We start from the raw sequence: 55535 nt of genomic DNA, 5'->3' as shown, positions 1-55535 counted from the left end.
TCGAACGGCGCCAGACTGACGCCGCCCGCACGGGTAGTAACACAGGCTTTAACCCGAGCCGGCGCGGGCCAGTCAGGAATCAGCCAGTCACTCATCCGATAAACGCCTCGCGATCCTGCTTGAGCAGCGACAGCAACCAGACCAGGTCGTCTGGCAAAGGCGATTCCCAGCTCATGCGCTTACCGCTCGTCGGATGATCCAGTTCCAGGAAACGTGCATGCAGTGCCTGGCGCGGGAACGACTTCAGCGATTCGACCATGGTCTGACTCGCCGCCGGCGGAATACGGAAGCGGCCGCCGTAGGCCGGATCTCCGACCAACGGGAAGTTGATGTGGGCCATGTGCACGCGAATCTGGTGGGTACGACCGGTTTCCAGCTTGACCCGCACGTGGGTGTGGGAGCGGAAACGCTCCAGCACACGGTAGTGGCTGACGGCCTGCTTGCCGCCTTCCATCACCGCCATACGCTGGCGCTGCTGGCCGTGACGACCGATCGGCGCGTTGATCTTGCCACCGGCCACCACGACACCGATCACGATGCACTCGTAGATACGGCTGACGCTGCGGCTCTGCAATTGTGTGACCAACTGCGTCTGCGCCTGAATGGTCTTGGCCACCACCATCAAGCCGGTGGTGTCCTTGTCCAGACGGTGCACGATGCCGCAGCGCGGGACATTGACGATGTCCGGCACGTGGTGCAGCAGGGCATTGAGCAAGGTGCCATCAGCGTGCCCGGCTGCCGGGTGAACCACCAGGCCTGCGGGTTTGTTGATGACCAGGATGTCGTCGTCTTCATAGACGATGTCCAGCTCAATGTCCTGGGCGATCCATTCTCCCTGGGCTTCCTGCTCGGCAGTCAGCTCAAGAATCGCACCACCATGAACTATGTCTCGCGGGCGGATAACCGCTCCATCCACAGTCAGGCGGCCGTCTTTGATCCAGGCGGAAAGGCGCGAGCGCGAGTGCTCAGCGAATAATTGTGCGGCGACTTGATCGAGGCGTTGGCCGCCCAATTCGGACGGCACCTCTGCGCGAAGTTCAATTTTATCGGACATGCTCAGACTAGGCGTGGCACAGCCTTTGGTTTCGGCTGCGCGCTTGTGGTTAAATACGGCGTCTTTTGCCCCGAGGCTTTCAACGGGGCGCTCATCATAACAGGACGGCCCCGCCCAAGACAGCGGCCGTCATAGGGACGCAAGCCGCCATGCAAGTGAAACACCTGCTGCTGATCGCCATCCTCGCCATGACTGCTGCTTGCTCGTCAACAAAGGACGTCGTCGACGAAAACCTGAGCGAAGTCGAGTTGTACCAGCTGGCTCAGAAAGACTTGGACAATAATAGCTACACCAGCGCCACAGCCAAGCTGAAGGCACTGGAGTCGCGTTATCCGTTCGGCCGCTACGCCGACCAGGCGCAGCTTGAGCTGATCTACGCCAACTACAAGAACGCCGAGCCGGAAGCTGCCAAGTCTGCTGCCGAGCGTTTTATCCGCCTGCACCCGCAACACCCGAACGTGGACTACGCCTACTACCTCAAGGGCCTGACCTCGTTTGACCAGGACGTTGGCCTGCTGGCGCGCTTCCTGCCGCTGGACATGACCAAGCGTGACCCGGGCGCTGCCCGCGACTCCTACAACGAGTTCGCCCAGCTGACCAGCCGCTACCCGAACAGCCGCTACGCGCCGGACGCCAAGCAGCGCATGATCTACCTGCGCAACCTGCTGGCCTCCTACGAGATCCACGTCGCCCACTACTACCTGACCCGTCAGGCCTATGTCGCTGCCGCCAACCGTGGCCGCTACGTAGTGGAAAACTTCCAGGAAACCCCCATCCGTGGGTGACGGCCTGGCCGTGATGACCGAGGCCTACCAGCGCCTGCACCTGGACGACCTGGCCAACACCAGCCTGGAAACCCTGAAGCTCAACTACCCTGATCACCCAAGCCTGAAAGACGGCCAGTTCGTGCCTCAGGTCGCCGAAGCGGACAACCGCTCGTGGCTGAGCAAGTACACCTTGGGCCTGATCGAGTCCCGTCCACCGCTGCCGCCGGGCGAAACCCGCGCCAACCAGGACGTGATGAAGCAGTTCCAGGACGCCAAGGAAGCCATTCCTTCGGAGCTCAAGCCTCATGACGAGAACGGCGACGTGATCGAAGAAGAAGCCCCGCAAGCCCTGGGCAACAACCAGGACCGCTCGTGGTTCAGCTACATGACCTTCGGTGTGTTCGACTGATCCGTTGACGCAACGCAAAAAGGGAGCCCCTCGGGGCTCCCTTTTTTATGGGCAAGCATTATTGCGCTGTGCGCCTGCCATGTCCTTGGCTAAACTGGCGCATTCCTCGTCGAGAAGCTGCCCACCATGGTTCGTCTACTGTTCTGGATTGCCATTATTGCCGCCGCAGTATGGTTCTGGCGTAAATTCAAAAGCCCGGCTGCCAAACAGCAGCGCTCCGCCGAACCCGACGCCGCCTTGATGGTGCGCTGCGCCCACTGCGGTGTGCATTTGCCGCAGAATCACGCCCTGAGCTCAGGCCAGGCGTGGTATTGCAGCCAACCCCACCTGGAACAAGGGCCGAAGTCTATCCAGCGTTGATTCGACCTTGCGGGGCATACGGCGCCGGATCGATGATCGGCGCACGCCCCAGCAACAAGTCGACAAACAACTGGCAGGACGCCGGCGCAAGCACCAGGCCATTGCGGTAATGCCCGCAGTTGAGCCACAAGCCACTGAACCCCGGCACCTGGCCGATATACGGAATGCCTTCCGGCGACCCCGGACGCAAGCCCGCCCAATGCCCGACCACCTCGGCCTCGGCCAAGGCCGGAATCAGCTCGATCGCCGACGCCTTCAAGCTTTCCAGCGCAATGTCGGTCGGCGTCTTGTCGAAGCCCTCATGTTCCAGGGTGCTGCCAATCAAGATATGTCCATCACGTCGCGGGATCGCATAACGCCCCTTGGCCAGGACCATGCTCGACAGGAAATCCGCGGCACACTTGTACAAGATCATCTGGCCTTTGACCGGTTCCACCGGCAGTGACAAGCCCAGGGTCCCGAGCAACTCACCGCTCCACGCCCCCGCCGCCAACACCACCTGATCGCCAAGGATCGGGCCACCCGTGGTGTTCACCCCCACGACATTGCCGGCGTCCTGTACAAACCCGGTCACCTCGCATTGTTCATGCAAGGTCACACCCGGCAACGCCAACAGCGCCGCCTTGAGAGACTTGACCAGCCGGGGGTTGCGCACATTGGCGACATTGGCCATGAAGATCGCCTGGGAATAACCGCCGCCCAGCACTGGCACCGCATCATGGGCGGCCGAAACATCCACCTTGCTCAACGGGCGGCCTTCCCGTGCCGCCCAGGCCAGCGCTTCGGCCTCGTCTTCCAGGTCGAGCCAGTACAAGCCAGTGGTGTGAACCTCAGGGTCAACGCCCGTGGCGGCAAACAGACGCTCGGCCAGCTGTGGATAGAAATCCTGCGACCAATGGGCCAGCGCCGTAACCGCCGGGCTGTAGCGCCACGGGTACAACGGCGAAACAATCCCGCCGCCAGCCCAGGAAGACTCCTGACCCACGCCGGCACGCTCCAGCAGCACCACCGCCTGCCCCTGGGTTGCCAGGTTGAACGCCGTCAACAAGCCGATTACGCCACCGCCGACCACCACCACTCGCTGTTGCTTAGCCATTATTCGATCCAGCCGATAAATAGGGACAAGCGCACCCGGCGCCCAATCATCCAGCACTGTCATCATTGCCCCCAGCACAGCGTGCGTGACATGTCCGGTGCTGCGCCAGGGTTGGCCCGCGCGCCGGTGCTGGTCAGGCTGAAGCCGCCGCAAGGGTCACCGGCCATCACCGAGTCAGCAATGGGCGTGGCCAGCAGGCGGAAATCCTGAGGGTTCAATACAGCGGTGATTCTATAGCGATCATTGCCCGTACTGACGCCGCTGGCGTCAATAAAACTGCCATTGCGCGCATAAAAGCGCTCCAGGTACTGCGCCTGCTCGGTCAACAACGCGACAATTTGCCCGCGATAGACCTTTTTTACCTGGCCGGTATAGCTGGGGTAGGCGACCCCGGCCAGCACTCCAATGATTACCACGGCCACCAGTAACTCGATCAGGGTAAAACCCCGGCTGTCCTTGTCCATCCCACCGCTCCTTATTGAAGTTGCCGCCAGGCCACCCGCCGAAACCGCGAGCCGCCCTCCCCGTCTACCCGCGCATACACGCTCTCCAAGACCGTGCGGGATTGGCCGCCTAACCCGACCGCCGTCACCCGGTACACGGCAGCCGTTACTTGCGGCGGCAATTGAGCCAGCCCCACGGCAGGCCCGAGGGACTGTATGCCGTAGAAACCGCCCTTGAGCGCGATCCAGGTGACGCCGGAAACCGGGTTCACTCCGGCGCCGCTCAGTGAAAATGCCTCGCCCGGCGGCGCGCAGGTGACGACAGACCGACACACTGGCAAGGTCGCAGGCACCCGCTGTACGACCGACTCCCCCATCCTCAGGCCACTTTCGGCACTCTGCAGCGATTGGTTGCGATGCCACAGACTGGCGGCGGCCTTCTGCTGGGACACCGCGCCCTGCATCGACGCCAAGCCAATCAGCGACAACACCAGCAGAAACACCAGGCTGATCAGCAGCGCCATGCCCGCCTGCCGCACCTTTGCGCGTTGAGAAATGCCCATGCCCGCCCTACCCCAGCCGGTTTCGCAGCGCCGCCACGACGCTGTAGGTTTGCTCCTTGACCCGCCCCGTGGGGTCCTGAAGGGTCATCAGGATACGTACGCTGCGGATCAGGGACTCATCAGCGGGACGGGCGTCATAACGCACCACGTCCACCGAATCAGGCTTGGCGGCCACGCCGAAGCTGATATCAAACGCCTGCACGTTATCCACCAGCACCGCCTTGGCCGGTGCCGCAGGCGTACTGACCTTCAACTGGCCCGCCTCGAAGGTGTAGGTGATCTGTCGCAGTCCAAAGCGAATCTGCCCAGGCAAAGGCACGGGCGCGCTGCCGGTATACGCCTCGGCGGACCCCGTGCAATCGGACAGCACCGTCCAGTCGGGCTTGCCGCCGCCCTCGCCGCTATCCACCGTCACCAGCGTCAGTGACGCTGATCCGTTCCCGGCACTCCAGCGCACAGGCTGATCAAAGGCCACCGGTGCATTCTCGATAAACGCCGTGCCCAGGCAGCCAAACATGCCCGCCTGGCGGATGTCCTGAATCATCTTGCCCAGGACAAACCGCGCATCATCCTGCAACCACATCGCCGCCTGCTGGCTGGCCTGTGTCGCGCGGGAACTGATCACCACCTGGCTGCCCCCAGCCACCAGCACCAGCCCGATGGCCAGCGCCAGCAGCAACTCAACCAGGCTGAAACCGCGAAGGCGCGAGTTCATGGCACCACCCCGGGCTCATGCCTGATGCGGCTGGTCAGGGTAAAGGTCTCGCGTGCGTTGCTGGTGTCTGTGGCCCGTCGGTCATCCCAACTGATGGTGACGGTCACTTCATTGGCGCTCACCGCCACCGAGCCTTTGGCACTCGGCCCGGCAAACCCGAGGATATTGGCTTCGAAATCATGCAGGTCCAGGTCACGTACGCTGGCACTGGCACTGCTGGCCGGCGCACGTTCTGCGCGGCCCCACGCATAGTCGGCAGCGGCGTTGGCACGGATGCGGTCGAGCATGTCGTAGGCAATGAAACTGGCTTGGCTGATCATCCTGGCGCTGTCGGTGTACTTGAGCGCATTGAGCTGGATGGCGGCCGCGCCCAACAGGCCAACGGCGAGAATCAATAGGGCGACCAGCACTTCGATCAGGGTCATGCCGGTTTGGCGCCGGGGCAAGGCGCAGGTGCAAAAGGTGTTCGGGGAGGCAAGCATTACCATCGTCGTCCGTGTCGAAGGCCAAAAAAGAAGCAGGAAATCCTGCTGTGCAGCCCAAGACTAGCGCCGGTTTTTCAACCGTGGCGCTGCCGGAACAAAGGGAAATACTTTGGACAAAAAGGCCATCATCCGAGGTCGAGGCGCAGGCGCTATACCTAGGTCTGCACCCACATCCACGGAGGGATGACCTATGCAACAGCGCGGTTTCACCCTGATTGAACTGCTGCTCGGGCTGATCATGAGCGGCATCCTGGCCAACCTGGCCGTGCCCGGTTTCAAGAACCTGCTCGAATCACAACAACGACATAGCGCCGCACAATCCCTGGCCGGAGGGCTGCGCTTCGCGCGCACCGAAGCCATCGCGCGCAACCGGGCCGTCATCATCCACGCACAGGACGAAGACTGGAGCCGAGGTTGGCGGGTGATCGTGGACGTGAGCGGACGCGGCCACCTGGACGAGGACAATCCGGTGTTGCTGGAGCATCAGGACAGCGGGCGCGTGGCGATTGTCGGCAATGGCCCGGTCAAGAGCCAGGTACGCTTCAGCGGGCTGGGCGAACCGGTATTTTCAGGCGGAGGGTTTCGAGCGGGCACTGTGCATGTGTGCGCCACGGGCCAGGCGCAAAGCCAGTACCAGGTGGTACTGGCGCCCAGCGGACGCATCAGCCTGCGCAGCGACAGGACCGAGCAGGCGTTGTGCCGGAGCTACTCCGGCACCCTGGCACTCAGAGCAACGAGCGAACCCGCAGCTCCTTGGGCATGGAGAAAGTGATGTTTTCTTCACGACCGGCCAACTCATCGGCGCCGGTGGCACCCCAGGCGTGCAACTGCTGGATCACGCCGCGCACCAGGACTTCCGGGGCCGAGGCACCGGCGGTGATGCCGATACGCTCGACGCCATCGAACCAGCTGCGTTGCATGTCTTCCGCGCCGTCGATCAGGTACGCCGGTGTTGCCATGCGTTCGGCCAGCTCGCGCAGGCGGTTGGAGTTGGAGCTGTTAGGGCTGCCGACCACCAGGACCACATCGCACTCGTTGGCCAGTTGCTTGACCGCGTCCTGGCGGTTTTGCGTGGCGTAGCAGATGTCGTCCTTGCGCGGGCCACCGATGGCCGGGAAGCGAGTGCGCAGGGCGTCGATCACGCGGCTGGTGTCGTCCATGGACAAGGTGGTCTGGGTCACGAATGCCAGGCGCTCGGGGTTGCGCACCTGCAGGTTGGCGACGTCTTTTTCGTCTTCCACCAAGTAGATGGCGCCACCATTGCTGGCGTCGTACTGGCCCATGGTGCCTTCGACTTCCGGGTGCCCGGCGTGGCCGATCAGGATGCACTCACGGCCGTCACGGCTGTAGCGTGCGACTTCGATGTGCACCTTGGTCACCAGTGGACAGGTGGCGTCGAAGACTTTCAGGCCACGGCCTGCCGCCTCGGTGCGCACCGCCTGGGAAACACCGTGGGCGCTGAAGATCACGATCACGTCGTCCGGCACCTGGTCCAACTCTTCGACGAAGATGGCGCCGCGGGCGCGCAGGTCTTCGACCACGAATTTGTTGTGGACGACTTCATGGCGCACGTAGATCGGCGGCCCGAAGACTTCCAGGGCGCGGTTGACGATTTCGATCGCACGGTCCACGCCGGCGCAGAAGCCACGGGGGTTGGCGAGTTTGATGTGCATGCTGTGCCTCGTGTCTTGCAGGGCAAGAAATTGGATCAACTCAGCTCTATAAGCTTGAGCCTCTGTGGGAGCCGGACTTGCCCGCGATGCAGACGACTCGGTGTATCAAGTACACCGAGGTGATGCAATCGCAGGCAAGCCAGCTCCTACACAAGCCGCCACCCGCAGGAACCGGTTTCGTCAGTCAGAGCGCTTTAACGTCGATGATTTCAACGTCAAAGGTCAAGGTTTTACCGGCCAACGGGTGGTTGAAGTCGATGGTTACTTGCGTGTCATCGAAGGTCTTCACCACGCCAGGCAATTCGGTATTCGCCGCATCATTGAAGATCACCAGCAAGCCTTCCGACAGGTCCATGCCTTCAAACTGCGAACGCGGGATGATCTGCACGTTTTGCGGATTGGGCTGGCCAAAGGCGTTTTCCGGCAGGATCTGCAGGTTGCGCTTGTCGCCAGCCTTGAAGCCGAACAGGGCCGCTTCGAAACCCGGCAGCAGGTTGCCGTCGCCGACCTTGAAGGTCGCCGGGGCTTTGTCGAACGTGCTGTCGACCGTGTCGCCATTCTCCAGGCGCAGTGCGAAATGCAAGGTGACTTCCGTGTTCTGGCCGATGCGTTGCTCAGCCAATACCTGATCAGTCATTGACGGTCTCTCCGGTTTTCTTGCTTTTGAACATGTCCAACGCCAGCATGATTGCACCGACGGTGATGGCGCTGTCGGCAAAGTTGAACGCCGGGAAGTACCAGCGGTTCTGCCAATGCACCAGGATAAAGTCGATCACATGGCCCAGGGCGATGCGGTCGTACAGGTTGCCCAGCGCGCCGCCCAGCACCAGGGCCAGGGCGATGGCCAGCCAGGTGTCGTCGCGGCCCAGGCGCTTGAGCCAGACCACCAGCACCGCACTGACCACCAGGGCGATCAGGGCGAACAGCCAGCGCTGCCAGCCGCCACCGTCGGCGAGGAAGCTGAACGCCGCGCCGGTGTTGTAGGCCAGGGTCCAGCTGAAGTAGTCAGGAATGACCACGATCTGCTGGTACATCTGCAAGGCGCCTTCGAAGTGAGCCTTGCTGACCTGGTCAATGACCAGGACCAGCACGCTCAGCACGAGCCAGCCCAGGCGTCCAAAACGACTGGCTGCATTAGGCATAGTGACGAACCTCGCCCGCACCGCTGATGTTGTCGACGCAACGGCCACAGATTTCCGGGTGCTCAGGGTTCACGCCGACATCTTCACGGCAGTGCCAGCAACGGGCGCACTTGGCGAAGGCCGACTTGACCACCTTGAGCTTGAGGCCCGGTACTTCGGTGGCGACCGCGTCCGCCGGGGCCTGGGCGAATGGCGCCAGGCTCGCGGTGGAGGTGATCAGCACGAAACGCAGTTCGTTGCTCAGCTTGGCCAGGTCGGCGGTAAGGCCTTCCTCGGCAAACAGGGTGACTTCGGCTTGCAGGTTGCCGCCGACGGCCTTGGCCGCACGCTGCACTTCCAGCTCCTTGTTCACCGCAACCTTGACGGCCATCACGCCTTCCCAGTACTCGCGGCCCAGTTCGAAGTCGGCCGGCAGTTCGGTCAGGCCTTCGTACCAGGTGTTGAGCATCACGGATTCGTTGCGCTCGCCCGGCAGGTATTCCCACAGCTCGTCGGCGGTAAAGGCCAGGATCGGTGCGATCCAGCGCACCAGCGCTTCAGAGATGTGATACAGCGCGGTCTGCGCCGAACGGCGGGCCTTGCTGTTGGCGCCGGTGGTGTACTGGCGGTCCTTGATGATGTCGAGGTAGAAACCACCCAACTCCTGCACGCAGAAGTTGTGGATCTTCGAGTAGACGTTCCAGAAGCGGTATTCGCCGTAGTTTTCCTGCAGCTCGCGCTGCAGCAACAGGGTACGGTCCACGGCCCAACGGTCCAGGGCGAGCATGTCCTCGGCCGGCAGGATGTCGGTGGCCGGGTTGAAACCGGTCAGGTTCGACAACAGGAAGCGTGCGGTATTACGGATGCGACGGTAGGCATCGGCGCTGCGGGCCAGGATCTGGTCCGACACGGCGATCTCGCCGGAGTAGTCGGTCGACGCCACCCACAGACGCATGATGTCGGCGCCCAGGGTGTCGTTGATCTTCTTCGGCTCGATCACGTTTTTCAGCGACTTGGACATCTTGCGGCCCGTCTCGTCGACGGTGAAGCCGTGGGTCAGCAGTTCGCGGTACGGCGCGTGGTTGTCGATGGCGCAACCAGTCAGCAGGGACGAATGGAACCAGCCACGGTGTTGGTCCGAACCTTCCAGGTACAGGTCGGCACGCGGGCCGCTCTCGTGACCCATCGGGTGCGAGCCACGCAGGACGTGCCAGTGGGTGGTGCCCGAGTCGAACCACACGTCGAGGGTGTCGCTGATCTTGTCGTACTGCGGCGCTTCGTCACCCAGCAGTTCGGCGGCGTCCATCTTGAACCAGGCTTCGATGCCTTCCTGTTCAACGCGCTGGGCAACGGTTTCCATCAGCTCGACGGTGCGCGGGTGCAGCTCGCCGCTTTCCTTGTTCAGGAAGAACGGGATCGGCACGCCCCAGTTACGCTGGCGCGAGATGCACCAGTCCGGGCGGTTGGCGATCATCGAGTGCAGGCGCGCCTGGCCCCAGGCCGGGACGAACTTGGTCTCTTCGATCGCCTTGATCGCGCGGTTGCGCAGGGTGTCGCCGCTGGTGGGCTCTTTGTCCATGCCGATGAACCACTGCGCGGTGGCGCGGTAGATCAGCGGGGTCTTGTGGCGCCAGCAGTGCATGTAGCTGTGCTGGATGGTGGCGGTTTGCATCAGCGCACCGACTTCACGCAGCTTTTCGATGATCGGCTGGTCGGCCTTGAAGATGAACTGGCCACCGAAGAACTCCAGCGACGGCACATACACGCCGTTGCTTTGCACCGGGTTGATGATGTCATCGTTGACCAGGCCGTACTTCTTGCAGATCACAAAGTCGTCTACGCCGTAGGCCGGCGAGCAGTGAACGATGCCCGTACCCGAACCCAGCTCGACGTAGTCAGCCAGGTACACCGGCGACAGACGGTCGTAGAACGGGTGACGGAAGTTGATCAGTTCCAGCGCGGTACCGGTGGTGGTGGCGATGACCGAACCTTGCAGTTCGTAGCGCGTCAGGCAGGCTTCGACCATTTCTTCGGCCAGCACCAGCAGGCGATCACCGACGTCCACCAGGGCGTAGGTGAATTCCGGGTGCACGTTCAGCGCCTGGTTGGCCGGGATGGTCCACGGGGTGGTGGTCCAGATCACGATGGCGGCAGGCTTGGCCAGCGATGCCAGGCCAAAGGCCTCGGCCAGCTTGGCCTCGTCGGCAATCGGGAAGGCCACGTCGATGGTCGAGGACTTCTTGTCTTCGTACTCGACTTCCGCTTCAGCCAGCGCCGAACCGCAGTCAAAGCACCAGTTCACGGGCTTGAGGCCCTTGAACACGAAACCGCCCTTGACGATTTCGGCCAAGGCGCGGATTTCACCGGCCTCGTTCTTGAAGTTCATGGTCTTGTACGGGTTGTCCCACTCGCCGAGCACGCCCAGGCGGATGAATTCGGACTTCTGCCCTTCGATCTGCTCGGTGGCGTAGGCACGGCACAGTTCGCGGGTTTTATCCGCGCCCAGGTTCTTGCCGTGGGTCACTTCGACTTTATGTTCGATCGGCAGGCCATGGCAGTCCCAGCCCGGGACGTACGGCGCGTCGAAGCCCGACAGGGTTTTCGAGCGCAGGATCATGTCCTTGAGAATCTTGTTCAGCGCATGACCGATGTGAATCGTGCCGTTGGCATAAGGAGGGCCGTCGTGCAGGACGAATTTCGGACGATCCTTGCCAATCTCGCGCAACTTTCCGTACAGGCCAATACTGTCCCAGCGCTGCAGGATCTGCGGTTCGCGCTGTGGCAGGCCGGCCTTCATTGGGAAGGCGGTGTCCGGAAGGTTTAGCGTGGCTTTATAGTCGGTCATTTAAGGCTCTTCGGTTAGCGATGGGCGCTAGGTGCGGCTAGTGCACGGGCGGCGGCGACATCCGCATTGATCGCCGTTTTCAACGCCTCAAGGGAGGCGAAACGCTGCTCTTCACGCAGCTTTTGGTGGAAAACCACCGTCAAACGCCGGTCATACAGATCACCGGCAAAATCCAAAAGGTGAACTTCCAGGTGGGCCTTGCCATCACCTGCAACCGTGGGCCTGACGCCTATGTTGGCGACTCCCGGCCACGGTTGGCCGTCGATATCCACACTCACCAGGTAAACCCCGGTGAGTGGCACACGACGGCGCTTGAGCTGCACGTTGGCGGTTGGCGTGCCCAGTTGGCGCGCCAGCTTCTGGCCGTGCAGGACCCGTCCGGCAATGCGGAACGGGCGACCGAGCAAACGCTCGGCCAGCGCGAAGTCGGCAGCGGCCAGGGCGTTACGCACCTGGGTACTGCTCACGCGCAGGCCGTCCAGTTCGACGGTTTGCGCGGCTTCGACGGTAAAACCTTGATGAGCGCCAGCCTTCTGCAGGAAATCGAAATCGCCGACGCGGTCGCAGCCAAAACGGAAGTCGTCGCCGACCTCCAGGTGCTGCACGCCCAGGCCGTCCACCAGGATCCGGTCAACGAACTCGGCGGCGCTGAGGCTTTGCAAACGCTGATTGAAGGCCAGGCAGAGGACACGGTCCACGCCTTCTTCGGCCAGCAGTTGCAGCTTGTCCCGCAGGCGGGCCAGGCGGGCCGGCGCCGTCTCGGGGCTGAAATATTCCCGCGGCTGTGGCTCAAATATCACCACGCAGCTGGGCACGCCCAACTCGACCGCACGCTCGCGCAGCCTGGCCAGGATAGCCTGGTGGCCACGGTGAACACCGTCAAAGTTGCCAATAGTGGCGACGCAACCCCGATGCTGGGGGCGCAGGTTGTGGAGACCTCGAACCAGCTGCATAACGCGCTTCTTGCTCATAAAGTGGTCGATTATAACCACACCCAGCCCCGGACGACAGGCAACAGAACAGGCCAAATGGGTCGAATCGATAAAACAGCCGTTTTATCGCGGCAAACGCTCTAGCCAATCGACTTGCGATTGAAATCCCGGAGGCGGAAGCCCTGCAGCAGCAACATCCCGAAGTACACCACCACACCGGCCACGACCAGCACGCCTAGACGCAGGAAACGCTCCAGCATATGGCCTTCGTCCCAGGCGGGCATGAAGTGCATCAGGCCGAGCAATACCGCCGACATCGCCGTCACTGCAACCACCAGCTTAAGAGCGAACAGACCCCAGCCTGGCTGCGGCTGGAACATCTGCTGCTTGCGCAGTTGGTAGAACAGCAGGCCGGCGTTGATACACGCACCGGCGCTGATGGCCAGGGCCAGGCCGGCATGGGCCAACGGGCCGATAAACACCAGGTTGAGCAGTTGCGTGACGATCAGCGTGAATATCGCGATTTTTACCGGCGTACGGATGTTTTGCTGGGCATAGAAGCCCGGCGCCAGCACCTTGATCACGATGATGCCGAGCAGGCCCACCGAGTAGGCGACCAGCGCGTGCTGCGTCATCAGGGCGTCATGGGCGTCGAACTGACCGTACTGGAACAACGACATGGTCAGCGGCTCGGCCAGGATCCCCAGCGCCAGGGCGCACGGCAGCACCAGCACAAAGCACAGGCGCAGGCCCCAATCGAGGATGCGCGAGTATTCCTGGCGGTCCTTGCTGGCGTAGGTGCGCGCCAGGGTTGGCAGCAAAATCGTGCCCAAGGCCACGCCGAGCACGCCGGACGGCAGTTCCATCAAGCGATCCGCGTAGTACATCCACGATACCGAACCCGAGACCAACAGCGACGCGAACGCGGTGTTGATGATCAGGGAAATCTGACTGACGGACACACCAAGAATCGCCGGCAGCATGTTGCGCATTACGCGCCAGACGCCGGTGTCCTTCAGATTGAGGCGCGGCAGCACGAGCATGCCGATCTTTTTCAGGTGCGGCAGTTGGTAAAGCAGCTGCGCCAGGCCACCGGCCAGTACGGCCCAGCCCAGGGCCATGACCGGCGGATCGAAATACGGCGTGAGGAACAGCGCGAAGATAATCATGCTGACGTTCAGCAGGGTCGGCACAAAGGCCGGCACCGAGAAGCGGTTCCAGGTGTTGAGGATCGCGCCGGCCAGGGATGACAGGGAAATCAGCAATATATAAGGAAAGGTCACCCGCAGCAGGTCAGTGGTCAGCGCGAATTTTTCCGGGGTGTTGGCAAAACCGGGGGCCGTGGCCCAGATCACCCAGGGTGCGGCGAGCATGCCGAGCACGGTCACCAGCATCAGCACCAGGGTCAGCAGGCCCGACACGTAGGCAATAAAGGTGCGCGTCGCTTCCTCGCCCTGCTGGGTCTTGTATTCGGCCAGGATCGGCACGAACGCCTGGGAAAATGCGCCCTCGGCGAAGATCCGCCGCAGCAGGTTGGGCAGTTTGAAGGCAATAAAGAAGGCGTCCGTGGCCATGCTCGCGCCAAAAATGCGCGCCAGCAGGGTGTCGCGCACGAAGCCCAAAACCCGCGAGATCATCGTGATAGAGCTGACGGCGGCCAACGATTTGAGGAGGTTCATTGAAAGAGTTTGCGCCTATTAGATAAACAGCAGGCGAACAACGCGCCTACTTATGCGATACTGCGCGCCTGCAACAGCACAGAGCCAAAGCTCGCGAGTTTACAGGTCAAGCGCCGGAAATAAATCACCCGCCTCTTCAGATCGACCACTCAGCAGTTCGCATCAGCCGCCCTTGACAACACTTCAAGTCATCGGCATGATTCGCGGCCTATTTTGTTTGCTATTTCCTAAAAAGTCTTTCGAGGAGCTCGACGGTGGCCAACACACCTTCCGCCAAAAAACGTGCAAAACAGGCTGAGAAGCGTCGCAGCCACAACGCCAGCCTGCGTTCCATGGTTCGTACCTACATCAAGAATGTAGTTAAAGCCATCGACACCAAAGACGCTGAAAAAGCTCAAGCAGCTTACGTTCTGGCTGTGCCTGTTATCGACCGTATGGCCGATAAAGGCATCATCCACAAGAACAAGGCCGCTCGTCATAAGAGCCGTCTGAATGGCCACATCAAGGCTCTGAACGTCGCTGCAGCAGCCTAAGTGGTAACAACTGGCGCGTAACCCAGGTTACGCAACAGTTAAGAAATGCCCCGTACCGAAAGGTCCGGGGCATTTTTGTTTGTGCCCGAATAAAGATTGCACCGCTCCCACATTTGGATTGCATACATTTTTTGAGCACAAAAAAAACGCCCCGAACAGGTCGGGGCGTTTTTGCTAGCCGCTGATCAATGCATCAATCAGTGCTGGTGACCGCCTTCACCGTGAACGTGGCCGTGGGCCACTTCTTCCTGGGAAGCGTCGCGGATGGCAACGATCTTCACTTGGAAGTTCAGGCGCTGGCCAGCCAGCGGGTGGTTGCCGTCAACGGTGACGTCGTCGCCGTCCAGGTCACGGATGGTGACGATCTGCATTTGGCCGTCCGGCGCGGAAGCGTGGAACTGCATGCCCACTTCCAGCTCGTCAACGCCTTCGAACATGCTGCGGCTCAGGGTGCTGACCAGTTCGGCCGAGTACTCGCCGTAGGCATCTTCAGGTTCTACGGCAACGGTCAGTTCATCACCGACGCTCTTGCCTTCCAGAGCCTTTTCCAGGCCTGGGATGATGTTACCTGCGCCTTGCAGGTAGACCAGCGGCGCGCCGCCGGCGGAGCTGTCGATGACCTCACCAGCGTCGTTGGTCAGGGTATAGTCGATGGAGACAGCCTTGTTAGCGGCGATCGTCATGGGGCGAGACCTTTTGCATAAGAATGAAGAACGGACAAGTCTAAACAAGGATTTGCCCGAAAGCGAACACAACCCGGACAGACGGGGTCGCACACGCGACTCGACGGTCATCGGTTTTCACCAGGACGACGACCAGCACTGGGTTGCCGAGCTGTCTTGCGGCCACACCCAGCACCTGCGCCACCAGCCGCCCTGGCAGTCCCGCGCCTGGGTGCTCGACCCCGCACAGCGCCAGGAAAAAATAGGCCAGCCCTTTGCCTGCGGCTGGTGTGCGCAAGCGCACGAATAACGATAACCTTGGCACCTGATTCGCGGTAGACGCCCAGCCATAGAGCGTCACCCAAGCCATGCACCTCCAGAGAATTCGCATGCAGACTTTTTTTATCGCGCCCACCGATTTTGGTGTGGGTCTGACCTCCATCAGCCTTGGGCTGGTGCGCACCCTTGAGCGGGCCGGGCTGAAAGTCGGGTTCTTCAAGCCCATTGCCCAGCCGCACCCCGGCGACACCGGCCCCGAACGCTCCACCGAGCTGGTGGCGCGCACCCACGGTTTGAAGCCGCCACAACCCCTGGGCCTGGCCCATGTGGAGCGCATGCTCGGCGACGGCCAGCTCGATGAGCTGCTCGAAGAAATCATCACCCTGTATCAACAGGCCGCCGTGGGCAAGGACGTGCTGATCGTCGAAGGCATGGTGCCAACCCGCAGCGCCAGTTACGCTGCCCGGGTCAACCTGCACCTGGCCAAGAGCCTCGACGCGGAAGTGATCCTGGTCTCCGCCCCGGAAAACGAAGTGCTCACCGAACTCTCCGGCCGCGTGGAATTGCAGGCCCAACTGTTTGGCGGCCCGAAAGACCCGAAAGTCCTCGGCGTGATCCTCAACAAGGTGCGCACCGACGAAAGCATGGAAGCCTTCTCCGCGCGCCTCAAAGAGCATTCGCCCCTGCTGCGCAGCGGTGATTTCCGCCTGCTCGGCTGCATTCCCTATCAGCCGGAACTCAACGCCCCACGCACCCGTGACGTGGCCGACCTGATGGGCGCACAGATCCTCAACGCCGGCGACTACGAAACCCGGCGCATGACCAAGATCATCATTTGCGCACGCACCATGCGCAACACCGTGGAGCTGCTCAAGCCCGGCGTTCTGGTAGTAACGCCCGGTGACCGCGACGACATCATCCTCGCCGTCAGCCTGGCCGCGATCAACGGCGTGCCCCTGGCCGGCCTGCTGCTGACCAGCGACACCCTGCCCGACCCGCGCATCATGGACCTGTGCCGTGGCGCGTTCCAGGCCGGGCTGCCCGTGCTGTCGGTGAGCACCGGTTCCTACGACACCGCCAACCAGCTCAACAGCCTCAACAAGGAAATCCCCATCGATGACCGCGAGCGCGCGGAGATCATCACCGACTTCGTTGCCAGCCACCTCGATGCGCGCTGGCTGCACCAACGCTGCGGCACGCCCCGGGAGATGCGCCTGTCGCCGGCGGTGTTCCGCTACCAGTTGATCCAGCGCGCCCAGGCGGCCAACAAGCGCATCGTCCTGCCCGAAGGCAGCGAGCCGCTGACCGTGCAAGCCGCCGCGATCTGCCAGGCGCGGGGGATTGCCCGCTGCGTGCTGCTGGCCAAACCGGCGGACGTGGAAGCCGTCGCCCGCGCCCAGGGCATCGAATTGCCCGAAGGCCTGGAGATTCTCGACCCGGACCTGATCCGCCAGCGCTACGTCGAACCGATGGTGGCCCTGCGCAAGAGCAAGAGCCTCAACGCGCCGATGGCCGAGCAGCAACTGGAGGACACCGTGGTGATCGCCACCATGATGCTGGCGCTGGACGAAGTGGACGGCCTGGTCTCCGGCGTCATCCACTCCACCGCCAACACCATCCGCCCGGCCCTGCAGTTGATCAAGACCGCGCCGGGCTGCACCTTGGTGTCGTCGGTGTTCTTCATGCTGTTCCCGGAGCAGGTGCTGGTGTACGGCGACTGCGTGATGAACCCGCACCCAAGCGCCGCCGAGTTGGCGGAGATTGCCCTGCAAAGCGCCGACTCGGCCGCCGCGTTCGGCATCACGCCGCGTGTGGCGATGATCAGCTATTCCAGCGGCGACTCGGCCAGCGGCGAAGAAGTGGAGAAAGTCCGCGAAGCCACCCTGCTCGCCCACGAACAGCAAAGCTCGCTGCTGATCGACGGCCCGCTGCAATACGACGCCGCCGCCAACGAAAACGTGGCCCGCCAATTAGCACCGAACAGCCTGGTTGCCGGTAAAGCCACCGTGTTCGTGTTTCCCGACCTGAACACCGGCAACACCACCCACAAGGCCGTGCAACGCAGCGCCGATTGCGTGAGCCTGGGGCCGATGCTCCAGGGCCTGCGCAAACCGGTCAACGACCTGCCACGCGGCGCCCAGGTGGATGACATCGTGTACACCATCGCACTGACTGCGATCCAAGCCGCCAACCGACCTATGGATATCTAAATGCTGGATTTTCTACCTGCCGCCGTGCGCGGGGTGATCGCGTCGTTGTTGCTGGCGCTGAACACGATCCTGTTGTGTTCGTTCCTGTTTATCGTCGCGCTGTTCAAGGCATTGCCGTTCGCCAAGCGCTTCAGTGAATGGCTGATGAACCACACCCACGAAGCCTGGGTGACCAACAACAAAGGCTGGATGAACCTGGTGCGCCGCACGCGTTGGCACATCAAGGGCCTGGAAGGCCTGGATTACCAGCACTCGTACCTGGTGACCAGCAACCACCAGAGCTGGGTCGACATCATGGTGTTGCAGTACGTGCTCAACCGGCGCATTCGCCCGCTGAAGTTCTTCCTCAAGCAGGAGCTGATCTGGGTGCCGGTGATTGGCTTGGCGTGGTGGGCTTTGGGCTTCCCCTTCATGAAGCGCTACACCAAGGCGTACCTGGAGAAGCACCCGGAGAAGAAGGGCAAGGACCTGGAAACCACGCGCAAGACCTGTGCGAAGTTTCGCGACAACCCGGTGGGCATTTTCAACTTTGCCGAAGGCACACGGTTTACCCCGGGCAAGCATGCGCAGCAGAAATCGCCGTTCCGCTACCTGCTCAAGCCTAAAGCCGGTGGCATTGCGTTTGTGCTGGATGCGATGGGTGAGCAGTTGAAGTCATTGGTCAATGTGACCATTCACTATCCGGCTGGGCGCCCTGGGTATTGGGATTTGTTGTGCGGGAATGTGCAGGACGTTGTGGTGCAGTTTGAAGAGGTGCAGATCCCGGCCGAGTTCATTGGAAAGAATTATGAGCAGGATGGGGAGTATCGGACGGCGTTCCAGGGTTGGATCAACCAGCTGTGGGAAGAAAAAGACCAACTGCTCGATAGGCTGCACACCGAATTCCCAGACAAAAAGTGATCAAAAATGTGGGAGCTGGCTTGCCTGCGATGCAGGCACCTCGGTACATCAGTGGAACCGAGGTGATGCTATCGCAGGCAAGCCAGCTCCCACAAAAGCCAGCTCCCACATTGACCGAGTCCGGTCTTGAGGACATAAAAAAGCCCGCCACCGATCACTCGGTGGCGGGCTTTTTTGTAGCGGCAATCCTTAGATCGCGCCGCGCTGACGCAACAGCTCCAGCACTTGCTTGACGCTCTCTTCCAGCGACAACGCCTGGGTGTCGATCACCAGGTCGGCATTCAACGGCACGTCGTACGGGAAGGACTCACCCGGGATGTTATCCCCACCCGCCGCGTACAACCCTTGCGGATCACGCTCGGCGCACACCAGCGGCGACGCTTGCACGTAGACCGTCAGCAAACGATCACCGCCGATCAATGCCTTGGCCTGTTCACGGCCTTCGGCATCCGGCGCGACAAACGCCGCCAGGGTCAGCAGGCCCGCTTCGTTGAACTGACGCGCCACGTGCGCGGCACGACGCCAGTTCTCGGTGCGGCCGGCACGGTCTTGCGGCAAGCCCTTGTTCAAGTCGTGGCGCAGGTTCTGGCCATCCAGCACGAATACCGCACGACCCATGTCGAACAGCTTGCGCTCAACCGCATAGGCCAGGGTGCTCTTGCCAGCGCCCGACAGGCCGCTGAACAGCACGGTGGCCGGTTGCTGGCCGAAGCGCTGGGCACGCTCTTCGGTGGCCACGTGGGCCAACTTGCCGTGCTGCGCCGAGCTGCCGTGGGTCACTGGCGGCGCGATGATCATGCCCGCGGCCACAGTGCCGTTGGTCAAACGGTCGATAACGATAAACGCACCGGTGGTGCGGTTGCTGTCGTAACCGTCCAGGGCAATGGCGGCGTCGAGGCTGACCTTGACCCGGCCGATCTCGTTCAATTGCAGCGAACTCGCCGGGCCTTCGGCCAGGGTGTTCACGTCCACACGGTGCACGATGCTGGTGATGGAACCCGGCACGTAGCTGGTGGCGCGCTTGATGTCGTATTTCTTGCCCGGCAGCATCGGCTCTTCGGCCATCCACACCAGCATGGCGTCGAAGGCGTCGGTCACTTGCGGCACGTTGTCGGCATGCACCAACAGGTCGCCACGGGAGATGTCGATCTCGTCTTCCATGGTCAGGGTCACGGCCTGGCCTGGGCCGGCGTGCTCCAGCTCACCTTCAAAGGTAACGATGGATTTGACGCGGCTGCTCTTGCCCGATGGCAGCACCACGACTTCGTCGCCCTTGTGCACGATGCCGCTGGCCAGGGTGCCGGCGAAACCACGGAAGTTCAGGTTCGGACGGTTGACGTACTGCACCGGGAAACGCAGGTCGGTGTAGTTGCGGTCGTTGGCGATCTCGACGGTTTCGAGGATCTCCATCAGCGACTGGCCGGTGTACCAAGGCGAACGCTCGCTCTTGTTCACCACGTTGTCGCCCTTGAGCGCCGACATCGGCACAAAGGCCATGGTGCTCGGCTTGAACGCGATACCTTCGGCGAACTTCAGGTAATCGGCCTTGATCGACTCGAATACGCTTTGGTCAAAGCCGTTGATGTCCATCTTGTTGACGGCAATCACGATGTGCTTGATGCCCAGCAACGAGGCGATATAGCTGTGGCGACGGGTCTGGGTCTGCACGCCGTAGCGGGCGTCGATCAGGATGATCGCCAGGTCACAGGTGGACGCACCGGTGGCCATGTTGCGGGTGTACTGCTCATGGCCGGGGGTGTCGGCGATGATGAATTTGCGCTTGGCGGTGGAGAAATAGCGGTAGGCGACATCGATGGTGATGCCTTGCTCACGCTCGGCCTGCAGGCCGTCGACCAGCAACGCCAGGTCGATGTCGTCACCGGTGGTGCCGACTTTCTTCGAATCGCGGGTGATGGCTTCCAGGTGATCTTCGTAGATCATCTTGGAGTCGTGCAGCAGGCGCCCGATCAGGGTGCTCTTGCCGTCGTCGACGTTGCCACAGGTCAGGAAGCGCAACATTTCCTTGCGCTCATGCTGGCCCAGGTAGGCGAGGATGTCCTCGCTGATCAAATCAGATTGATGCGACATGACAGCCCCTTAGAAATAGCCTTGACGTTTTTTATCTTCCATCGAGCCTGCACCATCGTGATCGATGACACGGCCCTGGCGCTCGGAAGTTCGCGTCAGGAGCATTTCCTGAATGATGTCCGTCAGCGTCTCGGCTTCGGACTCCACCGCGCCCGTCAACGGGTAGCAGCCAAGGGTACGGAAACGTACTTTCTTTTTGACGATGCGGGCTTTGTCTTCGTCGGACAAGTGCTCGAGGATGCGGTCGTCGTCGATCATGATCAACGTGCCGTTCTTCTCGATCACTTCACGTTCGGCGGCGAAGTACAGCGGCACGATCGGGATGCCTTCGAGGTAGATGTACTGCCAGATGTCCAGCTCGGTCCAGTTGGACAACGGGAACACACGGATCGACTCGCCCTTGTTGACGTTGCCGTTGTAGACGTTCCACAGCTCCGGGCGCTGGTTCTTCGGGTCCCAGCGGTGTTTGCTGTCGCGGAACGAGTACACGCGCTCTTTGGCGCGGGATTTCTCTTCATCGCGACGGGCACCGCCGAAGGCGGCGTCGAAACCATGCTGGTCCAGGGCTTGCTTGAGGCCCTCGGTCTTCATGATGTCGGTGTGCTTGGCGCTGCCGTGGGTGAACGGGTTGATGCCCTGCGCCACGCCATCCGGGTTGACGTGGGTGATCAGGTCCAGGCCCAGTTCTTCGACCATCTTGTCGCGGAACTTGTACATCTCCTGGAATTTCCACTGGGTGTCCACGTGCATCACCGGGAACGGCAGCTTGCCCGGAAAGAATGCCTTGCGTGCCAGGTGCAGCATCACGGCGGAGTCTTTACCGATCGAGTAGAGCATCACCGGGTTATCGAACTCGGCGGCGACCTCGCGGATGATGTGGATGCTTTCCGCCTCCAGCTGTTTCAGATGCGTCAGTTTGTCGACCATGGTTACTCACGGAAAAACGATCTTATGGACGGCCAGCGGGCCGTGTTCGAGCGGGGCATGCTAGCACAGCACCTTCTTCTAATCAGGGAGCTGGCTAGATCGAAACGGTATATGAATATGCCCCTGAGTTTGGGGGTGACGCGCGGTCAAGTGTGGGAGCTGGCTTGTGTGGGAGCTGGCTTGTGTGGGAGCTGGCTTGTGTGGGAGCTGGCTTGTGTGGGAGCTGGCTTGCCTGCGATAGCATCGCCTCGGTTTATCAGACAGACCGAGGTGTCTGCATCGCAGCGATGCGGCGACCCGACAAGCCAGCTCCCACATTTTGTACAGCGGTGCCCGTTAAATAGGGTTCGGACAGTCGATGAACAGATGCTCCAGCGCAAACCGCCGCGCCAGGTAATCCCCCAGCGCCTGCACGCCATAACGCTCGGTGGCGTGATGGCCGGCGGCAATAAAGCTGATGTCATTTTCCCGCGCACTGTGAAAGGTCTGCTCGGACGCTTCGCCGCTGAGGAACAGATCCACACCCGCCGCAATCCCATGGTCGATGTAACCCTGACCACCACCGGTACACCATCCCACGCGCCGGATCATCTCACTGCCTTCGATCAGCAACGGCTCACGCCCCATGACTTCCTGCACACGGCGGGCAAAATCCCGTGGCGACAGCGGCTCGGCAAGGGAGCCGACCAGGCCGACGATCTTCGCATCATTGGGGTCCAGCGGACCTTCGACGGTGATGTCCAACTGGCGCGCCAGCTGCACGTTGTTGCCGACATCAGGGTGCAGGTCCAGCGGCAGGTGGTAGGCCAGCAGGCTGATGTCGTGCTTGAGCAGGGTTTTCAGGCGGCGCTGCTTCATGCCGGTGATGCAGGGGTTTTCGCCTTTCCAGAAATAACCGTGGTGCACCAGCACCAAATCAGCCCCGGCTTCGACGGCCGCGTCCAGCAGGGCCTGGCTGGCGGTCACGCCGCTGACGATGCGCATTACCTGCGGGCGCCCCTCCACTTGCAGGCCATTGGGGCAGTAATCGGCGATTTTCGAGCTGTTCAGGTAGCGGTCAGCTTCATCGACTAATGTGCTCAGGGCAACGGCCATAAAAGACTCCTAAATATCCCGTTCGAAGGCACTCACAGCCTCGTATAATGCGCGACATTATGGGCGCTCTCCCGCCCCCTGCAACCTGTCAGGACTTACTTGATGCTCAAGGCACTGCGTTTTTTTGGATGGCCATTGTTGGCTGGCGTGCTGATCGCGATGCTGATCATTCAGCGTTATCCCCAGTGGGTTGGCTTGCCCAGCCTGGACGTAAACATGCAGCAGGCACCGCAGACCAACGCGGTGGTGCAAGGCCCGGTGACCTATGCTGACGCGGTGGTCATCGCCGCGCCGGCCGTGGTCAACCTGTACACCACCAAGGTCATCAACAAACCGGCGCACCCGTTGTTTGAAGACCCGCAGTTTCGTCGCTACTTCGGCGACAACGGGCCCAAGCAGCGGCGCATGGAGTCGAGCCTGGGTTCGGGCGTGATCATGAGCCCGGAAGGCTACATCCTCACCAACAACCACGTGACCACCGGCGCCGACCAGATCGTGGTGGCCTTGCGTGACGGCCGCGAAACCCTGGCCCGCGTGGTCGGCAGCGACCCGGAAACCGACCTTGCGGTGCTCAAGATCGACCTGAAAAGCCTGCCCTCCATCACCCTCGGCCGCTCCGACGGCCTGCGCGTGGGCGATGTGGCGCTGGCCATCGGCAACCCGTTCGGCGTCGGCCAGACGGTGACCATGGGCATCATCAGCGCCACCGGGCGTAACCAGCTCGGCCTGAACAGCTACGAAGACTTCATCCAGACCGACGCCGCGATCAACCCCGGCAACTCCGGTGGCGCGCTGGTGGATGCGAATGGCAACCTGACCGGTATCAACACGGCGATTTTCTCCAAGTCCGGCGGCTCCCAGGGCATCGGTTTTGCGATCCCCGTAAAGCTGGCGACGGAAGTGATGAAGTCGATCATCGAGCACGGCCAGGTGATTCGCGGATGGCTGGGCATTGAAGTGCAGCCGCTGACCAAGGACTTGGCCGAGTCGTTTGGCCTGACTGGGCGCCCGGGCATCGTGGTCGCCGGGATCTTCCGTGACGGCCCGGCGCAGAAAGCCGGCCTGCAACTGGGCGACGTGATCCTCAGCATCGACGGCGAACCGGCTGGCGATGGCCGCAAGTCGATGAACCAGGTGGCACGGATCAAACCGACCGACAAAGTGACGATCCTGGTGATGCGCAATGGCAAAGAGATCAAGTTGTCAGCGGAAATCGGCCTGCGCCCACCGCCGGCGCCGGTGAAAGAAGAGGAATAAGCGCCCTCGCCCAGGTGCCTGTTCGCAGGCACCTGTAAGCGCATAATTCATAGCGAGTCATTCTCATTAGGCATGTTATATTGTTTCAATACCGACATTGGAACGCTCTATCATGCCGTCTCGAAGAATCGCTCCCCTGGCTGGCCTGGCCTTGGGTTTGCTGCTTGATCCCGCTTTCGCCGAAGACAACACCCTGGAACTCGACACCATCAGCGTCACCAGCGACGCCTACGAGTCTGCCACCAGCCCGGTCAAAGGCTACCGCGCCACCCGTTCGGCCAGCGCGACCAAAACCGACACGGCGCTACGCGACATCCCACAATCCATCAGCGTGATTCCCGCCACGGTGCTCAAGGACCTGGGCAGCACCAGCGTCGAGCGCGCCCTGGAGTTTGCCGGCGGCGTGTCCAAGCAAAACAACTTCGGCGGCCTGACGCTCTACGAATACAGCGTGCGCGGCTTCACCACGTCCGAGTTCTACCAGGACGGCTTCAGCGCCAACCGTGGCTACCCGAGCACCCCGGACGCGGCCAATATCGAGCGCATCGAAGTGCTCAAGGGCCCCGCCGCCAGCCTGTACGGGCGTGGCGATCCTGGCGGCACGGTGAATATCGTCACCAAGAAGCCCCAGCCCGAGGCCTTCACCACCCTGCAAACCAGCGCCGGCAGTTGGGACCGCTATCGCACCGCCCTCGACGTCAACACCCCGCTGGACAGCGAAGGCCACGTGCTGTCGCGGGTCAACCTGGCGGTGGAAGACAACCACAGCTTCCGCGATCACGTGCAGAGCAAACGGGTGTTCGTCGCGCCGTCGTTCAGTTGGCAACTGGACCCGGACACCACCCTGCTCGTCGAAAGCGAATTCGTGCGCCACAGCTCCACTTTCGACCGTGGCATCGTCGCCGCCCCCGGCGTATCGCGCTCGACCTTCCTCGGCGAGCCCAACGACGGCGATATCGACAACCACAACAACCGCCTCCAGGCCGCCCTCGAACATCACCTCAACGATGCCTGGAGCCTGCGCCTGGCCAGCCACTACAAGCAAGGCAGCCTGTGGGGCGACGCCTCGGAAAACCGTGCGCTGAACGCCGACGGCCACACCCTCAACCGCCGCTACCGCGAACGCTCCATGGGTTGGCACGACAGCATCACCCAGCTGGAACTGCGCGGCCTGTTCGACATTGGCAGCTGGCAGCATGAATTGCTGGTGGGCACGGAATACGAGGACTACCGCAAGAAAGAACGCGTGACGGCGATTGCCGGCAGCCCCTACGCCATCGACCTCTACAACCCGGTCTACGGCCAGGCCAAACCCAATGGCGCGCGCGGCGGCACCGACTTCTTCGAGCAGACCAAAAGCCACGCGCTGAACCTGCAAGACCAGATCGTCTTCACCGACCGCCTGCGCGGCATGCTCGGGGCGCGCTTCGAGCATTTCGAACAACGCATCGACAACTACATCGGCAACACCCCGCCGACCCAGCAAACCCACGACGCCCTCACCCAGCGCGCCGGCCTGCTCTACCAGCTCACGCCGCAAGTCGGCGTGTTCGCCAACGCCTCCACCTCGTTCAAACCCAACAGCGGGCTGGACGCCAACAACAAAGGCTTCAAGCCGGAAGAAGGCGTGGGCTACGAAGTGGGGATCAAGAGCGAGCTGTTCGACGACCGCCTCAGCACCACCCTCGCCGCGTTCCATATCGAGAAGGAAAACGTGCTCACCCTCGACCCGGCCACCAACCTCAACCGCGCCATGGGCAAGGCCCGCAGCCAGGGTTTTGACCTGCAACTGACCGGGCAAGTGACGGATGCCGTACGGGTGATTGGGGCGTTTGCCTACATCGATGCCGAAGTGACCAAGGGCGATAAAGCCATTCCCGCCGGCAGCCGCATCCTTGGCGTGGCCAAGCGCAGTGGCAGTCTGTTGGGGGTGTATGAGTTCCAGGATGGCGCGTTGCGCGGGTCAGACGTGGGGGCGGCGTTTACTTATGTGGGGGATCGTTCCGGTGAGGCGGGCACAAGCTTTGAGCTGCCGGCGTATCACACCGTGGATTTGCTCGCGCATTACAAGGCTACGGAGAACGTGACGGTCGGCTTGAATCTCAACAACCTGTTTGATGAGAAGTACTACGAGCGGTCCTACAGCAACTATTGGGTCAACCCGGGCGAACCACGCAACCTCACCGTCAGCCTGACCCTCAACCTGTAAACCCGATCAACAAATATAGGAGGACCAATGTGGGAGCGGGCTTGCCCGCGATAGCGGTGTATCAGCCAACACATCTAGCGGCTGACACGCCCCCATCGCGGGCAAGCCCGCTCCCACATGTTGATCTTCACTGGCTTCAGCTATAGCGACCCGGGTGCTTTTTCACACAAGGCATTCAACGCCTTCGCCCACTGCGGATCATCATTCAGGCACGGCACCAGCACCAACTCCTCGCCCCCCGCCTCGCGGAACTGCTCCAGCCCGCGATCACCAATCTCCTCCAGCGTCTCGATGCAATCGGCGACAAACGCCGGGCACATCACCAGCAGCTTTTTCACGCCTTGCTGGGCCAGGGTTTCCAGGCGGGCTTCGGTGTAGGGTTCGATCCACTTCGCCCGGCCCAGGCGCGATTGGAAGGCCACCGACCATTTATCTTCCGGCAAGCCCATGCGCGCGGCAAAATCCCGCGCCACGCTGAAACATTGCCCGCGATAACAGGTGGCACGCACTTGTGCCGGGGCGTTCGCGCAGCAATCGGTGGCACCGTCGAAGGTGTGGCCAGGGTTGAGTTTTTGCAGGTGCCGCTCCGGCAAGCCGTGGAAGCTGAACAGCAGGTGATCGTAATCCTGCTGCAAATGCGGCTTGGCGCTGGCCACCAGGGCGTCGAGGTATTCCGGTTGGTCGTAGAAGGGTTGCAGGATCGCCAACGGCAGGTCGAGCTTTTTCTCACGCAGCACACGGCGGGCTTCTTCCACCACCGTGGTCACGGTGCTGTCGGCAAACTGCGGGTACAGCGGCGCGAGGGTGACCTTGCGGATGCCCTGACTGGCGAGACGGGTCAGCACTGTTTCAATCGACGGCTCGCCGTAGCGCATCGCCAATTCCACCGGCCCGTGGCTCCACTGCGCAGTCATCTGTTGTTGCAGGCGGCGGCTGAGCACCACCAGCGGCGAGCCCTCCTCCCACCAGATCGAAGCGTAGGCGTGGGCCGACTGCTCGGGGCGCTTGATCAGGATCAGCGACACCAGCAAGCGCCGCACCGGCCACGGCAGGTCGATCACATAAGGGTCCATCAGGAACTGATTGAGGTAGCTGCGCACATCGGCCACCGAAGTGGACGCCGGTGAACCCAGGTTGACCAGTAACAACGCGTGATCCGTCATGCAACATCCTATGGCTAGAGGCGGCTGGACAAGTCGTCCAGGGCCGCACGCAACTCTGTGAACTGAAAAGGGTAACCGGCCGCCAGCAGCCGTTCGGGGACGGCCTTCTGCCCGCCCAACAGCAACCCGGACAACTCGCCCAACCCGACCTTCAACGCAAACGCCGGCATGGGCATGAACGCCGGGCGGTGCAGCACCTGGCCCAACGTCCTGGCAAACTCGCGGTTGCGCACCGGGTGTGGCGCGCACGCATTATAAGGACCGCTGGCCTGTGGGTTGTGCAGAAGAAAATCAATCAGGCCGATTTGATCCTTGATATGCACCCACGGCATCCACTGCCGACCCTTGCCGATCGGCCCGCCCAGCGCCAGCTTGAACGGCAGCAACAGGCGCGACAAAAAGCCGCCCTCGGCCGCCAGCACCAGGCCCGTGCGCACCAGCACCACACGCAGCCCCAAGGCCTCGGCGCGCTGGGCGGTTTCTTCCCAGGCGACGCACAGCTGGCTGGGAAAGTCGTCCTGTACCGGGCCGCTGGCTTCGGTCAATTCGCGCTCACCACCGTCGCCGTACCAGCCCACGGCGGAACCGGAGATCAGCACCGCCGGTTTTTGCGCCAGGCTTTCCAGCCACGCCAGCAGGGTTTCGGTCAGGCTAATGCGGCTGCTCCACAACAACGCCTTGCGCTTGTGGGTCCACGGACGGTCGGCAATGGGCGCGCCGGCGAGGTTAATGACCGCGTCCACCGGGCCGATAACCTGTTGTAGGCGGCCGACTCCCGACACCTGGGCGCCGCAGACCTTGGCGACTTGTTCCGGGTGGCGGCTCCACACGGTCAGGCGATGCCCCTGGGAGAGCCAGTGTTGGCAGAGTTGGCGGCCGATCAAGCCGGTACCGCCGGTCAGCAAAATATGCATGGGACGCTCCTCATGTAACGTTCGCTGCCGATCACTGGTCTATTTTATAGGCAGGGATCATTTGTGATCGGGCGTAACGTTGGCTTAAGCCTCAGCTTTAACCATAGGTCACACCGCATAGAACAGGTACGCCAAAACTTATACCAAAAAACAATATTGTACAGCTATTGGTGTCGGCGTAGTCTGTACCCAACGGTAAAACGAGGCCTCCCATGACTGTTCCCATCGCGATCATCGGCACCGGCATCGCCGGTCTCTCCGCCGCCCGAGCGTTACGAGACGCGGGGCACGTTGTACAACTCTTCGATAAAAGCCGCGGCAGTGGTGGCCGCATGTCCAGCAAGCGCAGCGATGCCGGCGCCCTGGACATGGGCGCGCAATACTTCACCGCCCGCGACCGGCGCTTCGTCAACGAAGTGCAGCGCTGGCAAAGCAACGGCTGGGCCGCGCAGTGGAAACCCCAGCTGTACAACTTCAAATCCGGTCAACTCACCCCCTCCCCCGATGAACAGATCCGCTGGGTCGGCACACCGCGCATGAGTGCGATCACCCGCGCGCTGCTCGACGACTTGCCGGTGACGTTCGGTTGCCGCATCACCGAAGTCTTCCAGGGGCCCCAACACTGGAACCTGCTCGATGCCGACGGCGGCAACCACGGCCCGTTCAGCCACGTGGTCATCGCCACGCCGGCGCCGCAGGCCACCGCCCTGCTGGCAGCCGCGCCCAAGCTGGCCAGCGCCGCCGCCGGGGTGAAGATGGACCCGACCTGGGCCATCGCCCTGGCGTTCGACACGCCTTTGGACACACCGATGGAAGGCTGCTTCGTGCAAGACAGCCCCCTCGACTGGCTGGCCCGCAACCGCAGCAAGCCGGGGCGCGACGCCAGCCTCGACACCTGGGTGCTGCACGCCACCAGCGCCTGGAGCAAGGCCCACCTGGACCTGCCCAAGGAAGCCGTGATCGAGCACCTGCACGGCGCCTTCGCCGAACTGTTGCACAGCGCCATGCCCGCGCCGTCCTTTAGCCTGGCGCACCGCTGGCTCTACGCGCGCCCGTCCGCCAGCCATGAATTCGGCGTGCTCGCCGACGCCGACCTGGGCCTGTACGTGTGCGGTGACTGGTGCCTGTCGGGGCGCGTGGAAGGGGCCTGGCTCAGCGGCCAGGAAGTGGCGCGACGCCTGATCGAGCACCTGCAATGAACCGCATCAACCCCGCCAAATTGCTGCTGTCCAAATGGACAGCAGCCCAGCCACACAACAAAGAAAAACACTTCCTCGTGACCGAGCTGTTTCGCGACGACGAAGGCTCCGTGCTGGAAATCGAACTGCAAGCCGTGATGACACGCCGCGCCGAACGCCTGGCGTGGCAAACCCTGCAAAATGCCGACGACTGGAAAATTGGCTGGCAGTAGCCCAACGGCAAAACTTGTACAAATAATTTGACTTGTACAGCATCGAACCTATGATGAGATTTAGTTGTACAAGATAACTATCTTGTACAGGAATCTTCTCGGGGTTCGCCTATGTCCAGCACCAAACCGAAGATCGCCATCAGCGCCTGCCTGCTCGGCGAGAACGTGCGCTTCAACGGCGGGCACAAACAATCCCTGCTGTGCAGCCAAACCCTCGCCGACTATTTCGACTTTGTGCCGCTGTGCCCCGAAGTCGCCATCGGCCTGGGCATTCCCCGCGAGCCGATCCGCCTGGTGGGCGACCCTGCCCACCCGCAAGCCGTCGGCACCGTACACAGCGAGCTGAACGTAACCGAGCCCCTGCACGACTACGGCCTGCAGATGGCCGGGCAACACACCGACCTGTGCGGCTACATCTTCATGCAGAAGTCGCCGTCCTGCGGCCTGGAACGGGTCAAGGTGTACCGCGCCAATGGCACGCCGGTGGACGGTGGCGGGCGCGGCATCTACGCCCAAGCCTTTTGCGCGCAGCACCCCAACCTGCCGGTGGAAGAAGACGGTCGGCTGAATGACCCGGTGCTGCGGGAAAACTTCCTGACCCGCGTGTTTGTCTACGCCAGCTGGCAGCAACTGCTCGCCGACGGCCTGAGCCGCCACCGCCTGCTGGCCTTTCACTCGCGCTACAAATACTTGCTGATGGCCCACAGCCCGGCGCACTACAAGCGCCTCGGCCACTTGCTGGGCAGCATGGGCAAGGACGTCAACCTGGAGGAACTGGCCGACTGCTACTTCAGCGACCTGATGACCGGCCTCACCCAGTGCGCCACCCGTGGCACCCACACCAACGTGCTGCAACACATCAGCGGCCATCTCAAACAGGCCATCAGCGCCGACGACAAGCAGGAAATGCAAACCGTCATCGGCCAATACCGCCACGGCATCGTGCCGCTGGTGGTGCCCTTGACCTTGCTCAAGCATCACTTTCGCCAACACCCGGACCGCTACATCGCGCAGCAGGCCTACCTGCAACCGCACCCGGAAAACCTCAGCCTGCGTAATGCGATCTAACCCATGAAAGCTGCCCCATCAGAAGACCTCGCCCAAGCCTTCGCCGACGGCTGGCTGCCGATCCGAGAAGTGGCGCGCCAGACCGGCGTCAATGCGGTGACCCTGCGCGCCTGGGAACGCCGCTACGGCCTGATCGTGCCCCAGCGCACGCCCAAGGGGCACCGACTGTTCAGCGCCGAACACGTGCAACGCATCCACACCATCCTCACCTGGCTCAACCGTGGCGTGCCGGTCAGCCAGGTGAAAACCCTGATCGACTCCGCCCAGCCGATGGCCGATGCCGTCGAGAATGAGTGGCACACCTTGCGCCAGGAGCTGGTGCAGGCCATCAGCGCACTGGCCGAGCGCCGCGTCGATGATGCCTTCAACCAGGCCATGGCGCTGTACCCGCCGCGCACCCTGTGCGAGCAATTGCTGCTGCCACTGCTCAACGACCTGGAACAGCGCTGGCAAGGCCAGTTTGGCGCGCAGATGGAGCGGGTGTTTTTCCTGTCGTGGCTGCGCAGCAAATTCGGCGCGCGCATCTACCACAACAACCGCCAGCTCCAGGGCGCGCCGTTGCTGCTGGTCAACCAGTCCGACCTGCCGCTGGAGCCGCACCTGTGGCTGAGCGCCTGGCTGGCGAGCAGCGCCGACTGCCCGGTGGAAGTCTTCGACTGGCCACTACCGGCCGGCGAACTGGCGCTGGCGGTGGAACACCTGCAACCGCGCGCCGTGCTGCTGTATTCAAGCAAGGCCCTGCATCTGCCGGCACTCGGCAAGCTGCTGGCCGGCGTACCGTGCCCGACGCTGATTGCCGGACCAACGGTATGCATCCACCAGGCCGAGTTGGCCGTATTAACCGGTGAGATCCCCCAATTGTGCGTGGCCGAAGACCCGTTGTCGGCCCACCAGCTACTGATCCAGCGTGGAATCGTCTAAATGCATTTGATCTGGCTGCGCACCGACCTGCGCCTACACGACAACACCGCCCTGGCCGCCGCGAGCCAGCGGGGCCCGATTGCGGCCGTCTACCTGATCACGCCTGAACAATGGCTGGCCCATGACGATGCGCCGTGCAAAGTGGACTTCTGGCTGCGCAACCTGCGCGAACTGAGCACCAGCCTTGGCGCGCTGAATATTCCCCTGCTGATCCGCCACGCCGCCACCTGGGACCAGGCGTCGGCCGTATTGAGCGAGCTGTGCCGCGAGCTGTCAGTGCAGTCCGTACACGTCAACGAGGAATACGGCATTCACGAAAGCCGCCGCGATGCCGCCGTGGCCAAGGCGCTGGAAGCCGAAGGCGTGACGTTCCACAGCTACCTCGACCAGCTGTTTTTCCAACCCGGCAGCGTGCTGACCAAGACCGGCACCTACTTCCAGGTGTTCAGCCAGTTCCGCAAGGTCTGCTACACCCGCCTGCACAGCGCCTTGCCGCGCCTGGTCCCGACGGCCAAGGCCCAGGCGAAGCCCAACATTGAAAGCGATCCGGTTCCGCAGACTGTCGACGGTTTCGAAACGCCCAGCGACACCCTGCGCGCCCTCTGGCCCGCTGGCGAAGACGAAGCACGCCGCCGCCTCGACGCCTTCGCCGACCAGCAGATCAGCTACTACAAGGACGAGCGCGACTTCCCGGCCAAGCCCGGCACCAGCCAGCTCTCGGCGTACCTCGCGGCGGGCGTGGTGTCGCCGCGCCAATGCCTGCACGCCGCGTTGCAAACCAACCGGGGCGAGTTCGAAAGCGGCGACATCGGCGCCATCACCTGGATCAACGAGTTGCTCTGGCGCGAGTTCTACAAACACATCCTCGTGGGTTACCCACGGGTATCGCGCCACCGTGCATTCCGCCCCGAGACCGAAGCCGTGGCCTGGCGCGATGCGCCCAAGGACCTCGCCGCCTGGCAGCAAGCGCGCACCGGCCTGCCGATCATCGACGCGGCCATGCGCCAACTGCTGGAAACCGGCTGGATGCACAACCGCCTGCGCATGGTGGTGGCGATGTTCCTGACCAAGAACCTGCTGATCGACTGGCGTGAAGGCGAGCGCTTTTTCATGCGCCACCTGATCGACGGCGACCTGGCCGCCAACAATGGCGGCTGGCAGTGGAGCTCGTCCACCGGCACCGACTCGGCGCCGTATTTCCGGATTTTCAGCCCGCTGAGTCAGTCGGAAAAATTCGACGGCGAAGGCGTGTTCATCAAGCGCTGGCTGCCCGAACTGGCCGCGCTGAATAAAAAGGAAGTGCACAACCCCGAAGCGGTGGGCGGCCTGTTCGGCGTGGCGGATTACCCGCGCGCCATCGTCGACCTGAAAAAATCCCGCGAACGCGCCCTGGCCGCCTTCCGCAGCCTGCCTTCACGCGAAGCCGCCGGAGGCATCCATGAGTGACTTCCTGCGCCGGTTCGCCCAAGCGTTCGCGACCTTGGACAAACACAACCTGCACCTGCTGGATAACCTCTACAGCAAGGACATCGCCTTCACCGACCCGCTGCATCAAGTCCACGGCCTGCCGGCGATGCACCGCTACTTTGCCGAGCTGTACAGCAATGTCAGCCAGCTGCGCTTCGACTTTCACGGCTTCGACCAGGTCGCCGAAGGCGAAGGCTACCTGCGCTGGAAGATGAGCTTCTGCCACCCGCGCCTGGCCAATGGCACGCTGATCCGGGTCGAGGGCTGTTCGCATCTGATGTGGCGCGACAAGGTCTACCATCATCGCGACTACTTCGACGCCGGCGCCCTGCTCTACGAACACCTGCCGGTACTCGGCCGCGTCATCCGTTGGCTGAAAAGGAGAGTGGCATGAACCTTACCCCGCCCCGCCGTTATTGGCTGACCGGCGCCAGCAGTGGCATCGGCGCCGCGCTGGCCGTGGAGTTGCTCAACAGCGGCGCCCACGTGGCGCTCAGCTCACGCAGCAAAGGCCCGCTGGAAGCCCTCGCCCAACGCTATCCGGGGCAAGTGCTGGTGGTGGCCGGCGACCTGACCAACAGCCAGACCGTGCGCGAGATCGGCGAGCATATCGGCGTGGTCTGGGGCGCGCTGGACACGGTGATCCTCAACGCCGGCACCTGTGAATATGTGGATGCCCGGCAGTTCGATTCGTCGATCATCGAACACGTGGTACGCACCAACCTGCTGGCCAGCAGTTACTGCATCGAGGCCGCGCTGCCCCTGTTGCGCGCCGGGCAAACGCCGCACCTGGTCGGCGTGGCCAGCGCGGTGACGTACCTGCCCATGCCCCGCGCCGAAGCCTATGGTGCATCCAAGGCCGGCTTGCGCTACCTGTTCGAAGCGCTGCGCATCAGCCTGTCGCCGGAAAACATCGACGTCACGGTGATCAGCCCCGGTTTTGTCGAAACACCGCTGACCGAACGCAACGATTTCCCCATGCCCCTGAGCTGGACGGCCGACAAAGCCGCGCGGCATATCTTCGCCAAGCTGGACAAGCGCCCGCTGGAAATCGCCTTCCCCGCGCTGTTTATCGCCACCCTGTGGCCGCTGTCGAAACTGCCCAGCCGTGTGCAGTTGATCATCGGCAAACGCATGTTGCGCAGCCCGCCACCGCAGAAGGACTACCTGTGAAAATCGCCATCATCGGTAGCGGCATCGCCGGGCTGACCAGCGCCTACTTGCTCAGCCGCAGCCACGACATCACGCTGTTTGAAGCCGACGACCGCATCGGCGGGCATACCCACACGGTCAACGTCAGCGTCGAAGGCAAGAGCTATGCGGTGGACACCGGTTTTATCGTGTTCAACGACTGGACCTATCCCAACTTCATCCGCCTGTTGGGGCACGTCGGCGTGGGCTTCAAGCCGACCGAGATGAGTTTTTCGGTGCACGACGAAAAACAGCGCTTCGAGTACAACGGCAACAACCTCAACAGCCTGTTTGCGCAGCGGCGCAACATCCTGTCGCCGGGGTTCTGGGGCATGTTGCGCGATATCCTGCGCTTCAACCGCCAGGCGCCGCTGGACCTGCAGGAACAGCGCATCGGCGCCGACATGACCCTGGGCGACTACCTCACGGCCGGCGGGTATGGCGAGCGGTTTATCCGCCACTACATCGTGCCGATGGGCGCGGCGATCTGGTCGATGTCCCTGGCGGACATGCTCGGTTTTCCCTTGCAGTTCTTTGTGCGTTTCTTCAAGAACCACGGCCTGCTGTCGGTGAGCAACCGCCCGCAATGGTGTGTGATCGAGGGTGGCTCCAGCAGCTATATCGAACCGCTGACCCGGGGTTTTCGCGAACAGATTCGTCTCAATTGCCCTGTGGATAAAGTCGCACGCAGCGAGGCTGGCGTGGTTATCCACAGCACGGCCGGTGTCGAGCATTTCGACCGCGTGGTGTTCGCCTGTCACAGCGACCAGGCCCTGGCATTGCTGGCCGACCCGAGCCAGGCCGAGCAAGAGATCCTCGGCGCCCTGCCCTACGCCAGCAACGACGTGGTGCTGCACACCGACACGCGCCTGCTGCCGGATCGCAAGCTGGCCTGGGCCAGCTGGAATTATCGCCTGAGTGGCAATGCGCAGAGCCAGGCCGCCGTGACCTACGACATGAACATCCTGCAAGGCATCGACAGCGCCACCACCTTTTGCGTCAGCCTCAACCAGACGGCGGTGATCAACCCGCTGAAGATCCTCGCCCGCTACACCTACGCCCACCCGCAATACAGCCTGGCGGCGGTGGCGGCGCAAGCGCGCTGGCAGGAAGTGTCCGGCGTGCGCAATACCTTTTATTGCGGCGCCTACTGGGCCAACGGTTTCCACGAAGACGGCGTGGTCAGCGCCCTGCGCGTAGCCGACGCCTTTGGGGAACGCCTGTGAACAGCGCCCTGTACAGCGGCTGGATCGCCCATCGCCGGTTTACGCCCAAGGCTCACGCCTTTCGCTACCGCATCGGCCTGCTGTACCTGGATCTGAGCGAAGAACAGCACGTGCTGGGGCTCTCGCCCCTGGCCGGGCGCAGCCGTTTTGCGCCTTTCGGTTTTCGCCAGCAGGATTACCTGCGTGCATTCACGCGCAGCGGCATGAGCTTGAGCGATGCCGTGCGCCAGGAAGTCGGCAAGGCACTGGGGCGAACGCCCCAGGGCGTTATCTGCCTACTGACCCAGGCCCGCAGTTGGGGCCTGGCTTTTAACCCGGTGAGTTTCTTCTACTGCTTCGAGGCCGACGGACAACTGGCCGCGATCCTGTGTGAAGTGACCAACACCCCATGGCGCGAGCGCTATCACTACGTGCTGCCGGCCCTGGCCCTCGGCGCGGACGAGCACCAGCACTTCGCCGTGGCCAAGGCCTTCCATGTGTCGCCGTTCCTGCCTCGCGACCTGGAATACCGCATGAGCTTCAGCCCGCCCGCCGCCAGGCTCGGCGTGCACATGGCCGACTGGCAGGGGGCGCAAAAAGTCTTCGATGCCACCCTGAGCCTGGAAAAAGCCGCCCTCGACCGCGCCAGCCTGCACCGTTACCTGTGGCGCTTCCCGTGGATGACCGCCAAGACCTGCCTGGCGATTTACTGGCAGGCCCTGCGCCTGTTGCTCAAACGCACACCGATTTTCCCCCACCGAGCCGCCGATGGCGCCTCCCGTACTGCAGTCGGGTATACCAAGGATCGCCGCCATGAAAACCCCTAGCTTATCGGTCAAAACCCATCGCCTGAACGTCAACGGCATGACCAGTGCCCTGCTGCGCAAGGCCGTGCTGCGCCAACTCAGCCAACTGCGCCACGGCCAGCTGGTGGTGATCGAAGACGGCGAACGCCAGGTCTTCGGCGCACGGGAGGCGCACCTGCTGGGGGAAATCCACATCCTTGATTCGGCCGTGTGGGGCCTGGTGGCCGCCGGCGGCTCCATCGGTGCGGGCGAGGCGTTTATCCACGGTTACTGGAGCAGCCCGGACCTCACCGCCGTGGTGCGCGTGATGGTCAGCAACCTCGACGTGCTCGACGCGATGGAAGGCGGCCTCGCGCGCCTGGCCCGCCCGCTGACCCAGGGCTTGCACTGGCTCAACCGCAATACGCGCAAGGGCTCGCAGAAAAACATCGCGGCCCATTACGACCTCGGCAACGACCTGTTCGAAGAATTCCTCGACCCGACCATGATGTATTCGGCGGCGCAATTCCTCACCGCCGACGACACCCTGGAACAGGCGCAACTGAACAAACTGGAGCGCATCTGCCAGAAACTCGCGCTCAAGCCCGGCGACCATCTGCTGGAAATCGGCACCGGCTGGGGCAGCATGGCGCTGTATGCGGCGCAGCATTATGGCTGCAAGGTCACCACCACGACCTTGTCCAAGGAGCAGTTTGCCTACACCGAACAACGCATCGCCGCCTTGGGCCTGGGTGATCAGGTGACGCTGCTGTTGCAGGACTACCGCGACCTCACCGGCCAGTACGACAAGCTGGTGTCCATCGAGATGATCGAAGCCGTGGGCCACCGCTTCCTGCCAACCTACTTCAAGCAGTGCGCGCAGTTACTCAAAAGCGATGGCCTGATGCTGCTGCAAGCCATCACCATCCGCGACCAGCGCTATGAGCAGGCGAAGACCAACGTGGATTTTATCCAGCGCTACATCTTCCCCGGCGGCGCCTTGCCCTGTGTGCAAAAAATGCTCGAGATCGTCAGCCGCGACACCGACATGAACTTGCTGCACATGGAGGACTTCGGCCTGCACTACGCACGAACCCTGCGCCTGTGGCATGAGAATTTTCGCCGCGCCCATGGCCGCCTCGCCGAGCTGGGCTACGATGAGTACTTCCTGCGCCTGTGGGAATTCTACCTGTGCTACTGCGAAGGGGGCTTTATGGAGCGTACGATCGGTACCGCACAATTGCTGCTGGCCAAACCCGCCGCAATCAACCCGCCGCTGCTCGGGCGTTTTGATGCTTAAACCGCTGGCGAACGCCGTGCTGTTCCAGTGCGGCTGGTTTGCCTGCGTGCTGGGCGGCAACAGCCGCTGGTTGCTGGTGGCGGTGGCGGCACTCGCCGTGCATCTGCTGTGGATCAGTTCATGGTCGCGCGAGGGCCAGGTGATACTCGCCGTGACCCTGCTGGGCACGGTGATCGACACCGCGCTGCGCACCTTTGGCGTGTTTCATTTCAGCATGCCGGGGCCGTTGATTCCGCTCTGGCTGATCGTGCTCTGGGCGCTGCTGGCGACCACCTTGCGCCATTGCCTGGCCTGGAGCGCACGCCCCTGGTGGCGGGCCAGCCTGTTGGGCGCGGTGGGCGGGCCGCTGTCGTACTACGCGGGCAGCCAACTGGCCGGGGTGAGTTTCGGTTACGGCACCACGACGACGGTGATCGGCCTGGGCCTGCTGTGGGCCCTGTTGTTTCCGGTGCTGCACTGGGTCGCCCGACAACTGGAGCACTGACGTCCGTCAGAGCATACATACGCGCAACACCGGCTTGCCTTACACTGCGCGCCTATGACCAACATCCCCCACACCCAAATCGCCGAACCCGCCGTCACTTGCTCGACGTGCGCGGCCTGCTGCTGCCAGCTGGAAGTGATGCTGATCACCGACACCGGCGTGCCAGAGCGTTACATCGATACCGACGATTGGGGCGGCGAAGTGATGCTGCGCCTCGACGACGGCTGGTGTGCGGCGCTGGATCGGGACACGATGATGTGCACGATCTATGAGCGGCGGCCGTTGATTTGCCGGGAGTTCGAGATGGGCGCGCCGGAATGCCTGGAGGAAAGGCAGGGGATTGCGACGGCGTATCGCTGATCCTGAGATCAATGATGGTCAAAATGTGGGAGCTGGCTTGCCTGCGATGGCGGTGGGTCAGCCGAATCTGTGTTGACTGACAGGCCGCCATCGCGGGCAAGCCCGCTCCCACAGGGGATTGGGTTGCCACTTTGGATCAGCTCCCACATTTGATTGGCAGTGTTCTTTAGATTTATAGCTCCAGGGTGTAGTGCAACGCGTAGCTCTCGACCCCATCGTTGTTACTGCTCAGCCCCGCATTGGAATAGTGCGTGGCGCGAATGCCGACTTCATGCCCGCCCGTGAAGCGCAAGCCAAAGCCCAGCCGGTCTTCGAACTGAAAGGCCTGGCCGATATTGTTGTCTTCGACCCGCGTGCGCGAGAACACCGCTACGCCAACCCCCGCCTCGATGTAGGGCTTGACCCTCTCCCCGGCAAATTCATACACAAACACCGGCGAGAACGACAGGCTGCTGACGCTGGCGCGCTTGTCTCCGTCCCAGTAGGTGTAGGCGCCGCTCCAGTATCCGGTCAAGCGGCCGGTATCACTCTGCCACCAGCTTTTATCCCACTGCGACGTCAGCCCCAACCGGTAGGTCATGGTCGAATCGCTGGTACTTCCCACCCCCAATTCCAGGCCCGCAGCCTGGGCTGAAACGGAGTGTCCTACAACGACGGCCGCAATCGCAGCCAAACAGAACAAGCGCTTCATAAGAAACATCCTTTCCCGACGAAGTTATATGGTTTGTGTACAGGCTATCTCGCTAATAGAAGCCGGCGCGTAGACAGAAGTTCCCGCCGATAACGCCGTCATTTCACGAAATTTTCACGCCCCGAAGCTTCGCACAACGCCGGGATATTTCCATAGTGTTGGTAGGATATTTCTTAGGTGATACACATCGCCGCTGGTCCAGAACTGTGCAGGCTCGGGATTGCCGCTGGCCAACAGGTCGCGCTCGCCCAGCAAACGCTTGAGCTGGCGGGCTACGGCGGCGCCGGTGTCGATCAGGATGATGCTGGGGGGCAGCATTTGTGCCAGGAGTGGCTTGAGGAAGGGATAGTGGGTGCAACCGAGGATGATGGTGTCGCAACCGGCGCTGAGCAATGGGTCGATATAACCCTGCAACAACTGGCGCAGCGCGGGGCTGTTGAGGTCGCCGGTCTCGATCAGTTCCACCAGGCCAGGGCAAGGTTGGGTGATCACCCGTACATCGGTGGCAAAGCGGTCGAGCAAGGCGGCGAACTTGGCGCTTTGCAAGGTGCCGGTGGTGGCGAGCACGCCGACCACACCGCTGCGGGTCGCGGCGGCGGCGGGTTTGACGGCGGGTTCCATGCCCACCAGCGGCCAGTCGGGAGCGTCCAGGCGAAGATCCGCCACCGCCGCGACGGTGGCGGTGTTACAGGCAATCACAAACGCCTTGGCGCCCTTCTCGCGGAAAAACCCGGCGACTTTTCGCGAGCGCTCAAGAATATAAGCCGGGGTTTTCTCGCCGTAGGGGATATGCCCGCAGTCGGCCACATACAGCAGCGATTCGTGGGGCAGCAGTTGCTGGATTTCGTCCAGCACCGTCAAGCCGCCGATGCCGGAATCGAACACACCGATCGGCGCGTCCTTAACCATGTTGCGGCCCACACACGCTGCAACCGGGGTCGCGCTTGACGCGCAGCTCACGGAAACGGCTGGTCAACGCATCGATCAACAGCAGGCGCCCCACCAGCGGCTCGCCGAAACCGGCCAGCAGCTTCAAGGCTTCCAGCGCTTGCAGGCTGCCGACCAGGCCCACCAGCGGGCCGACCACGCCGGCTTCGCTGCAGGTCAGTTCGGTGTCGCTGCCGTGCCCGTATAAACAGTGGTAGCACGGGCTTTCGGCGCGACGTGGGTCGAACACCGACAACTGCCCTTCCAGGCGAATCGCCGCGCCGCTGATCAACGGCTTGGTCGCGGCGACGCACGCGGCGTTGACCGCTTCGCGGGTGGAAAAGTTGTCGCTGCAATCGAGCACCACATCCACCGCCGCCACCGCGGCGGCCAGGGAATCGGCATCCAGCGCGCTGCGATGGGCCACCAGCTTGATTTCAGGATTGATCGCGCTCAGGCGGCGCAGGGCCGAGTCGACCTTGGTCTGCCCGACGCTGTCGGTGTCGTGGATGATCTGGCGTTGCAGGTTGGTCAGGTCGACGGTGTCGAAGTCCGCCACGTGCAACTCGCCGACGCCGGCGGCCGCCAGGTACAACGCCACCGGCGCACCCAGGCCACCGAGGCCGATGATCAAGGCGCGGCCCTGTTTGAGGCGCAACTGGCCGTCGATGTCGACCTGCTGCAACAGGATCTGTCGGCTATAGCGCAACAGCTCCTGATCGGTCAGCACGGCCGACGTCCCAGGGTGATGCGTTCGTGGCCGCCGAGGTCGATGCGGCTGTGCACCTGGTCAAAGCCTTCGCTCAGCAACAGGTCACGCACGGCGGCGGCCTGGTCGTAGCCGTGTTCGAGCAGCAGCCAGCCACCGGCATTCAGGTGCTGTGGGGCTTGCTGGATGATGTGGCGCAAGTCGTCCAGGCCGTCGCGGCCCGCCACCAGCGCGCTGGCCGGTTCGAAGCGCACGTCACCGGCGACCAGGTGCGGGTCATTGTCGGCGATGTAGGGCGGGTTGCTGATGATCAGGTCGTAGGTGTGGCCTTGCAGGGCGCTGAACCAATGACTATTGAGCACCGTGACGTTATTCAGGTGCAGGCGCTGGCGATTGCGTTCGGCCAGGGCCACGGCTTCGAGCACGCGGTCGACGGCGGTGACCTTCCACGCCGGGCGTTCGCTGGCCAGGGCCAGGGCGATGGCGCCGCTGCCGGTGCCGAGGTCGAGGACCTGGGTCGGCGTGGCTGGCAATAATTCCAGGGCCGCTTCCACCAGCAGCTCGGTGTCCGGGCGTGGGATCAGGGTGTGGGGCGCGACCTCCAGGTCGAGCTTCCAGAAGCCTTGCTGGCCGAGGATGTAGGCGACCGGCTCACCGCCACGGCGACGCTGCAGGTAGCTGGCGAAGGTCAGCGCGTCTTCGCTGCTGACGATTTTTTCTGGCCAGGTGTGCAGGTAGCTGCGGGGTTTGCCCAGGGCCGCCGCCAGCAAAAGCTCGGCGTCGAGGCGCGCGGTGGGCGAGTCGGGCAGGTCGGCGGCGCGCAGCAGGCTGGCGATAATGGTCATTTATTCACCTATCGCCGCTAACTGATCGGCCTGGTATTCGGCGAGCAACGGCTCGATCACGGCATCGACGCCACCGGCGAGGATCTCGTCGAGGGAATACAGCGTGAGGTTGACCCGGTGGTCGGTGACCCGACCCTGGGCAAAGTTGTAGGTGCGGATGCGCTCGGAACGATCGCCCGAGCCCACCAGCAACTTGCGCTCGCTGGCAATCGCGTTGGCGGCGGCGCTGGTCTGCTGGTCGTTGAGCTTGGCCGACAGCCAGGACATCGCCCGCGCGCGGTTCTTGTGCTGGGAACGTTCTTCCTGGCACTCCACCACGATGCCCGACGGCAAGTGGGTGATGCGGATCGCGGAATCGGTCTTGTTGACGTGCTGGCCACCGGCGCCCGACGAGCGGTAGGTGTCGACGCGCAGGTCAGCCGGGTTGATCTCGATGGCTTCCTGCTCGTCCGGCTCGGGCAACACGGCCACGGTGCACGCCGAGGTGTGGATACGGCCCTGGGATTCGGTGGCCGGCACGCGCTGTACGCGGTGCGCGCCGGATTCGAACTTGAGCTTGCCGTAGACGTTATCGCCTTCGACCCGCGCGATGACTTCTTTATAGCCGCCGTGCTCGCCTTCGTTCTCCGAAAGGATCTCGACGCGCCAGCCGCGACGCTCGGCATAACGCGAATACATGCGGAACAGGTCGCCGGAGAAGATCGCCGCCTCGTCGCCACCGGTGCCGGCGCGGATTTCGAGGAACACGTTGCGCCCGTCATTCGGGTCCTTGGGCAGCAGCATGCGTTGCAGGTCGCCTTCCAGCGCGACCAGTTTTTCCTTGGCCTCGCGGACTTCTTCCACGGCCATTTCGCGCATGTCCGGGTCGCTGTCCTTGAGCAGTGCCTGGGCACCTTCGAGGTCGGCCTGGGTTTTCAGCCACTGGCCGTAGGTGGTCACAATCGGCTCGACTTCCGCGTATTCCTTGGAATAGGTGCGGAACTTGGTCTGATCGGCGATGACTTCGCCATCGCCGAGCAAGGCGGTCAGTTCTTCGAAACGGTCCTGGAGCACGTCCAGTTTATTGAGCAGTGACGCTTTCATTGCGGTTTTTTATCCGAAGAGCTATCTGACGCGCCCTCACCGAGGGCAAAGAGTTCTTGGGCCATGGCCAGCGCATCGAGGCGGCCTTCGGCAGTCAACTTTTTAAGCTGCACGCTGGGGGCGTGGAGCAGCTTGTTGGTCAGGCCCCGGGCCAGTTGCATCAGCACCTCTTCGGCGCTGCTGCCGTTGGCCAGCAGGCGCTGGGCCTTGCTCAGCTCCTCGTCGCGCAGGCGTTCGCCCTGCTGACGATACGCCTTGAGCACGTCCACCGCTGCCAGTTCACGCAGGCGCACCATGAAATCGTCGGCGCCAGTGCTGACCATCTCTTCAGCCGCCTGGGCAGCGCCCTGGCGACTCTTGAGGTTTTCGGCGACCACTTCGTGCAGGTCGTCGACGCTATAGAGGTAAACGTCGTCCAACTCGCCGACTTCGGGTTCGATATCCCGAGGAACGGCGATGTCTACCATAAAGATCGGCTTGTGCTTACGCAGCTTCAGCGCGCTCTCGACCGCGCCTTTGCCGAGGATCGGCAACTGGCTGGCGGTGGAGCTGATGACGATATCGCTGCGCACCAGCTCGGCCGGGATGTCCGACAGCAGCACCGCGTGGGCGCCGAACTGCTCGGCGAGGATGCTTGCGCGCTCCAGCGTGCGGTTGGCGACGACAATGCGCTTCACGCCCAGGTCGTGCAGGTGGCGGGCCACCAGGGTGATGGTTTCACCGGCGCCGATCAGCAGGGCCTGGCTGCGTTGCAGGTCACTGAAAATCTGTTTGGCCAGGCTGACGGCGGCAAACGCCACGGACACCGGGTTTTCGCCGATGGCGGTGTCGGTGCGCACCTGCTTGGCCGAATTGAACGTGGCCTGGAACAGGCGGCCCAGCAGCGGCCCGACGGTGCCGGCCTCACGCGCCACGGCGTAGGCGGACTTCATCTGGCCAAGGATCTGCGGCTCGCCCCAACACCAGCGAATCGAGACCGGCGGCCACACGCATCATGTGACGAACTGCCGCATCTTCTTCGTGCACATAAGCGCACGCGCGCAGCTCTTCGAGGCTTAAATGGTGGTAATCGGCCAGCCAGCGCAGCACCACATCCGCTGAAAGATGTTCCTGCTCTATATAAAGCTCGCTGCGATTGCAGGTTGAAAGGATTGCAGCTTCGCGGCTGTCGGTGAGCCGGCAGAGCTGTTGCAAGGCCTCAACCAACTGCTCTGGCGTGAACGCCACGCGCTCGCGCACGTCTACGGAAGCAGTCTTGTGGTTAATACCGAGTGCGAGGAAGGCCATTCAATATCGCTGATGATGTCGGGAAGCCGACAATTGTCCTACTTCGAATGATTCAGAACAACCACCGTAGGCTATTGTCCTAATGCCTTGTGTCTATAAAGGCACCAACTGAGACTCGGTTATGTTTGGCCGAAGGCTTGTGTCATGATGATCCGACCGCAGGTTAGTCGTCCTCTTCCTATATGAATAGATCTTCCGCGTTGCTCCTTGCTTTTGTCTTCCTCAGCGGCTGCCAGGCCTTGGCCCCCGTGTCGCCGGACGGTACGCCGCCGGTGGAAGACAGCACCCCCGCCCCTGAAAAGCCCAAGGTTTATTCCTCGTTCAGTGAAGAAACGGTGTTCAGCCTGCTGAGCGCGGAGCTGGCTGGCCAGCGCAATCGTTTCGATATTGCCCTGGATAACTACGTGACCCAGGCCATCAACACGCAGGATCCGGGAATTTCCGAGCGGGCGTTTCGCATCGCCGAGTACCTGGGCGCCGATCAGGCTGCACTGGATACCTCGCTGATCTGGGCGAAAAACGCCCCGGACGACCTTGAGGCGCAGCGTGCGGCCGCCGTGCAACTGGCACGCGCCGGGCGCTACGACGACTCCATGGTCTATATGGAGAAGGTCTTGCAGGGCAAGGGCGATACCCATTTCGACTTCCTCGCGCTGTCGGCTGCCGACACCGACCAGGACACGCGCAATGGCCTGATGAAGAGTTTCGACCGCCTGCTGCAAAAACACCCAAAGAACAGCCAGCTGATTTTCGGCAAGGCCTTGCTGTTGCAGCAGGACGACGAGGCGGATGCGGCGCTGAAGCTGCTGGAGCAGAACCCACCGGAAGAGGGTGAGATCGCACCGATCCTGCTGCGCGCGCGCCTGCTGCAAAATCTCAATCGCGGCAAGGAAGCGATTCCGCTGCTGGAAAAAAGCATCAAGAAGTACCCGGACGACAAGCGCCTGCGCCTGACCTACGCGCGCATGCTGGTGGAACAGGACCGCATGGAGGACGCCAAAGTGCAGTTCGCCAACCTGGTCCAGCAATACCCGGACGACGACGAACTGCGTTATTCCCTGGCGCTGGTGTGCCTGGAAGCCAAGGCCTGGGACGAGGCCAAGGGGTATCTGCAAGAGCTGATCGAACGCGAAAGCCATGTGGACTCGGCACACCTGAACCTGGGCCGCATTGCTGAAGAGAAAAACGACCCACAGGCCGCCCTGCTCGAATACGCCCAGGTCGGCCCCGGCAACGACTACCTGCCGGCGCAACTGCGCCAGGCCGATATCCTGATGAGCAATGGCCGCACCGACGAGGCGGAAAAACGCTTGGCGGCCGCGCGCGATGCGGAGCCGGACTACGCGATCCAGCTTTACCTGATCCAGGCCGAAACCTTGTCGGCCAACAATCAGGGCGAGCGCGCCTGGAAATTGCTGCAACAAGCGCTGCTGCAATACCCCGACGACTTGAACCTGCTGTACACCCGCGCCATGCAGGCGGAAAAACGCAATGACCTGGCGCAGATGGAAAAAGACCTGCGCCTGATCATCAAGCGCGACCCGGACAACGCCATGGCCTTGAATGCCCTGGGCTACACCTTGTCCGACCGCACGACGCGCTACGACGAAGCCAAGGCGCTGATCGAACAAGCCCACCAGCTCAACCCGGAAGACCCGGCCGTACTCGACAGCCTCGGCTGGGTGAATTACCGCCTGGGCAACCTCGATGAAGCCGAACGCTTGCTGCGCCAGGCCCTGGAGCGGTTCCCCGACCAGGAAGTCGCGGCGCATCTGGGTGAAGTGCTGTGGGCCAATGGCAAGCAGCGCGAAGCCCGTCAAATCTGGGAGAAGTTCCTCAAGGAACAACCCGAAAGCCCTATCCTGCGCGGCACCATCAAGCGCCTGACCGGATCCGAGACCCTTTAAGCTTATGTTCTTGCGCCATGTTGTAGTGTTCAGTCTCATCGCCCTGCTCGCCGGTTGTGCGGGCATCGGCAGCCGTGAATCCGTCGAGGGCCAGGGCAACCCGGCGCAATGGAAACAGCACAAGGACCAGCTCAGCAGTATCGATGGCTGGCAGATCGAAGGAAAAGTCGGCGTTCGTGCGCCGAAAGATTCCGGCAGCGGCACCTTGTTCTGGCTGCAACGCCAGGACTACTACGATATTCGCCTGTCTGGCCCGCTGGGCCGTGGCGCCGCACGCCTGACCGGTCGACCGGGGCAAGTCAGCCTGGAAGTGGCCAACCAGGGCCGCTATGAAGCGACCTCGCCGGAAACCCTGCTGGAAGAGCAGATCGGCTGGAAGCTGCCGGTATCGCATCTGGTCTGGTGGGTACGCGGCCTTCCCGCGCCCGACAGCAAAAGTCGCCTGAGCCTGAACGGCGACAGCCGCCTGGCCACCCTGGAGCAGGATGGTTGGCAGGTCGAGTATTTGAGCTATGTGCAACAGAGCGGTTACTGGCTGCCGGAGCGCATCAAGCTGCATGGCACCGACCTGGATGTCACGCTGGTGATCAAGGACTGGCAACCGCGCAAGTTGGGGCAATAACGTGACCGTACAAAAGCTGACCCTGCCCTCCCCCGCCAAACTCAATTTGATGCTGCACATTCTCGGTCGCCGTGAAGACGGTTATCACGAGTTGCAGACGTTGTTTCAATTTCTCGACTACGGCGATGAGATGACCTTCGCCGTACGCGACGATGGCGTGATCCAACTGCATACGGCATTCGAAGGCGTGCCCCACGACAGCAACCTGATCGTGAAGGCCGCAAAAAAAATTCAGGAACAATCCGGCTGCACACTCGGCATCGACATCTGGATCGATAAAATCCTGCCCATGGGCGGCGGTATCGGCGGCGGCAGTTCGAATGCGGCCACCACATTGCTCGGTCTGAATCACTTGTGGCAGCTGGGTTGGGACCACGATCGCCTCGCGGCGCTGGGCCTTACGCTGGGCGCTGATGTCCCGGTTTTCGTGCGTGGACACGCCGCATTTGCTGAGGGTGTGGGGGAAAAACTCACCCCTGTAGACCCCGAAGAACCGTGGTATGTCGTACTTGTGCCGCAAGTATCTGTAAGTACAGCAGAAATTTTTTCAGATCCGTTGTTGACACGTAACTCTTCTCCCATTAAAGTGCGCCCCGTTCCCAAGGGAAACAGTCGAAATGACTGCTTACCGGTTGTAGCAAGGCGTTATCCAGAGGTACGTAACGCTTTGAATTTGTTAGGTAAATTTACCGAAGCAAAATTAACCGGAACTGGAAGTTGTGTGTTTGGGGGCTTCCCAAACAAAGCTGAAGCTGATAAAGTCTCGGCCCTTCTTACAGAGACCCTTACAGGGTTTGTAGCAAAGGGAAGCAACGTTTCGATGTTGCATCGCAAGCTGCAAAGTCTGCTCTAAAAGGAACCGAGTGTTAGGCACTCGTTGCAACAGATACAGGGGCGTCGCCAAGCGGTAAGGCAGCAGGTTTTGATCCTGCCATGCGTTGGTTCGAATCCAGCCGCCCCTGCCATTTTCTAATACTCATCCAGGTTACCCTCAGCCTCTAGGTACTGCGCGTGTCCAAGATGATGGTCTTTACGGGGAACGCCAACCCCGATCTGGCTCGACGTGTCGTACGTCAGCTGCATATCCCTCTCGGTGACATCTCTGTCGGTAAATTCTCCGACGGCGAAATTACAGCCGAGATCAATGAAAACGTCCGCGGTAAAGACGTCTTCATTATTCAGCCGACCTGCGCTCCGACCAACGATAACCTGATGGAACTCGTCGTGATGGCTGATGCCTTCCGCCGCTCCTCAGCGACTCGAATCACAGCTGTAATCCCTTACTTTGGTTATGCCCGTCAGGATCGCCGTCCGCGTTCCGCACGTGTGGCTATCAGCGCGAAAGTCGTCGCTGACATGCTGACCGTGGTAGGTATCGACCGTGTTCTCACGGTTGACCTGCACGCTGACCAAATCCAGGGGTTCTTCGATATTCCGGTAGATAACATCTACGGTTCGCCAGTATTGGTGGATGACATCGAAGACCAGCGCTTTGAAAACCTGATGATCGTGTCCCCGGACATTGGTGGCGTCGTGCGTGCACGGGCTGTTGCCAAATCCTTGGGCGTGGACCTCGGGATCATCGACAAACGCCGTGAAAAAGCCAATCACTCTGAAGTGATGCATATCATCGGTGATGTCGAAGGGCGTACCTGTATTCTGGTTGATGACATGGTCGACACCGCCGGCACCCTGTGCCACGCGGCGAAAGCCTTGAAAGAGCACGGTGCCGCAAAAGTCTTCGCCTACTGCACACACCCTGTGCTGTCGGGCCGAGCGATCGAGAACATCGAGAACTCCATGCTGGACGAACTGGTGGTGACTAACACCATCCCGTTGTCCGCAGCAGCTCAAGCCTGTTCGCGTATCCGTCAACTGGATATCGCACCGGTAGTTGCCGAGGCGGTTCGCCGCATCAGCAATGAAGAATCGATCAGCGCGATGTTCCGTTAAGGGTCAAACCTTCGGATCATTTCACTGACGAAAAGCGCCCCGCCCCAGCATTCTGCTGGGGCGGGGCTTTTTTGCCCATATCGCCTTTAGCGCTGGTCGCAAACGCTGGGGCGAATGTGGTTATTTTGGAGATACAACATGAACGATTTTACTCTGAATGCTGAAGCGCGTTCCGACCTGGGGAAAGGTGCGAGCCGCCGCCTGCGTCGTCTCGCAAGCCTGGTTCCAGCTGTAGTTTACGGTGGCGAAAAAGCCCCTGAATCCATCAGCATGCTGGCCAAAGAAATCGCCAAACTGCTCGAAAACGAAGCTGCCTACAGCCACGTTATCGAACTGAACGTTGGCGGCACCAAGCAAAACGTAATCATCAAAGCTCTGCAACGTCACCCGGCCAAAGGCCACGTGCTGCACGCTGACTTTGTACGCGTTGTTGCTGGTCAGAAACTGACCGCGATCGTTCCAGTTCACTTCGTTGGTGAAGCGGCTCCGATCAAGAAAGGCGGCGAAATCTCGCACGTTGTTGCTGAGATCGAAGTTTCCTGCCTGCCAAAAGACCTGCCTGAGTTCATCGAAGTCGACCTGTCGGCCGCTGAAATCGGCGCCATCATCCACCTGTCCGACCTCAAAGCCCCTAAAGGCGTTGAGTTTGTCGCACTGGCTCACGGTGATGACAAAGCTGTTGCAAACGTACACGCTCCACGCGTTGCACCAGAAGCAGACGCTGCAGAGTAATTCACTCTGTAACGTCGGAGCTTGAGGAAACATCGCGGACCGGAACGTAGCGAGAAAGCGGGCGATAACGCGGCGTTTTACTCTTAAGTAAACAGCTTCTGTCGTCCACTTTCGCCGCACAACGGTTGCGGCGATGTTATCCACAACTCCAAAGGAAGGGCCCCTGTCGTGACTGCCATTAAACTGATCGTTGGCCTGGGAAATCCAGGCGCCGAATACGAACAGACCCGGCATAACGCGGGGGCCCTTTTTGTTGAGCGCATCGCCCACGCGCAAGGTGTGAACCTTGTGGCCGATCGCAAGTATTTTGGCCTGACCGGGCGCTTCTCGCACCAGGGTCAGGATGTTCGTCTGCTGATTCCCACCACCTACATGAACCGCAGCGGCCAGGCTGTCGCGGCGCTTGCGAATTTCTTCCGGATCAAACCCGAGGAAATCCTGGTGGCCCATGACGAACTGGACCTGCCACCCGGCGTTGCCAAGCTCAAGCTCGGCGGCGGGCATGGCGGGCACAATGGCCTGCGCGACATCATCGCGCAGTTGGGTAATCAGAATAATTTCTACCGTCTGCGGCTCGGCATTGGCCACCCAGGCGTTGCCAGTATGGTTTCAAATTTCGTCCTGGGTCGTGCGCCACGCGCCGAACAGGAAAAACTCGATGCCAGCATCGACTTTGCCCTCGGCGTGCTGCCGGATATCTTCGCCGGTGAATGGAACCGCGCGATGAAAAACCTGCACAGCCAGAAGGCCTGACTCTTACCGAGGGGAAACACCATGGGATTCAATTGCGGCATCGTCGGCCTGCCCAACGTCGGCAAATCCACCCTGTTCAACGCCCTGACCAAGTCCGGTATTGCGGCGGAGAACTTCCCCTTCTGCACCATCGAGCCCAACAGCGGTATCGTGCCGATGCCGGACGCTCGTCTGGATGCACTGGCGGCCATCGTCAATCCCAAGCGCATCCTGCCGACCACCATGGAATTCGTCGACATCGCGGGCCTGGTTGCCGGCGCGTCGAAAGGTGAAGGCCTGGGCAACAAGTTCCTGGCCAACATCCGTGAGACCGATGCCATCGCCCACGTGGTCCGCTGCTTTGAAGACGAGAACGTGATTCACGTCTCCAACAGCGTCGACCCGAAACGCGACATCGAGATCATCGACCTCGAACTGATCTTCGCCGACCTCGACAGCTGCGAGAAGCAACTGCAGAAAGTTGCGCGCAACGCCAAGGGCGGCGACAAGGATGCAGTGGTCCAGAAAGGCCTGCTGGAGCAGTTGATCGCACACTTCACCGAAGGCAAGCCGGCACGCAGCCTGATGAAGAACATGGGCGTCGATGAGAAGGCCGTGATCAAGGGCTTCCACCTGCTGACCACCAAGCCGGTGATGTACATCGCCAACGTTGCCGAAGACGGCTTCGAGAACAACCCGCTGCTGGACGTGGTCAAGGCCATTGCCGACGAAGAAGGCGCGATCGTGGTGCCGGTGTGCAACAAGATCGAAGCAGAAATCGCCGAGCTCGATGACGGCGAAGAAAAGGACATGTTCCTCGAGGCCCTGGGCCTGGAAGAGCCCGGCCTGAACCGCGTGATCCGCGCCGGTTACGAAATGCTCAACCTGCAGACCTACTTCACTGCCGGTGTCGAAGAAGTGCGTGCATGGACCGTCAAGGTCGGCGCCACCGCGCCACAGGCCGCCGGCGTGATCCACACCGACTTCGAAAAAGGCTTTATCCGTGCCGAAGTGATCGCCTACAACGACTTTATCCAGTTCAAGGGTGAGGCCGGTGCCAAGGAAGCCGGTAAATGGCGTTTGGAAGGCAAGGATTACATCGTTAAAGATGGTGATGTGATGCACTTCCGCTTTAACGTGTAAGTACCACGCGCAGCACTTGTCACCTACAAAAAAGCCGATGCATTGCATCGGCTTTTTTGTGGCCAGCACTTTAGTTAAAGCACCTAACAACCATATCCAAATACTCGAACTTCTCAGAAACCTCCTACTTACACGACAACCCTTTTATCCAACAACAATACAAACGGATAAAAGCCTTAACCTTATATATCTTTTCCTACATCAATCCGGCACATAACCCCCTGCACGACGGATGACAACTTTTATATTCTGCGGTTTACTGAGCTGGTACTTGCACACCGACTTTCCGACAGTGACGCAACAGCGAACATGGAGTATCAATCGATGTCGGCTCACGTCCTAGGGGATAACAGAACAGACGCCTCACTCATCGACGATCAGGAAATTGAAACCACGCTTAACAGCACCGCCACTCTCAATGTCGACATCCTGTTATTGGGAGAAACCGGTACCGGCAAAGATACACTGGCACAACGCATTCATACGTTATCGGGCCGGCAAGGTAATTTTGTTGCCGTGAACTGTGCAGCGATCCCGGAAAGCCTCGCGGAAAGCCAGCTGTTCGGTGTCAACAGCGGCGCCTATACCGGGGCAATGCAATCAAGGGCTGGATTCGTCGAAGCCGCCCACCTGGGTACCCTGTACCTCGACGAGATCGACAGCATGCCCTTGAGCCTGCAAGCCAAGCTCCTGCGCGTGCTGGAGTGCCGTGGAGTGGAGCGCCTGGGCTCGACTCGATTGATTCCCGTGGACATGCGTGTCATCGCGTCGGCCCAGCAGTCCCTGGACATCATGGTCGAGCAGAAAGCCTTCAGGCGCGATCTGTACTTTCGACTCAATGTGGTCAACATTCAACTTCCGGCCCTGCGGGAGCAGCCCGAACGCATCATCCCGCTGTTTCTGGAAATGATCCAGGAAGAAGCCGACCAATTCAAATGCGCCCCCCCACCACCGTCCAGCGGCCTGCTGCAACAACTGCTCTGCCACCCCTGGCTGGGCAACGTTCGCGAGTTACGCTCGACGGCGAAACGGTTTGTCTTGGGCCTCTCGCCGCTTTCAACTCCCGCGCGCAGCCAACCCTTCCCTCAACTAGAGCTGAAAGCACGCCTGCAACAAATTGAAAAAGCGTTTATTGAAGAGTCGATGAACCGCCACAACCACTGTGTGGATACCGTGTCCATTGAACTGGGAATTGCCAAACGCACGCTGTATTACAGGATGAAACAGTTGGACATATCACTGGATTGAGTTCCCCCCAACAGCTAACAAGAAGACCATGTAACCCCGCCCCACCAAAACGCCTTATTAAACTGCCGCTCAAGAAACATTCAGCAACATCGCAAACTGGAAACATCTGGAACGTTTTACCCGTAAAGGCCACGCAGTCATGGCCAGAAGCAAATTTATGTACAACCTTATACGTTGGCGTGATTTGAGCGATGGCCACTCAACAACCTCAGAAACCAGAGTAGGATTTTCATATGTCTATTAACGCACTAGGCGGTGGTAACACTTTTAATCAGGCAGATTCGTACATGAGCCGTTTAGGTGAGGCAGGCGGCGGCGGCGGCGGTGGCGGCAGCGAGGGAGCAGCCGAAGCCATTTACCAGAAGTTGTTGGCAGATTCAATAAAGAACGGCTGGAAGAGCGCTGTAGCAAAGGACATTCAAGCGGTGATCCGGGCGGGTAACGGTCAATAAGTACGGGATGATCGATTACCTTTCGGGCCTTCCCACCCGAAAGGTAATCATCCACCCCGCTCGACAGCCCTTTTAGTGCGCCTTTATGGACAGCTCCTGCCCTCCCCTAATTGAGTAGACACGCCATGCAAATAGTAGACGACCTCTTTTCACAGACAAGCAGGAGTGTTGGGCATAACCGTGCGGCACCGGAACAATCGACAGACCGTACGGACGTCAGTTTTTTCGCATCGATGCTCGACGGCTCACGCCCGATGAACACGGTCTCTGGCCGGCCTGATGTATCACTCCTTTTGACAGAAGCCTCCAAGCACCTCAGCAACTCGAGAGATGGCTTCGCAAAAATAACCCGCTCAACCAAAAAAGGTGCCGATATCGAGGCCATCAGCACTTATCCACGCGAGCTACATAACGCACAACTCACATCACAAGTGATGGTGAAGTGCCTTGCGAAGACAACACAATGCATCGACAAAATCGGCAACATGCAGTCTTGAGCATGAATAACTCATTGCTTGTCGTTTTAGTCTTGAGCCTGGCTTTTATATTGAACGGATGCAGTGACCGGGTGGAACTTCATCGCCAACTTTCCGAGCAGGAAGCCAATGAAGTCGTCGCCGAATTGGCTGACAAACATATTCGCGCACAAAAAATCCCGGCCAAAGATGGTGTCGTCGTGACGGTTAATACAAGCGATATCGGGCGCTCCGTACGCACCTTGGAAGCCGCCGGTCTTCCTCGAATGGCCAGGGCCACCATGGGGGATACGTTTCGCAAGGAAGGGGTAATTTCCACCCCGCTGGAAGAGCGTGCACGCTACATCTACGCCTTATCCCAAGAGCTTGAAACCACCCTGTCCAAGATTGACGGTGTCATCGTCGCACGCGTGCATGTCGTGCTACCTGAACGCATAGCACCAGGAGAGCCCGTCCAACCGGCATCCGCTTCCGTATTCATCAAGCATGATCCACGCCTGGACCCCGACAACATCCGCGCGCGGGTACGCAGAATGGTGGCGAGCAGTATCCCTGGGATGACGGCGGCAGTGGACAACCCGCAAAAACTCACCGTGGTGTTTGTACCTGCTTCCACTTATCAGGAACAACAACGCCTGGTGTACTTCGGCCCGTTCCTGGTACCCGGCGAAGATCTCGGATTCTGGCGAACCAGCATCATGGTTTTGCTGCTGGGCCTGGCTTCGGCCGTGGCCGCCACAATCGTCTTGCAAGTTCGGCGCAAGCGTCCTGCGCAGGAGCCGGTTTTTGCAGGCGACTCAACGGAGTCAACGCATGGCACCTAGACCCGATCCGCCCATGCATGAACAACTGGCCTGGGCTCAATGGTGGGCTTTTCCCTGGAAGGATGCTCATGAAGACTGGAGAGATGACAAGTACCGTGCCATTGAAAGGCTTTTTTATTACGGTCGGGCAGCGCCGCACAACCTTACGGGGTTTGCCGCCTGTCTGCCCGCTGCACCTCAAGCCACTGTGCTTCGGTTGGCCCTGGCCTCAACGGAGCAACTCAACCTGGTGCTGACATTGGTTAGCCACACGTTCAACCACGAAGCAGCGGCGCCATTGAGTGAACGTCATCATCAGTGGTGCATGCGCCTGGCCATGGCGTTGCCCCCTGCCATGCTGCCGCCACACTCCGACCCACTGCGACTGCTTCATAGCTGGGTTGAACCCGCTACCTGGCAGCGCCTTCGACTGCGCTTCCCCCGTACACGTGTGAACGAGGCTGAAATGGCAAACGCGCCACTCGAAAATGCTAGCAGCCGATTGAACACGCTCTGGCAGGCCGTCGTCTGGCGCGTCACGGCCATGGCGAGCGACACCGTGCCCCTGTCTCGTACAGACGAGGAAAGCAGTGATGTTATGCCGACATACTATTGAATTGCGCGAGGGAGCATCCGGTGCACAAGGCAGCCTCATCCGGCGGGAAGAGTTAGCCAATTGGGAACAAGCCAACCAGCTCTTGAGCCGCGCCAATGCCCAGGCCGACGAATTGATAAGCCGGACCGAGAAAAAATGCGAGGCATTGCTTGAACAAGCTTCACTGGAAATCTGGCAACGCGCCGATGCTCAATTCAAGCAATGGGAGCTCGACCGTCAAGTGATGTGCGACAACCTTGAACACTACGCGACCGCCATCACCAACCAGGCCATTCGCTGCCTGCTCGACGAGACCGCTGCCCCGCAAAGGCTTGCAGCACTATTGAAAAAGTTGTTGGCGAGTCAAGTCCAGGAAGTCAGCGCGACGCTGCTCTGCCATCCCCATGATATTGAGGAGATCAGAGAGTGCCTTGCCCGTCACAAGAGCAGATTCTGGAAGTTAAACGCCGACGACACGGTTCTTCCTCAGACGCTCGTTCTGAACACAGATGAAGGAGACTTCCGTATCAGCTGGGACGCCATGATCGACACTTTTTTCAATCAGGGAAAAGAGTACTCGATCGAGATCTAATCCTACGAGAGCGAAGACTTTATTTATATCCAGCATTCCGCCTTGGCTGTTTAATTCATTGATCGATAATAAAACGCAGAGGAAAAATCATGGACTTCTTCAAAGAGTTGACTCATTCGATTGCCCGCAACAAAACATCTGCCTATAAGGAGTACAAGTCCGGTTAT

58 protein-coding genes, 1 tRNA gene and 2 pseudogenes (2 of these 61 running past the window's edge) are annotated in these 55535 nt (G+C 61.3%); 36 read left to right on the top strand and 25 right to left on the bottom strand.

Annotated features, from left to right (window positions below):
• Positions 1–95: the 5' portion of a peptidoglycan editing factor PgeF gene (gene pgeF, locus PSH87_RS04075; RefSeq protein ID WP_305432668.1), read on the bottom strand. 631 nt of this gene lie to the left of the window's left edge; the window shows 95 of its 726 coding nt (coding positions 1–95); the start codon lies at positions 93–95; its stop codon lies beyond the left edge, outside the window.
• The gene (rluD, locus tag PSH87_RS04070; RefSeq protein ID WP_017737920.1) at positions 92–1054 is read right to left on the bottom strand and encodes a 23S rRNA pseudouridine(1911/1915/1917) synthase RluD; all 963 of its coding nucleotides are present in this window, start codon (positions 1052–1054) and stop codon (positions 92–94) included. The genes pgeF and rluD overlap by 4 nt, the downstream gene beginning before the upstream one ends.
• Positions 1055–1203: 149 nt before the next feature.
• Between rluD and PSH87_RS04065 the strand changes: the two are divergent.
• Positions 1204–2230: pseudogene (locus PSH87_RS04065) on the top strand (outer membrane protein assembly factor BamD).
• 126 nt (positions 2231–2356) lie between these two features.
• Positions 2357–2590 (top strand): PP0621 family protein, encoded by a 234-nt coding sequence (locus PSH87_RS04060; RefSeq protein ID WP_017737918.1) that lies wholly within the window; start codon positions 2357–2359, stop codon positions 2588–2590.
• Here the strand turns inward: PSH87_RS04060 and thiO are convergent.
• The 5 genes from thiO to pilV form a co-directional block, all read right to left on the bottom strand.
• A complete protein-coding gene (thiO, locus tag PSH87_RS04055) occupies positions 2577–3686 on the bottom strand; it encodes a glycine oxidase ThiO (protein ID WP_305432666.1) in 1110 nt (369 codons plus the stop codon). The two genes, PSH87_RS04060 and thiO, sit on opposite strands and share 14 nt — an antisense overlap.
• Positions 3687–3748: 62 nt before the next feature.
• Positions 3749–4150 carry a type IV pilin protein gene (locus PSH87_RS04050; protein ID WP_305432664.1) on the bottom strand — a complete coding sequence of 134 codons (402 nt, stop codon included), beginning with the start codon at positions 4148–4150 and terminating at the stop codon, positions 3749–3751.
• Positions 4151–4161: 11 nt separating this feature from the next.
• Positions 4162–4692, bottom strand: coding sequence for a PilX N-terminal domain-containing pilus assembly protein (locus PSH87_RS04045; protein WP_305432663.1), 531 nt, complete (start codon positions 4690–4692; stop codon positions 4162–4164).
• A gap of 7 nt (positions 4693–4699) precedes the next feature.
• Positions 4700–5407 carry a PilW family protein gene (locus PSH87_RS04040; protein WP_305432661.1) on the bottom strand — a complete coding sequence of 236 codons (708 nt, stop codon included), beginning with the start codon at positions 5405–5407 and terminating at the stop codon, positions 4700–4702.
• Positions 5404–5889: a type IV pilus modification protein PilV gene (gene pilV / locus PSH87_RS04035; RefSeq protein ID WP_305432660.1), complete on the bottom strand. Its 486-nt coding sequence runs from the start codon at positions 5887–5889 to the stop codon at positions 5404–5406. The genes PSH87_RS04040 and pilV overlap by 4 nt, the downstream gene beginning before the upstream one ends.
• A 193-nt stretch (positions 5890–6082) precedes the next feature.
• Here pilV and PSH87_RS04030 point away from each other — a divergent pair, with 193 nt between their 5' ends.
• Entirely contained in the window at positions 6083–6664 is a 582-nt protein-coding gene (locus PSH87_RS04030) for a GspH/FimT family pseudopilin (RefSeq protein ID WP_017737912.1), read from the top strand.
• Here PSH87_RS04030 and ispH read toward each other — a convergent pair.
• The 6 genes from ispH to murJ all read right to left on the bottom strand — a co-directional run bounded on the left by ispH (position 6618) and on the right by murJ (position 14142).
• Entirely contained in the window at positions 6618–7565 is a 948-nt protein-coding gene (ispH, locus tag PSH87_RS04025; RefSeq protein WP_305432658.1) for a 4-hydroxy-3-methylbut-2-enyl diphosphate reductase, read from the bottom strand. The two genes, PSH87_RS04030 and ispH, sit on opposite strands and share 47 nt — an antisense overlap.
• Positions 7566–7749: 184 nt before the next feature.
• Positions 7750–8187 carry a peptidylprolyl isomerase gene (locus PSH87_RS04020; RefSeq protein WP_177325344.1) on the bottom strand — a complete coding sequence of 146 codons (438 nt, stop codon included), beginning with the start codon at positions 8185–8187 and terminating at the stop codon, positions 7750–7752.
• Positions 8188–8194: 7 nt separating this feature from the next.
• Entirely contained in the window at positions 8195–8707 is a 513-nt protein-coding gene (lspA, locus tag PSH87_RS04015) for a signal peptidase II (protein WP_305432657.1), read from the bottom strand.
• Positions 8700–11531, bottom strand: coding sequence for an isoleucine--tRNA ligase (gene ileS / locus PSH87_RS04010; RefSeq protein WP_305432656.1), 2832 nt, complete (start codon positions 11529–11531; stop codon positions 8700–8702). The genes lspA and ileS overlap by 8 nt, the downstream gene beginning before the upstream one ends.
• Before the next feature lie 14 nt (positions 11532–11545).
• Positions 11546–12484: a bifunctional riboflavin kinase/FAD synthetase gene (gene ribF / locus PSH87_RS04005; RefSeq protein WP_017737907.1), complete on the bottom strand. Its 939-nt coding sequence runs from the start codon at positions 12482–12484 to the stop codon at positions 11546–11548.
• Positions 12485–12603: 119 nt separating this feature from the next.
• Positions 12604–14142, bottom strand: a complete 1539-nt coding sequence (murJ, locus tag PSH87_RS04000) for a murein biosynthesis integral membrane protein MurJ (protein WP_305432655.1) — start codon at positions 14140–14142, stop codon at positions 12604–12606.
• A 254-nt stretch (positions 14143–14396) separates the two neighbouring features.
• Between murJ and rpsT the strand changes: the two genes are divergently transcribed.
• Positions 14397–14675 carry a 30S ribosomal protein S20 gene (gene rpsT, locus PSH87_RS03995; protein WP_003171647.1) on the top strand — a complete coding sequence of 93 codons (279 nt, stop codon included), beginning with the start codon at positions 14397–14399 and terminating at the stop codon, positions 14673–14675.
• Between the two features lie 197 nt (positions 14676–14872).
• Here the strand turns inward: rpsT and PSH87_RS03990 are convergent, their stop codons facing one another.
• On the bottom strand, positions 14873–15358 hold the full coding sequence (locus tag PSH87_RS03990; protein WP_017737905.1) for a peptidylprolyl isomerase: 486 nt from the start codon (positions 15356–15358) through the stop codon (positions 14873–14875).
• Here PSH87_RS03990 and PSH87_RS03985 point away from each other — a divergent pair.
• The 3 genes from PSH87_RS03985 (at position 15357) to PSH87_RS03975 (ending at position 18726) form a co-directional block, all read left to right on the top strand.
• Positions 15357–15647, top strand: coding sequence for a DUF3565 domain-containing protein (locus PSH87_RS03985; RefSeq protein WP_370695312.1), 291 nt, complete (start codon positions 15357–15359; stop codon positions 15645–15647). The genes PSH87_RS03990 and PSH87_RS03985 overlap by 2 nt on opposite strands.
• Before the next feature lie 79 nt (positions 15648–15726).
• Complete coding sequence (gene pta / locus PSH87_RS03980) at positions 15727–17826, top strand: phosphate acetyltransferase (RefSeq protein WP_017737903.1); 2100 nt, start codon at positions 15727–15729, stop codon at positions 17824–17826.
• Complete coding sequence (locus PSH87_RS03975) at positions 17827–18726, top strand: acyltransferase (protein ID WP_305432651.1); 900 nt, start codon at positions 17827–17829, stop codon at positions 18724–18726.
• Positions 18727–18915: 189 nt separating this feature from the next.
• Here PSH87_RS03975 and cysN read toward each other — a convergent pair whose 3' ends face one another.
• The 3 genes from cysN to PSH87_RS03960 all read right to left on the bottom strand — a co-directional run bounded on the left by cysN (position 18916) and on the right by PSH87_RS03960 (position 22836).
• A complete protein-coding gene (gene cysN / locus PSH87_RS03970) occupies positions 18916–20814 on the bottom strand; it encodes a sulfate adenylyltransferase subunit CysN (protein ID WP_207040126.1) in 1899 nt (632 codons plus the stop codon).
• Between the two features lie 9 nt (positions 20815–20823).
• Complete coding sequence (cysD, locus tag PSH87_RS03965; RefSeq protein WP_305432648.1) at positions 20824–21741, bottom strand: sulfate adenylyltransferase subunit CysD; 918 nt, start codon at positions 21739–21741, stop codon at positions 20824–20826.
• A gap of 336 nt (positions 21742–22077) precedes the next feature.
• Positions 22078–22836 carry a Nif3-like dinuclear metal center hexameric protein gene (locus PSH87_RS03960; protein ID WP_017735178.1) on the bottom strand — a complete coding sequence of 253 codons (759 nt, stop codon included), beginning with the start codon at positions 22834–22836 and terminating at the stop codon, positions 22078–22080.
• A gap of 102 nt (positions 22837–22938) precedes the next feature.
• Here PSH87_RS03960 and algW point away from each other — a divergent pair, with 102 nt between their 5' ends.
• Both algW and PSH87_RS03950 read left to right on the top strand, forming a co-directional pair.
• Positions 22939–24093 (top strand): Do family serine endopeptidase AlgW, encoded by a 1155-nt coding sequence (gene algW / locus PSH87_RS03955; protein WP_017735177.1) that lies wholly within the window; start codon positions 22939–22941, stop codon positions 24091–24093.
• A 112-nt stretch (positions 24094–24205) separates the two neighbouring features.
• On the top strand, positions 24206–26302 hold the full coding sequence (locus PSH87_RS03950) for a TonB-dependent siderophore receptor (protein WP_305432645.1): 2097 nt from the start codon (positions 24206–24208) through the stop codon (positions 26300–26302).
• A 140-nt stretch (positions 26303–26442) separates the two neighbouring features.
• On the opposite strand, the gene hemH is transcribed toward PSH87_RS03950, so the two are convergent.
• Together hemH and PSH87_RS03940 are read right to left on the bottom strand one after the other, a co-directional pair.
• A complete protein-coding gene (gene hemH / locus PSH87_RS03945) occupies positions 26443–27465 on the bottom strand; it encodes a ferrochelatase (RefSeq protein WP_305432643.1) in 1023 nt (340 codons plus the stop codon).
• A gap of 14 nt (positions 27466–27479) precedes the next feature.
• Positions 27480–28379 carry a TIGR01777 family oxidoreductase gene (locus PSH87_RS03940; protein WP_305432642.1) on the bottom strand — a complete coding sequence of 300 codons (900 nt, stop codon included), beginning with the start codon at positions 28377–28379 and terminating at the stop codon, positions 27480–27482.
• A 212-nt stretch (positions 28380–28591) separates the two neighbouring features.
• Here PSH87_RS03940 and PSH87_RS03935 point away from each other — a divergent pair, with 212 nt between their 5' ends.
• From PSH87_RS03935 to PSH87_RS03880, 12 genes are all read left to right on the top strand, one after another.
• A complete protein-coding gene (locus PSH87_RS03935) occupies positions 28592–29578 on the top strand; it encodes an NAD(P)/FAD-dependent oxidoreductase (RefSeq protein ID WP_026136590.1) in 987 nt (328 codons plus the stop codon).
• A complete protein-coding gene (locus PSH87_RS03930) occupies positions 29575–29790 on the top strand; it encodes a TIGR02450 family Trp-rich protein (RefSeq protein WP_305432641.1) in 216 nt (71 codons plus the stop codon). The genes PSH87_RS03935 and PSH87_RS03930 overlap by 4 nt, the downstream gene beginning before the upstream one ends.
• A gap of 111 nt (positions 29791–29901) precedes the next feature.
• Positions 29902–30858, top strand: a complete 957-nt coding sequence (locus tag PSH87_RS03925) for a DUF523 and DUF1722 domain-containing protein (protein ID WP_305432640.1) — start codon at positions 29902–29904, stop codon at positions 30856–30858.
• A 3-nt stretch (positions 30859–30861) separates the two neighbouring features.
• On the top strand, positions 30862–31779 hold the full coding sequence (locus tag PSH87_RS03920; protein WP_305432639.1) for a MerR family transcriptional regulator: 918 nt from the start codon (positions 30862–30864) through the stop codon (positions 31777–31779).
• Complete coding sequence (gene phrB / locus PSH87_RS03915) at positions 31780–33225, top strand: deoxyribodipyrimidine photo-lyase (RefSeq protein WP_305432637.1); 1446 nt, start codon at positions 31780–31782, stop codon at positions 33223–33225. It begins immediately after the preceding gene.
• Entirely contained in the window at positions 33218–33640 is a 423-nt protein-coding gene (locus tag PSH87_RS03910) for a nuclear transport factor 2 family protein (RefSeq protein WP_017735166.1), read from the top strand. Before phrB ends, PSH87_RS03910 begins: the two co-directional genes overlap by 8 nt.
• Positions 33637–34419: an SDR family oxidoreductase gene (locus tag PSH87_RS03905; RefSeq protein ID WP_017735165.1), complete on the top strand. Its 783-nt coding sequence runs from the start codon at positions 33637–33639 to the stop codon at positions 34417–34419. Before PSH87_RS03910 ends, PSH87_RS03905 begins: the two co-directional genes overlap by 4 nt.
• The gene (locus PSH87_RS03900; RefSeq protein WP_305432635.1) at positions 34416–35663 is read left to right on the top strand and encodes an NAD(P)/FAD-dependent oxidoreductase; all 1248 of its coding nucleotides are present in this window, start codon (positions 34416–34418) and stop codon (positions 35661–35663) included. The genes PSH87_RS03905 and PSH87_RS03900 overlap by 4 nt, the downstream gene beginning before the upstream one ends.
• Positions 35660–36469 carry a DUF1365 domain-containing protein gene (locus PSH87_RS03895; protein ID WP_017735163.1) on the top strand — a complete coding sequence of 270 codons (810 nt, stop codon included), beginning with the start codon at positions 35660–35662 and terminating at the stop codon, positions 36467–36469. Before PSH87_RS03900 ends, PSH87_RS03895 begins: the two co-directional genes overlap by 4 nt.
• Positions 36456–37727, top strand: coding sequence for a cyclopropane-fatty-acyl-phospholipid synthase family protein (locus tag PSH87_RS03890; RefSeq protein WP_305432634.1), 1272 nt, complete (start codon positions 36456–36458; stop codon positions 37725–37727). The genes PSH87_RS03895 and PSH87_RS03890 overlap by 14 nt, the downstream gene beginning before the upstream one ends.
• Positions 37720–38211, top strand: coding sequence for a DUF2878 domain-containing protein (locus PSH87_RS03885; protein WP_305432633.1), 492 nt, complete (start codon positions 37720–37722; stop codon positions 38209–38211). Before PSH87_RS03890 ends, PSH87_RS03885 begins: the two co-directional genes overlap by 8 nt.
• Before the next feature lie 54 nt (positions 38212–38265).
• Complete coding sequence (locus PSH87_RS03880) at positions 38266–38571, top strand: YkgJ family cysteine cluster protein (protein WP_071491045.1); 306 nt, start codon at positions 38266–38268, stop codon at positions 38569–38571.
• 172 nt (positions 38572–38743) lie between these two features.
• Here PSH87_RS03880 and PSH87_RS03875 read toward each other — a convergent pair whose 3' ends face one another.
• From PSH87_RS03875 to hemA, 6 genes and pseudogenes are all read right to left on the bottom strand, one after another.
• Positions 38744–39262: an acyloxyacyl hydrolase gene (locus PSH87_RS03875; protein ID WP_305432631.1), complete on the bottom strand. Its 519-nt coding sequence runs from the start codon at positions 39260–39262 to the stop codon at positions 38744–38746.
• A gap of 114 nt (positions 39263–39376) precedes the next feature.
• Positions 39377–40171, bottom strand: coding sequence for a glutamate racemase (gene murI / locus PSH87_RS03870; RefSeq protein WP_305432629.1), 795 nt, complete (start codon positions 40169–40171; stop codon positions 39377–39379).
• A complete protein-coding gene (locus PSH87_RS03865) occupies positions 40164–40919 on the bottom strand; it encodes a molybdopterin-synthase adenylyltransferase MoeB (protein WP_305432628.1) in 756 nt (251 codons plus the stop codon). The genes murI and PSH87_RS03865 overlap by 8 nt, the downstream gene beginning before the upstream one ends.
• Entirely contained in the window at positions 40913–41743 is an 831-nt protein-coding gene (gene prmC / locus PSH87_RS03860; RefSeq protein WP_305432627.1) for a peptide chain release factor N(5)-glutamine methyltransferase, read from the bottom strand. Before prmC ends, PSH87_RS03865 begins: the two co-directional genes overlap by 7 nt.
• On the bottom strand, positions 41744–42826 hold the full coding sequence (gene prfA / locus PSH87_RS03855; protein WP_017735155.1) for a peptide chain release factor 1: 1083 nt from the start codon (positions 42824–42826) through the stop codon (positions 41744–41746). It lies immediately after the preceding gene.
• Positions 42823–44113, bottom strand: a pseudogene (gene hemA / locus PSH87_RS03850) (glutamyl-tRNA reductase). The gene prfA and the pseudogene hemA overlap by 4 nt, the downstream one beginning before the upstream one ends.
• Positions 44114–44295: 182 nt before the next feature.
• Here hemA and PSH87_RS03845 point away from each other — a divergent pair.
• The 15 genes from PSH87_RS03845 to PSH87_RS03775 all read left to right on the top strand — a co-directional run.
• Positions 44296–46020, top strand: coding sequence for a tetratricopeptide repeat protein (locus tag PSH87_RS03845; protein ID WP_305432625.1), 1725 nt, complete (start codon positions 44296–44298; stop codon positions 46018–46020).
• Positions 46021–46024: 4 nt separating this feature from the next.
• Positions 46025–46642, top strand: a complete 618-nt coding sequence (gene lolB / locus PSH87_RS03840) for a lipoprotein insertase outer membrane protein LolB (protein WP_305432624.1) — start codon at positions 46025–46027, stop codon at positions 46640–46642.
• A 49-nt stretch (positions 46643–46691) separates the two neighbouring features.
• Positions 46692–47495, top strand: a complete 804-nt coding sequence (ispE, locus tag PSH87_RS03835; RefSeq protein WP_305434249.1) for a 4-(cytidine 5'-diphospho)-2-C-methyl-D-erythritol kinase — start codon at positions 46692–46694, stop codon at positions 47493–47495.
• A gap of 37 nt (positions 47496–47532) precedes the next feature.
• Positions 47533–47607 (top strand) — tRNA-Gln (locus tag PSH87_RS03830).
• 46 nt (positions 47608–47653) lie between these two features.
• Complete coding sequence (locus PSH87_RS03825) at positions 47654–48595, top strand: ribose-phosphate pyrophosphokinase (RefSeq protein WP_003208392.1); 942 nt, start codon at positions 47654–47656, stop codon at positions 48593–48595.
• Positions 48596–48733: 138 nt separating this feature from the next.
• The gene (locus tag PSH87_RS03820) at positions 48734–49327 is read left to right on the top strand and encodes a 50S ribosomal protein L25/general stress protein Ctc (RefSeq protein ID WP_017735149.1); all 594 of its coding nucleotides are present in this window, start codon (positions 48734–48736) and stop codon (positions 49325–49327) included.
• Positions 49328–49495: 168 nt separating this feature from the next.
• Complete coding sequence (gene pth, locus PSH87_RS03815; protein ID WP_017735148.1) at positions 49496–50080, top strand: aminoacyl-tRNA hydrolase; 585 nt, start codon at positions 49496–49498, stop codon at positions 50078–50080.
• A 21-nt stretch (positions 50081–50101) separates the two neighbouring features.
• Entirely contained in the window at positions 50102–51202 is a 1101-nt protein-coding gene (gene ychF / locus PSH87_RS03810; protein WP_017735147.1) for a redox-regulated ATPase YchF, read from the top strand.
• Between the two features lie 324 nt (positions 51203–51526).
• Complete coding sequence (locus tag PSH87_RS03805) at positions 51527–52450, top strand: sigma 54-interacting transcriptional regulator (RefSeq protein WP_305432623.1); 924 nt, start codon at positions 51527–51529, stop codon at positions 52448–52450.
• A 233-nt stretch (positions 52451–52683) separates the two neighbouring features.
• Positions 52684–52902: a type III secretion protein gene (locus PSH87_RS03800; protein WP_305432622.1), complete on the top strand. Its 219-nt coding sequence runs from the start codon at positions 52684–52686 to the stop codon at positions 52900–52902.
• A 125-nt stretch (positions 52903–53027) separates the two neighbouring features.
• Positions 53028–53399, top strand: a complete 372-nt coding sequence (locus tag PSH87_RS03795) for a type III secretion protein (protein ID WP_305432621.1) — start codon at positions 53028–53030, stop codon at positions 53397–53399.
• Between the two features lie 2 nt (positions 53400–53401).
• Positions 53402–54202 (top strand): type III secretion system inner membrane ring lipoprotein SctJ, encoded by an 801-nt coding sequence (gene sctJ, locus PSH87_RS03790; protein WP_305432620.1) that lies wholly within the window; start codon positions 53402–53404, stop codon positions 54200–54202.
• A gap of 13 nt (positions 54203–54215) precedes the next feature.
• Complete coding sequence (locus PSH87_RS03785) at positions 54216–54797, top strand: type III secretion protein (protein ID WP_305432619.1); 582 nt, start codon at positions 54216–54218, stop codon at positions 54795–54797.
• Complete coding sequence (gene sctL, locus PSH87_RS03780) at positions 54775–55368, top strand: type III secretion system stator protein SctL (protein WP_305432618.1); 594 nt, start codon at positions 54775–54777, stop codon at positions 55366–55368. The genes PSH87_RS03785 and sctL overlap by 23 nt, the downstream gene beginning before the upstream one ends.
• 89 nt (positions 55369–55457) lie before the next feature.
• On the top strand, positions 55458–55535 hold the 5' end (the start) of the coding sequence (locus PSH87_RS03775) for a type III secretion protein (protein WP_305432617.1). The gene runs 138 nt beyond the window's last position; 78 of the gene's 216 nt are visible here — the first part of the coding sequence; the start codon lies at positions 55458–55460; the stop codon falls past the right edge of the window.

It is taken from the genome of Pseudomonas sp. FP453 (assembly GCF_030687495.1).
Taxonomy (GTDB): domain Bacteria; phylum Pseudomonadota; class Gammaproteobacteria; order Pseudomonadales; family Pseudomonadaceae; genus Aquipseudomonas.
This window is presented reverse-complemented; position numbering and strand designations above follow the sequence as displayed.

What these genes read in the sequence shown, in the direction of transcription:
- PSH87_RS04045 (WP_305432663.1), bottom strand. Translation starts at nt 4,692, where the DNA reads ATGGGCATTTCTCAACGCGCAAAGGTGCGGCAGGCGGGCATGGCGCTG.
- lolB (WP_305432624.1), top strand. Translation starts at nt 46,025, where the DNA reads ATGTTCTTGCGCCATGTTGTAGTGTTCAGTCTCATCGCCCTGCTCGCC.
- ispH (WP_305432658.1), bottom strand. Translation starts at nt 7,565, where the DNA reads ATGCACATCAAACTCGCCAACCCCCGTGGCTTCTGCGCCGGCGTGGAC.
- pilV (WP_305432660.1), bottom strand. Translation starts at nt 5,889, where the DNA reads ATGCTTGCCTCCCCGAACACCTTTTGCACCTGCGCCTTGCCCCGGCGC.
- ileS (WP_305432656.1), bottom strand. Translation starts at nt 11,531, where the DNA reads ATGACCGACTATAAAGCCACGCTAAACCTTCCGGACACCGCCTTCCCA.
- PSH87_RS03795 (WP_305432621.1), top strand. Translation starts at nt 53,028, where the DNA reads ATGCAAATAGTAGACGACCTCTTTTCACAGACAAGCAGGAGTGTTGGG.
- PSH87_RS04040 (WP_305432661.1), bottom strand. Translation starts at nt 5,407, where the DNA reads ATGAACTCGCGCCTTCGCGGTTTCAGCCTGGTTGAGTTGCTGCTGGCG.
- murJ (WP_305432655.1), bottom strand. Translation starts at nt 14,142, where the DNA reads ATGAACCTCCTCAAATCGTTGGCCGCCGTCAGCTCTATCACGATGATC.
- PSH87_RS03885 (WP_305432633.1), top strand. Translation starts at nt 37,720, where the DNA reads ATGCTTAAACCGCTGGCGAACGCCGTGCTGTTCCAGTGCGGCTGGTTT.
- PSH87_RS03800 (WP_305432622.1), top strand. Translation starts at nt 52,684, where the DNA reads ATGTCTATTAACGCACTAGGCGGTGGTAACACTTTTAATCAGGCAGAT.
- PSH87_RS03910 (WP_017735166.1), top strand. Translation starts at nt 33,218, where the DNA reads ATGAGTGACTTCCTGCGCCGGTTCGCCCAAGCGTTCGCGACCTTGGAC.
- prfA (WP_017735155.1), bottom strand. Translation starts at nt 42,826, where the DNA reads ATGAAAGCGTCACTGCTCAATAAACTGGACGTGCTCCAGGACCGTTTC.
- hemH (WP_305432643.1), bottom strand. Translation starts at nt 27,465, where the DNA reads ATGACGGATCACGCGTTGTTACTGGTCAACCTGGGTTCACCGGCGTCC.
- PSH87_RS03950 (WP_305432645.1), top strand. Translation starts at nt 24,206, where the DNA reads ATGCCGTCTCGAAGAATCGCTCCCCTGGCTGGCCTGGCCTTGGGTTTG.
- cysN (WP_207040126.1), bottom strand. Translation starts at nt 20,814, where the DNA reads ATGTCGCATCAATCTGATTTGATCAGCGAGGACATCCTCGCCTACCTG.
- PSH87_RS04060 (WP_017737918.1), top strand. Translation starts at nt 2,357, where the DNA reads ATGGTTCGTCTACTGTTCTGGATTGCCATTATTGCCGCCGCAGTATGG.
- PSH87_RS03785 (WP_305432619.1), top strand. Translation starts at nt 54,216, where the DNA reads ATGCATGAACAACTGGCCTGGGCTCAATGGTGGGCTTTTCCCTGGAAG.
- sctJ (WP_305432620.1), top strand. Translation starts at nt 53,402, where the DNA reads ATGAATAACTCATTGCTTGTCGTTTTAGTCTTGAGCCTGGCTTTTATA.
- PSH87_RS03880 (WP_071491045.1), top strand. Translation starts at nt 38,266, where the DNA reads ATGACCAACATCCCCCACACCCAAATCGCCGAACCCGCCGTCACTTGC.
- PSH87_RS03940 (WP_305432642.1), bottom strand. Translation starts at nt 28,379, where the DNA reads ATGCATATTTTGCTGACCGGCGGTACCGGCTTGATCGGCCGCCAACTC.
- PSH87_RS03820 (WP_017735149.1), top strand. Translation starts at nt 48,734, where the DNA reads ATGAACGATTTTACTCTGAATGCTGAAGCGCGTTCCGACCTGGGGAAA.
- PSH87_RS03890 (WP_305432634.1), top strand. Translation starts at nt 36,456, where the DNA reads ATGAAAACCCCTAGCTTATCGGTCAAAACCCATCGCCTGAACGTCAAC.
- PSH87_RS03805 (WP_305432623.1), top strand. Translation starts at nt 51,527, where the DNA reads ATGTCGGCTCACGTCCTAGGGGATAACAGAACAGACGCCTCACTCATC.
- PSH87_RS03925 (WP_305432640.1), top strand. Translation starts at nt 29,902, where the DNA reads ATGTCCAGCACCAAACCGAAGATCGCCATCAGCGCCTGCCTGCTCGGC.
- cysD (WP_305432648.1), bottom strand. Translation starts at nt 21,741, where the DNA reads ATGGTCGACAAACTGACGCATCTGAAACAGCTGGAGGCGGAAAGCATC.
- sctL (WP_305432618.1), top strand. Translation starts at nt 54,775, where the DNA reads ATGTTATGCCGACATACTATTGAATTGCGCGAGGGAGCATCCGGTGCA.
- PSH87_RS03930 (WP_305432641.1), top strand. Translation starts at nt 29,575, where the DNA reads ATGAACCGCATCAACCCCGCCAAATTGCTGCTGTCCAAATGGACAGCA.
- PSH87_RS03905 (WP_017735165.1), top strand. Translation starts at nt 33,637, where the DNA reads ATGAACCTTACCCCGCCCCGCCGTTATTGGCTGACCGGCGCCAGCAGT.
- PSH87_RS03935 (WP_026136590.1), top strand. Translation starts at nt 28,592, where the DNA reads ATGACTGTTCCCATCGCGATCATCGGCACCGGCATCGCCGGTCTCTCC.
- algW (WP_017735177.1), top strand. Translation starts at nt 22,939, where the DNA reads ATGCTCAAGGCACTGCGTTTTTTTGGATGGCCATTGTTGGCTGGCGTG.
- pta (WP_017737903.1), top strand. Translation starts at nt 15,727, where the DNA reads ATGCAGACTTTTTTTATCGCGCCCACCGATTTTGGTGTGGGTCTGACC.
- PSH87_RS03845 (WP_305432625.1), top strand. Translation starts at nt 44,296, where the DNA reads ATGAATAGATCTTCCGCGTTGCTCCTTGCTTTTGTCTTCCTCAGCGGC.
- rluD (WP_017737920.1), bottom strand. Translation starts at nt 1,054, where the DNA reads ATGTCCGATAAAATTGAACTTCGCGCAGAGGTGCCGTCCGAATTGGGC.
- PSH87_RS03875 (WP_305432631.1), bottom strand. Translation starts at nt 39,262, where the DNA reads ATGAAGCGCTTGTTCTGTTTGGCTGCGATTGCGGCCGTCGTTGTAGGA.
- PSH87_RS03990 (WP_017737905.1), bottom strand. Translation starts at nt 15,358, where the DNA reads ATGACGATCGCCGCTAACAAGGCTGTCTCCATCGACTATACCCTGACC.
- PSH87_RS03960 (WP_017735178.1), bottom strand. Translation starts at nt 22,836, where the DNA reads ATGGCCGTTGCCCTGAGCACATTAGTCGATGAAGCTGACCGCTACCTG.
- PSH87_RS03985 (WP_370695312.1), top strand. Translation starts at nt 15,357, where the DNA reads ATGGGGCGAGACCTTTTGCATAAGAATGAAGAACGGACAAGTCTAAAC.
- PSH87_RS04030 (WP_017737912.1), top strand. Translation starts at nt 6,083, where the DNA reads ATGCAACAGCGCGGTTTCACCCTGATTGAACTGCTGCTCGGGCTGATC.
- PSH87_RS03975 (WP_305432651.1), top strand. Translation starts at nt 17,827, where the DNA reads ATGCTGGATTTTCTACCTGCCGCCGTGCGCGGGGTGATCGCGTCGTTG.
- murI (WP_305432629.1), bottom strand. Translation starts at nt 40,171, where the DNA reads ATGGTTAAGGACGCGCCGATCGGTGTGTTCGATTCCGGCATCGGCGGC.
- PSH87_RS04050 (WP_305432664.1), bottom strand. Translation starts at nt 4,150, where the DNA reads ATGGACAAGGACAGCCGGGGTTTTACCCTGATCGAGTTACTGGTGGCC.
- ispE (WP_305434249.1), top strand. Translation starts at nt 46,692, where the DNA reads ATGCTGCACATTCTCGGTCGCCGTGAAGACGGTTATCACGAGTTGCAG.
- phrB (WP_305432637.1), top strand. Translation starts at nt 31,780, where the DNA reads ATGCATTTGATCTGGCTGCGCACCGACCTGCGCCTACACGACAACACC.
- ychF (WP_017735147.1), top strand. Translation starts at nt 50,102, where the DNA reads ATGGGATTCAATTGCGGCATCGTCGGCCTGCCCAACGTCGGCAAATCC.
- PSH87_RS03920 (WP_305432639.1), top strand. Translation starts at nt 30,862, where the DNA reads ATGAAAGCTGCCCCATCAGAAGACCTCGCCCAAGCCTTCGCCGACGGC.
- ribF (WP_017737907.1), bottom strand. Translation starts at nt 12,484, where the DNA reads ATGCAGCTGGTTCGAGGTCTCCACAACCTGCGCCCCCAGCATCGGGGT.
- prmC (WP_305432627.1), bottom strand. Translation starts at nt 41,743, where the DNA reads ATGACCATTATCGCCAGCCTGCTGCGCGCCGCCGACCTGCCCGACTCG.
- thiO (WP_305432666.1), bottom strand. Translation starts at nt 3,686, where the DNA reads ATGGCTAAGCAACAGCGAGTGGTGGTGGTCGGCGGTGGCGTAATCGGC.
- lspA (WP_305432657.1), bottom strand. Translation starts at nt 8,707, where the DNA reads ATGCCTAATGCAGCCAGTCGTTTTGGACGCCTGGGCTGGCTCGTGCTG.